This is a genomic window from Flammeovirgaceae bacterium SG7u.111 (assembly GCA_034044135.1).
GTDB lineage: Bacteria > Bacteroidota > Bacteroidia > Cytophagales > Flammeovirgaceae.
Map to the genome: position 1 here is coordinate 2804698 of CP139021.1, position 57671 is coordinate 2862368.

The 57671-nt window shown below is 40.6% G+C and carries 49 protein-coding genes and 2 tRNA genes (1 of these 51 running past the window's edge); 26 read left to right on the forward strand and 25 right to left on the reverse strand.

The genetic code is table 11. The features are described from left to right. Positions 1–351 carry the 3' end of a family 43 glycosylhydrolase gene (locus R9C00_10785; protein ID WPO37938.1) on the forward strand. 693 nt of this gene lie to the left of the window's left edge, so 351 of the gene's 1044 nt are visible here — the last part of the coding sequence; the start codon falls outside the window, past its left edge; it ends in the stop codon at positions 349–351. Between the two features lie 65 nt (positions 352–416). Here R9C00_10785 and R9C00_10790 read toward each other — a convergent pair whose 3' ends face one another. Beyond that, positions 417–1709: an acetyl-CoA hydrolase/transferase C-terminal domain-containing protein gene (locus R9C00_10790; protein WPO37939.1), complete on the reverse strand. Its 1293-nt coding sequence runs from the start codon at positions 1707–1709 to the stop codon at positions 417–419. 873 nt (positions 1710–2582) lie between these two features. Between R9C00_10790 and R9C00_10795 the strand changes: the two genes are divergently transcribed. Further along, the gene (locus tag R9C00_10795) at positions 2583–2876 is read left to right on the forward strand and encodes a metalloregulator ArsR/SmtB family transcription factor (protein ID WPO38770.1); all 294 of its coding nucleotides are present in this window, start codon (positions 2583–2585) and stop codon (positions 2874–2876) included. Positions 2877–2951: 75 nt separating this feature from the next. Here R9C00_10795 and R9C00_10800 read toward each other — a convergent pair whose 3' ends face one another. Beyond that, the gene (locus R9C00_10800) at positions 2952–4376 is read right to left on the reverse strand and encodes a BatD family protein (GenBank protein WPO37940.1); all 1425 of its coding nucleotides are present in this window, start codon (positions 4374–4376) and stop codon (positions 2952–2954) included. 151 nt (positions 4377–4527) lie between these two features. Between R9C00_10800 and R9C00_10805 the strand changes: the two genes are divergently transcribed. The 4 genes from R9C00_10805 to R9C00_10820 all read left to right on the forward strand — a co-directional run bounded on the left by R9C00_10805 (position 4528) and on the right by R9C00_10820 (position 8659). After that, positions 4528–4731, forward strand: coding sequence for a hypothetical protein (locus R9C00_10805; GenBank protein ID WPO37941.1), 204 nt, complete (start codon positions 4528–4530; stop codon positions 4729–4731). 208 nt (positions 4732–4939) lie between these two features. Further along, on the forward strand, positions 4940–6061 hold the full coding sequence (locus R9C00_10810; protein ID WPO37942.1) for a glutaminyl-peptide cyclotransferase: 1122 nt from the start codon (positions 4940–4942) through the stop codon (positions 6059–6061). 77 nt (positions 6062–6138) lie between these two features. Beyond that, positions 6139–7134: a FecR domain-containing protein gene (locus R9C00_10815; protein ID WPO37943.1), complete on the forward strand. Its 996-nt coding sequence runs from the start codon at positions 6139–6141 to the stop codon at positions 7132–7134. Position 7135: 1 nt separating this feature from the next. Next, positions 7136–8659, forward strand: coding sequence for a carboxypeptidase-like regulatory domain-containing protein (locus R9C00_10820; protein ID WPO37944.1), 1524 nt, complete (start codon positions 7136–7138; stop codon positions 8657–8659). A 74-nt stretch (positions 8660–8733) separates the two neighbouring features. On the opposite strand, the gene R9C00_10825 is transcribed toward R9C00_10820, so the two are convergent. Beyond that, the gene (locus tag R9C00_10825) at positions 8734–9030 is read right to left on the reverse strand and encodes a hypothetical protein (protein WPO37945.1); all 297 of its coding nucleotides are present in this window, start codon (positions 9028–9030) and stop codon (positions 8734–8736) included. 244 nt (positions 9031–9274) lie between these two features. Between R9C00_10825 and R9C00_10830 the strand changes: the two genes are divergently transcribed. Further along, positions 9275–10738 (forward strand): family 16 glycoside hydrolase, encoded by a 1464-nt coding sequence (locus R9C00_10830; protein ID WPO37946.1) that lies wholly within the window; start codon positions 9275–9277, stop codon positions 10736–10738. A 54-nt stretch (positions 10739–10792) separates the two neighbouring features. Here R9C00_10830 and R9C00_10835 read toward each other — a convergent pair whose 3' ends face one another. Continuing rightward, positions 10793–11587 carry a lysophospholipid acyltransferase family protein gene (locus tag R9C00_10835; GenBank protein WPO37947.1) on the reverse strand — a complete coding sequence of 265 codons (795 nt, stop codon included), beginning with the start codon at positions 11585–11587 and terminating at the stop codon, positions 10793–10795. A 297-nt stretch (positions 11588–11884) separates the two neighbouring features. On the opposite strand from R9C00_10835, the gene R9C00_10840 reads away from it, so the two are divergent. Beyond that, positions 11885–12343, forward strand: coding sequence for a peroxiredoxin (locus tag R9C00_10840; GenBank protein ID WPO37948.1), 459 nt, complete (start codon positions 11885–11887; stop codon positions 12341–12343). A gap of 177 nt (positions 12344–12520) precedes the next feature. Beyond that, positions 12521–13423 carry an AraC family transcriptional regulator gene (locus R9C00_10845; GenBank protein WPO37949.1) on the forward strand — a complete coding sequence of 301 codons (903 nt, stop codon included), beginning with the start codon at positions 12521–12523 and terminating at the stop codon, positions 13421–13423. On the opposite strand, the gene R9C00_10850 is transcribed toward R9C00_10845, so the two are convergent. Together R9C00_10850 and R9C00_10855 are read right to left on the reverse strand one after the other, a co-directional pair. Next, a complete protein-coding gene (locus R9C00_10850; protein WPO37950.1) occupies positions 13424–14374 on the reverse strand; it encodes a LysR substrate-binding domain-containing protein in 951 nt (316 codons plus the stop codon). Next, the gene (locus R9C00_10855; GenBank protein WPO37951.1) at positions 14371–15024 is read right to left on the reverse strand and encodes a CatA-like O-acetyltransferase; all 654 of its coding nucleotides are present in this window, start codon (positions 15022–15024) and stop codon (positions 14371–14373) included. Before R9C00_10855 ends, R9C00_10850 begins: the two co-directional genes overlap by 4 nt. Before the next feature lie 170 nt (positions 15025–15194). On the opposite strand from R9C00_10855, the gene R9C00_10860 reads away from it, so the two are divergent. Then, positions 15195–15623 carry a T9SS type A sorting domain-containing protein gene (locus R9C00_10860; GenBank protein ID WPO37952.1) on the forward strand — a complete coding sequence of 143 codons (429 nt, stop codon included), beginning with the start codon at positions 15195–15197 and terminating at the stop codon, positions 15621–15623. Positions 15624–15694: 71 nt separating this feature from the next. Further along, positions 15695–16114, forward strand: a complete 420-nt coding sequence (locus R9C00_10865) for a hypothetical protein (GenBank protein ID WPO37953.1) — start codon at positions 15695–15697, stop codon at positions 16112–16114. Between the two features lie 96 nt (positions 16115–16210). On the opposite strand, the gene R9C00_10870 is transcribed toward R9C00_10865, so the two are convergent. Beyond that, positions 16211–16630 (reverse strand): nucleoside-diphosphate kinase, encoded by a 420-nt coding sequence (locus R9C00_10870; protein WPO37954.1) that lies wholly within the window; start codon positions 16628–16630, stop codon positions 16211–16213. Between the two features lie 189 nt (positions 16631–16819). Between R9C00_10870 and R9C00_10875 the strand changes: the two genes are divergently transcribed. Continuing rightward, positions 16820–17413 carry a C40 family peptidase gene (locus R9C00_10875; GenBank protein WPO37955.1) on the forward strand — a complete coding sequence of 198 codons (594 nt, stop codon included), beginning with the start codon at positions 16820–16822 and terminating at the stop codon, positions 17411–17413. Positions 17414–17603: 190 nt separating this feature from the next. Here the strand turns inward: R9C00_10875 and R9C00_10880 are convergent, their stop codons facing one another. Next, positions 17604–17822 (reverse strand): cold shock domain-containing protein, encoded by a 219-nt coding sequence (locus R9C00_10880; GenBank protein WPO37956.1) that lies wholly within the window; start codon positions 17820–17822, stop codon positions 17604–17606. 688 nt (positions 17823–18510) lie between these two features. Between R9C00_10880 and R9C00_10885 the strand changes: the two genes are divergently transcribed. Both R9C00_10885 and R9C00_10890 read left to right on the forward strand, forming a co-directional pair. Beyond that, positions 18511–18583, forward strand: a tRNA-Phe gene (locus R9C00_10885). A gap of 62 nt (positions 18584–18645) precedes the next feature. After that, positions 18646–18718: transfer RNA gene (locus tag R9C00_10890), tRNA-Phe, on the forward strand. A 156-nt stretch (positions 18719–18874) separates the two neighbouring features. Here the strand turns inward: R9C00_10890 and R9C00_10895 are convergent. The 4 genes from R9C00_10895 to R9C00_10910 form a co-directional block, all read right to left on the reverse strand. Next, positions 18875–19318 (reverse strand): hypothetical protein, encoded by a 444-nt coding sequence (locus R9C00_10895; protein ID WPO37957.1) that lies wholly within the window; start codon positions 19316–19318, stop codon positions 18875–18877. 172 nt (positions 19319–19490) lie between these two features. Continuing rightward, positions 19491–20261, reverse strand: a complete 771-nt coding sequence (gene fabG, locus R9C00_10900; protein ID WPO37958.1) for a 3-oxoacyl-ACP reductase FabG — start codon at positions 20259–20261, stop codon at positions 19491–19493. A 147-nt stretch (positions 20262–20408) separates the two neighbouring features. Next, positions 20409–20897: a hypothetical protein gene (locus R9C00_10905; GenBank protein ID WPO37959.1), complete on the reverse strand. Its 489-nt coding sequence runs from the start codon at positions 20895–20897 to the stop codon at positions 20409–20411. Positions 20898–21083: 186 nt separating this feature from the next. Next, positions 21084–23591 (reverse strand): alkaline phosphatase D family protein, encoded by a 2508-nt coding sequence (locus R9C00_10910; GenBank protein WPO37960.1) that lies wholly within the window; start codon positions 23589–23591, stop codon positions 21084–21086. Positions 23592–23953: 362 nt separating this feature from the next. Between R9C00_10910 and R9C00_10915 the strand changes: the two genes are divergently transcribed. The 4 genes from R9C00_10915 to purL all read left to right on the forward strand — a co-directional run bounded on the left by R9C00_10915 (position 23954) and on the right by purL (position 31622). Beyond that, positions 23954–25387: an MFS transporter gene (locus R9C00_10915; GenBank protein WPO37961.1), complete on the forward strand. Its 1434-nt coding sequence runs from the start codon at positions 23954–23956 to the stop codon at positions 25385–25387. 11 nt (positions 25388–25398) lie between these two features. Then, positions 25399–26415, forward strand: coding sequence for a glycoside hydrolase family 43 protein (locus R9C00_10920; GenBank protein ID WPO37962.1), 1017 nt, complete (start codon positions 25399–25401; stop codon positions 26413–26415). 218 nt (positions 26416–26633) lie between these two features. After that, entirely contained in the window at positions 26634–27800 is a 1167-nt protein-coding gene (locus R9C00_10925; GenBank protein WPO37963.1) for an endo-1,4-beta-xylanase, read from the forward strand. A gap of 126 nt (positions 27801–27926) precedes the next feature. Continuing rightward, positions 27927–31622 carry a phosphoribosylformylglycinamidine synthase gene (gene purL, locus R9C00_10930; GenBank protein WPO37964.1) on the forward strand — a complete coding sequence of 1232 codons (3696 nt, stop codon included), beginning with the start codon at positions 27927–27929 and terminating at the stop codon, positions 31620–31622. A 332-nt stretch (positions 31623–31954) separates the two neighbouring features. On the opposite strand, the gene R9C00_10935 is transcribed toward purL, so the two are convergent. From R9C00_10935 to R9C00_10945, 3 genes are all read right to left on the reverse strand, one after another. Then, positions 31955–33199, reverse strand: a complete 1245-nt coding sequence (locus R9C00_10935) for a hypothetical protein (GenBank protein ID WPO37965.1) — start codon at positions 33197–33199, stop codon at positions 31955–31957. A gap of 163 nt (positions 33200–33362) precedes the next feature. Further along, on the reverse strand, positions 33363–36182 hold the full coding sequence (locus R9C00_10940) for a gliding motility-associated C-terminal domain-containing protein (protein ID WPO37966.1): 2820 nt from the start codon (positions 36180–36182) through the stop codon (positions 33363–33365). A 138-nt stretch (positions 36183–36320) separates the two neighbouring features. Beyond that, a complete protein-coding gene (locus R9C00_10945; GenBank protein WPO37967.1) occupies positions 36321–36803 on the reverse strand; it encodes a DUF6702 family protein in 483 nt (160 codons plus the stop codon). A 234-nt stretch (positions 36804–37037) separates the two neighbouring features. On the opposite strand from R9C00_10945, the gene R9C00_10950 reads away from it, so the two are divergent. Beyond that, the gene (locus tag R9C00_10950; GenBank protein WPO37968.1) at positions 37038–38261 is read left to right on the forward strand and encodes a nucleoside permease; all 1224 of its coding nucleotides are present in this window, start codon (positions 37038–37040) and stop codon (positions 38259–38261) included. 84 nt (positions 38262–38345) lie between these two features. Then, positions 38346–38840 carry a GNAT family N-acetyltransferase gene (locus R9C00_10955; GenBank protein ID WPO37969.1) on the forward strand — a complete coding sequence of 165 codons (495 nt, stop codon included), beginning with the start codon at positions 38346–38348 and terminating at the stop codon, positions 38838–38840. 235 nt (positions 38841–39075) lie between these two features. On the opposite strand, the gene R9C00_10960 is transcribed toward R9C00_10955, so the two are convergent. Together R9C00_10960 and R9C00_10965 are read right to left on the reverse strand one after the other, a co-directional pair. Then, positions 39076–39792 carry an RluA family pseudouridine synthase gene (locus R9C00_10960; protein WPO37970.1) on the reverse strand — a complete coding sequence of 239 codons (717 nt, stop codon included), beginning with the start codon at positions 39790–39792 and terminating at the stop codon, positions 39076–39078. A 115-nt stretch (positions 39793–39907) separates the two neighbouring features. Beyond that, the gene (locus R9C00_10965) at positions 39908–40837 is read right to left on the reverse strand and encodes an AraC family transcriptional regulator (protein ID WPO37971.1); all 930 of its coding nucleotides are present in this window, start codon (positions 40835–40837) and stop codon (positions 39908–39910) included. 274 nt (positions 40838–41111) lie between these two features. Here R9C00_10965 and R9C00_10970 point away from each other — a divergent pair, with 274 nt between their 5' ends. The 3 genes from R9C00_10970 (at position 41112) to R9C00_10980 (ending at position 44258) form a co-directional block, all read left to right on the forward strand. Beyond that, on the forward strand, positions 41112–42638 hold the full coding sequence (locus R9C00_10970) for an aldehyde dehydrogenase family protein (GenBank protein WPO37972.1): 1527 nt from the start codon (positions 41112–41114) through the stop codon (positions 42636–42638). A gap of 168 nt (positions 42639–42806) precedes the next feature. Further along, positions 42807–43190, forward strand: a complete 384-nt coding sequence (locus R9C00_10975; protein WPO37973.1) for a DUF779 domain-containing protein — start codon at positions 42807–42809, stop codon at positions 43188–43190. Positions 43191–43301: 111 nt separating this feature from the next. Next, positions 43302–44258 carry a hypothetical protein gene (locus R9C00_10980; GenBank protein WPO37974.1) on the forward strand — a complete coding sequence of 319 codons (957 nt, stop codon included), beginning with the start codon at positions 43302–43304 and terminating at the stop codon, positions 44256–44258. Positions 44259–44336: 78 nt separating this feature from the next. On the opposite strand, the gene R9C00_10985 is transcribed toward R9C00_10980, so the two are convergent. Together R9C00_10985 and R9C00_10990 are read right to left on the reverse strand one after the other, a co-directional pair. Further along, positions 44337–45485, reverse strand: a complete 1149-nt coding sequence (locus R9C00_10985) for an acyltransferase family protein (GenBank protein ID WPO37975.1) — start codon at positions 45483–45485, stop codon at positions 44337–44339. Between the two features lie 88 nt (positions 45486–45573). Beyond that, positions 45574–46164: an ankyrin repeat domain-containing protein gene (locus tag R9C00_10990; GenBank protein WPO37976.1), complete on the reverse strand. Its 591-nt coding sequence runs from the start codon at positions 46162–46164 to the stop codon at positions 45574–45576. Between the two features lie 216 nt (positions 46165–46380). Between R9C00_10990 and R9C00_10995 the strand changes: the two genes are divergently transcribed. After that, the gene (locus R9C00_10995) at positions 46381–48477 is read left to right on the forward strand and encodes a helix-turn-helix domain-containing protein (protein WPO37977.1); all 2097 of its coding nucleotides are present in this window, start codon (positions 46381–46383) and stop codon (positions 48475–48477) included. 14 nt (positions 48478–48491) lie between these two features. Here R9C00_10995 and R9C00_11000 read toward each other — a convergent pair whose 3' ends face one another. Continuing rightward, positions 48492–48857: a DUF2200 domain-containing protein gene (locus tag R9C00_11000; protein WPO37978.1), complete on the reverse strand. Its 366-nt coding sequence runs from the start codon at positions 48855–48857 to the stop codon at positions 48492–48494. A gap of 390 nt (positions 48858–49247) precedes the next feature. On the opposite strand from R9C00_11000, the gene R9C00_11005 reads away from it, so the two are divergent. Together R9C00_11005 and R9C00_11010 are read left to right on the forward strand one after the other, a co-directional pair. Then, complete coding sequence (locus tag R9C00_11005) at positions 49248–52283, forward strand: hypothetical protein (protein WPO37979.1); 3036 nt, start codon at positions 49248–49250, stop codon at positions 52281–52283. A 102-nt stretch (positions 52284–52385) separates the two neighbouring features. Beyond that, complete coding sequence (locus R9C00_11010; GenBank protein WPO37980.1) at positions 52386–53096, forward strand: ABC transporter ATP-binding protein; 711 nt, start codon at positions 52386–52388, stop codon at positions 53094–53096. Positions 53097–53272: 176 nt separating this feature from the next. Here the strand turns inward: R9C00_11010 and R9C00_11015 are convergent, their stop codons facing one another. The 5 genes from R9C00_11015 to tnpA form a co-directional block, all read right to left on the reverse strand. Next, positions 53273–53896 carry a thioredoxin family protein gene (locus R9C00_11015; GenBank protein ID WPO37981.1) on the reverse strand — a complete coding sequence of 208 codons (624 nt, stop codon included), beginning with the start codon at positions 53894–53896 and terminating at the stop codon, positions 53273–53275. 12 nt (positions 53897–53908) lie between these two features. Next, positions 53909–54400 carry a TlpA disulfide reductase family protein gene (locus R9C00_11020; GenBank protein ID WPO37982.1) on the reverse strand — a complete coding sequence of 164 codons (492 nt, stop codon included), beginning with the start codon at positions 54398–54400 and terminating at the stop codon, positions 53909–53911. A gap of 618 nt (positions 54401–55018) precedes the next feature. After that, complete coding sequence (locus R9C00_11025) at positions 55019–55198, reverse strand: hypothetical protein (protein ID WPO37983.1); 180 nt, start codon at positions 55196–55198, stop codon at positions 55019–55021. A gap of 85 nt (positions 55199–55283) precedes the next feature. Continuing rightward, positions 55284–56186: a hypothetical protein gene (locus R9C00_11030; GenBank protein ID WPO37984.1), complete on the reverse strand. Its 903-nt coding sequence runs from the start codon at positions 56184–56186 to the stop codon at positions 55284–55286. Between the two features lie 665 nt (positions 56187–56851). Next, complete coding sequence (tnpA, locus tag R9C00_11035) at positions 56852–57316, reverse strand: IS200/IS605 family transposase (GenBank protein WPO37985.1); 465 nt, start codon at positions 57314–57316, stop codon at positions 56852–56854. Positions 57317–57671 lie beyond the last annotated feature (355 nt).

Sequence of the window (57671 nt, forward strand, 5' to 3'; positions counted from 1 at the left end):
TTGACTAAAATGAGTGTAGCAACTGCCGATAACCCAGAAGGTCCTTTTGAAAAGAGTGTTGAACCATTAATAGAGAAAGGGCACGAAGTTCTTATTTGGCAACAAAATGATGGCGTTGCGTCCTTGGCCTCGTTAAGCAAGTCTATTCACTTCGCAACTGACGGCATCCATTTTTCCCCTATTCAGGAAAATTTGACTGATATCCCAATGGCACCAGGTTTATATCGACCACATTTGGAGGGTGATAATAGTGCAAAAGAAGTCCCAGGTTGGGGTATTGCTATGAAACAGCAGAAAGGATTGGCTTATCTTCTGCGTTTTGAAATGACTAGTTATATAGCAGCAGATTAGGTATAATTAGTTGCTTAAGAAGCTGTTATGGTAATAGGTTTCAAAACAGCTTCTCAAGTTCCAATCTATAATTGCCCAAAGCGTTCAAACGCCATTTTTTCCAAATATTCTTGATGGTCTGGATGGGCTATCCTGATGAGTTCTTTGGCTCTTTGCCTTAAGTTTTTCCCAAATAAATTTGCAACTCCAAATTCGGTTACCACATACTGTACGTGTGCCCTTGTGGTGGTGACGCCAGCACCTTCTTTTAGGAAGGGTACTATCTTGGAAATTCCCTTATTTGTCTGAGAACTAAGGGCTATGATTGGTTTCCCATTTTGGGAAAGGGCTGCGCCTCGTATAAAATCCATTTGCCCACCAACTCCGGAATATTGCTTTGAACCAATAGTGTCGGCACAAACTTGCCCAGTCAGATCGACTTCGACAGCGCTGTTGATTGCCGTTACCTTCGGGTTTTTGCGGATAATGGCCGTATCGTTGGTAAATGAAGAGTCTTTCATGGCAATCACGGGGTTGTCGTCCAAAAAGTCATATACTTTTTGAGTTCCCATCACAAAGCAGGTACAAACCTTATGAGGCAGTACTTTTTTGTGCTCATTGGTCACAATCCCCTTTTCCACCAAATCGATCAACCCATCCGAAAACATTTCAGTGTGGATTCCTAATCCTTTATGATTTCCGAGTTGGGAAAGTACAGCATCAGGCACGCCACCAATGCCCATTTGGAGCGTTGAACCGTCTTCTATTAACTCGGCAATGAGCTTTCCCATTTTTTGTTCCTCTTCAGAAGGTTCTCTTCTGGGAATGGTAAAAATAGGATAATCGACTTCTACAGCCATATCAATTTGGCTAATATGAATGACACCATCGCCCAAGGAGCGAGGTGCATTGGGGTTGATTTCAGCAATAATGACTTTAGCAGTTTCTAAAGCAGCGAGGGTAACATCTACGGAAGAGCCTAAAGAGCAATACCCGTGTTTGTCGGGCGGGGTAACGGTGATCATTGCTACATCTATGGGGAGGATACCCCTTTTGAACAACCTAGGAACATCGCTAAGGAATACAGGGATGTAATCTGCATAGCCTGACTGTACGAATTTTCTTACGTTGGCTCCCACAAAACAAGCATTGTGGCGGAAAGAACCAGCATATTCGGGAGCGGCGTAAGGTGCTGGTCCTTCGGTGTGTATATGGATGATTTCAACTTCTTTGAGCTCGCTGGCTCTGTTTACCATGGCTTCAACCAGTTTTCCTGGAGTCATAGAAACACTATGGACGAATACTCTTTCGTAGGAATTGATGACAGAAACGGCTTCCTGAGGGCTAGTATATTTAGGTTGTTTATAGCTTCTTCTCATTGGTTTATGGTGTTAGGTTTGTGTAGAGAAGCTAATGTATAGCTTTTGGTCAAAACTTCCATGAAGAAAAGCAGGTGATTTTGGAAAAGAGATGTGGAAAAAGCAAGGAGGAACTTGGGAGGGGGTAAAAATAAAAAGTCAGTACCCGCAAGGCGGATACCGACTCCACATGAATCCAATCATATAAGTTTTAGAGCTTTTCAGGCAAAGCCTTATTACTCCATCACTTATTTAACCTAACACTAAAACTTTTAAGTGAGAATACTTGGCTTGAAGCAAAACTCAACTTATATAAACCTAAAACTTTTTTCTATTTGAGTAAACCTTTGAAGGTTTTTAAGAAATCATTTGTTTACATATTGGCAACATGCGATCCAGCTAATTTTCTTTTCTCAGGTAAATGCTGTGTATTTCAATTTAATTTAAATGTAAATGAGTTTAAATTGAAATAATGTTTTGTTTATAATGATTATTTGAAATAAAAATATTGAATATCGCACATTGGCTAATTTAAATACAAGCGATTTTTGCGTAATTCAAATAAGTGTTAATATGAGGTTTTACAAGAATAAATAAAAATAAATCAAATTTATACTCGAATAGTGCAAAATTCTTCCCAGAATGGGATGGTTTTTTAAGGTTGGGACAAATTCAGGGCATATGGAGAGTACGAAAAATGGGAAATGGTACTGCGAAAAGGGTGGGGAGTGCTAGAAAAATATTTCTATACTCTTTATTGGGCGCTATTGGCTAAAAAAAAACGAACGATTTTGATCTATTTTTTCTTTATGTAAATATGTTCATATTTTTGCCATGTGTTAAGTATGATCATTTTTGGCTCTTAACTACACTAAAGCTAAAGTATTTATAATGATGTTGTCTTCAGAAAAAATAGAAAAAGCCGCTTTTATATTAAAAACCATAGCTCATCCGGTAAGGTTAAGGATTATTGAGCTGTTGGAAACAAAAGATAAAATGGCTGTAAACGATATTTGCGAAGCATTGAACTGTGAGCAATCTCTTACTTCCCATCATCTTTCAAACATGAAACTAAAAGGGTTGCTTAGCTCGAAAAGAGAGGGGAAGAATATTTACTATTCCTTAAAAGAAAAGGATGTGACCAAAATTTTATCCTGTTTGGAAAACTGTAATTGCAATATGGGTTGATTTATCATTTAGCCAATTCCAAAAAAGCCCTGCAGACTACTAGTTTGCAGGGCTTTTTTGGAAAAATTCGGATGTTTACCCTTTTCTGAAAACGAAATATCCTGCTGTTGCAAGCACAAGTAAAATACTTATATTGGTGATAATCGGAATCCACGACCTTTCCCAAGTAGATGTAAGCTTGTTGTTTGCCGAATCCATGTTTTCATAAAAGCCGCCAATTACGTTCGAGGCAATTTCCATGTTGCGTTTGCTTTCTCCTGTTACATTTACCACAAGTTCCGAACGTAGGGTATCGTATGTGCCAGAGCTTGGGTTGAAGTAAATCCATTGGAAATAATCTCCCATATTATAACTCCCAGGCTCTCTAGGCTCTATGTTGTACTTAAATGCTTTTGCACCATAAACGGTGTTGTTCCCTCGGTTTATTTGCTGGGAAATATTAGGAGGATAAAAGTCGAATTCCCTTGTTTCGGGGAGTTGGATTTCTTTAATAGCCGAAATATTTCCTTCCCCAGCAATAGCAAAATTATAGATAAAGCTTTGCCCAGTTTCTTGGTCGGCTCCTGAAATGCGTTCTTCTAGTTTAAAATTCCCTACGTTCACCATTCCCTTCATGGGGTGGGGAGGTAGTTCCATTACTTTGATTTTTTTAGCTTTAGAGGAAAAGCTCTTAAAGTCTTCTTGCATGTTTTGCCCAAAGAAAGAGGGGCGTTTTGCAACTTTGTATTTGATCATTTTTAAAGAAACCGAAGGTATTTCAATATCTTGATCGTTGAGGGGGAAAAAGCTGGCTTGGTAAATTTTGTAGCGTTGATATTGCTGCCCGTTGATGGTTACATATTCAGGGGTGATTTGGTCGATCCCAAAGTTTTCTTCCCAGCAGTTTGTTGGCTTTACTTTTTTTAATATTTCAGTGAGCTGGTCGCTTATTTTGTAGAAGTCCATCTTCGCTCTGTTTTTGAGCGAAACATAAAAGGCTATGTTCATATTGAAGCCTTCTCCTACATACACCTTGTTCTTGTTGGTATTAACAGCAAAAAAGGCTTCCTCTTTAACGTTTACATATTCTTGTTCGTCCCTTCCTTGTCCTTGGTTCCAGAAGTCTGCAAATGGATCGTATTTCTGCCTAGAAATAGCTGGACCTACGGTGATTTCTACGCTGCTGAATTCCACCTTTTTACCATTTACGGTCATAGCAAACGAAGGAATGGTAAATGTACCTTCTTTGGTAGGCATATAATTTTGGGTGATGGTCTGGCTCTGCGAAATTTTCCCATTTATAATATTGGTGCGGGTAGAATTTGATTTCCCCCTTTTGGTGAAACCGTCTATGTCAGGGAAATTTGAATAGTTTTCGAGCTTCGCATTAGATATGGTCAAGTTCAGCTCCAAAAACTCGTTCAGGCCTATGGTAGTTCTGCCAGTGGAGATAGTAATATCTTGGGCAATTATTTGTGTGGCAGCAAGTAATGTTAAAAAAAAGGCTAATGAGATTTTCATTGTTGTCTTATTCATAGATGCGATAGTAATATTTTAAGCATATATAAATTTAGCGTCAGATTGTTTTTCAAATATCCAAATCTTTTACTATATTTTGTGACCTAAAAACTAATTTAACAGATTGTTTAACAATTATAACTGTACCTACACTATGCTAGAATATTTTAAAATGATCTTAGAGAAAGTCAGTTTTCACGATGAACTGTTTGAGAAAGAGTTGCGAAAAGCAACCAACACCTTAAATGCTCAAGATGAAATACTAGAACTCAAAGCTTGGTGCAATATCAGATTTTCTAAGGAGCATCAAAAGGTTATTAATAAATGTTTTAGTAGGATAGCTCACCAAGCAGCATAACCTCGTTGTTTATCCTCTTTGAAGTAAGCCAGTTTTTTTACTGGCTTTTTTTATGCCTTTTTTTGAACCGCCTGTCTATTATCCTCTTGGTCTTCTGTAATTCCTGTTTATACTTTTTAAACTTATTGCTAGCTTTGGCACTAAGTGCAACCTGTCTGAAGCACGTTGCATTTGTATTTTATTACTCACATCATTAATCACTAAGAAATTGAAATACTCAGCTATATTTTTCATATTGTTAAGTTCGCTTTTCTTTTTTTCAAGCTCTTGCTCAGATAAAGAAAGCAAAACTGCTGAAGCCGAACAGGCAAAAGGGGGGAATGCTAAAAAGAAGAAAAAGAAAAGTAAAGATATCGCAAAGCTTATCAGTCCGAAACACAGGGCTAAAATAAAAGAGGGCGAAATTGTTCCTATCCAACTTGAGTTAAAAGATTCAACTATTTCTATCGATTCGGTTAGGTTTTTTCTGGACGGCGAGTGGTTGTTTACCAAATCGGACGCACCGTTTGTTTATGAGTGGGATGCAGAAGGGTCAAAAATGGGTCAGCGAAATTTTATCGCTGTAGTCCATAAGAGTGATAGTACGAGAGAAGGGCACAATGTTCGGGTAGATGTATTTCCCTCCACAGCTCCAACTACATATGTTTATCAGGTAATTAACGATTACCCCCACGATGATAAGGCTTTCACCCAAGGGTTGGTTTATCATGACGGCTATTTACTAGAAGGTACGGGTCATAAAGGAGCTTCGTCCCTTAGAAAAGTGGATGTGCGCACAGGGAAAATAGTAAAAATCTCTTCTATGCCCGATCAGTTCTTTGGGGAAGGTATAGCCTTATTCGGAGATGAAATTTTCCAGCTTACATGGCAATCTCAATCAGGTTTTGTGTACGACAAAAACACCTTCCAGCAAAAAAGAGAATTCAGATACCCTACCGAGGGCTGGGGGCTTACTACTGTAGGCGACAAGCTTTTGATGAGCGATGGATCAAATATTTTGTATTACCTAGACCCTAAATCTTTTACAGAACTGTCCCGCCTCGAAGTGTATGACAACAACGGTCCTGTAAAGCAGTTGAACGAGCTGGAATACATAGAAGGTGAAATATGGGCAAATGTGTGGGAAACTGATTTTATAGTAAGGATAGATCCTAAAACTGGAAAGGTAGTGGGCAAGATAAATCTGGGTGGTATTTTGGACAGAAGGAAATATACTGGGCAAGTAGATGTGCTTAACGGAATTGCATACGACCCAGTAATGAAGCGCATATTTGTAACTGGAAAACATTGGCCTAGACTCTTCCAAATAAGGGTTTTGGAAAAAAAATAAATTTTTCTCAATCGTTTTAGGACTTTTTACTAAAAGTCTTGTCTTTAGCTAAAAGCCGGACTGTAAGTCAAAATTCTATGAAAAATTGGGAAGACATATTTTCTTACCTCAACGGAGAACTTTCCGATGCTGAAGTTTCCGAGCTGGATCAGTGGCGCAAAGTTTCACCCGAAAACGAATCGTATTTCCAGAAGGTAAATAAGGTATATGAGTCTACTCCAAGGAAAGATCTTGCAGCCTTTTCCCCAGATGTAGACCAAGCTTGGGGCAAGTTCAACCATGCTATTCAGCAGGAAAAAACATCCAAAACGGGGCTGAGTGTTTATTTTAATAATTGGTACAAAGTCGCCGCCATGCTTTCTCTTATCTTGCTTGGGACATGGGCAATTTCTATGCTTTTATCAGATGGAATGACCAGTATAACGGTTGCCGAGGGTGCTGGCTCACAGAAAGTAGAACTAGAAGACGGTACTGAGATATGGCTAAGAGAAGGGGCGAGTTTGACCTACCCAACTCATTTTGACGAGGAAAAAAGGTGGGTAAAGCTTGAGGGAGAAGCTTTTTTTGATGTGGAAAAAGATCCGTCCAAGCCGTTTGTAGTAGAAGCGCAAGCCACGCAGACCAAAGTATTGGGGACTAGCTTTAACCTTAACAGTGAGAGCGTTACGGGAAATGTAGAAATAGCGCTTTTTACAGGTAAAGTTGAATTTGTTACCGAAAAGGAATCATTGACCTTGGCTCCAGGAGAGAAAATAGCCTTTGGAGCTAGTACCGGAAAACTTGAAAAAGCTGCCATTCAGTCCCCAAATATTACCGCTTGGAAAACAAAGAAGTTGCAGTTTGTCGATACTCCGTTCTTAGAAGTAATACACACCTTAGAAAGGTATTACAATATAGAAATTGAAGTATTGAACAAAGAAATTTTGAACTGTGGCTTTACGTCCGATTTCCAAGATATTAGCCTAGAAGAAATTTTGAAAATTTTGGAGGCAACTGAAATAGTAACAGTGAAAAGAATAAGCGGGAAGGTAGTGCTTGATGGAAATGGTTGTACCGAAGAAACTCCTTTATAAAATGAAGAAAAATTTACGGATATCGGGCATCAAAAAATTGGGTGTCTCATTGCTATTTTTGAGCCTGTTTTTCACAGCTTTGGCTCAAAAACCGGGCATCCCCAGAGATAAGGTCAGCTTCAAGTTCCAGAATTCTACTTTGATAGAAGCCATGGGTTACTTGGAGGAAATCTACGGGTTGGAATTCGCTTACTTCAACACTAAAGGGCTTGATCAGAAGATTTCGGTACAAATAAAAGATTTGTCTTTGGCTGCCGCTATCCAAAAAGTATTTGAAAAAACGCTGTTTTCAGTATCGGAAGTTGGAGGGAAATGGGTGCTGCAAACAAAGAAACATCAGTTGTTTTTGAAAGGGCAAATCCTTGACAGTGAAACGCAATCGCCTCTTGCCTTTGCAACAGTGAGTATTAAAGGGCAAAAGCAAGGGAGTGCTTCCAATGTATATGGCAATTATTTGTTCAATGAACCAAATGTGAGTTTGGATGATACGCTTTCGGTTTCTATGCTTGGATATACTTCCAGAGATATCCCCGTTTATAACATCCTCAGGCATACGTCTTTCGATATAGCCCTTGAGTCTGTGTCCAAAATGCTGGAAGAGGTTTGGGTGACAGATAGAAAGAATGTGTACCTATTGAAAAGGGGAGAGGCTTATAGGCAAAAGACAAGCAGTTCTGTCATTTATGGGAAATATGTAACCAAAGCACGTTTGGACCTGCCTATCGATAGTTTGGAAGAACTTGATATACAATGCGGTGCGGGCAAGATGGAAATGCTCCAGCACGATAAAGATATGATCACGATTGAAGCTGATATCATCACTACTTCAATAGGAGAGAAGGTCAATAAAGAGTTTGTAGACCGATTTTTGAATTTGTTTATTGAGGAGCAAGGAAATACGGCTTACCTCAAAAGCTATTTCACCCTAATGAACGAAAAAGATAAACCTGCCCTTACCAAGTTTTTGAGTACGCCCGGCTCTAAAATTAACCTAAAAGTGTACGTACCGGCTAATTTGGATATTTCTATTAACGATGGTTCTGGGGATGTTTTCTTGAAAAATTTGAGCAATAATATCAGGATGGACGATGGGTCAGGAGATATTTCTGTTGAGAACTTGATTGGAAACTTATCCATCAGGGATCATTCAGGAATGATAGAAGTGAAGCATGTAGTAGGCAATGTAAAAATAAAAGATGATTCGGGCGATGTGCTAGTGTCCGATTTGAACGGGAGCTTGGAAATAAAAGATGGCTCGGGGAATATCGGGATAGAGGAAGTAGTGAGTGCTAATGGTACTGCAGATAATGTACAAGTTTATGACAGGTCAGGTCATATTGAGTTGAACAAGATGAACAGCGATGTGAAATTGAAAGACCGCTCTGGTAAGATTCAAGTTAAAAATCTTAATGGTAATTTGGAGATAAAGGATCGTTCTGGTAGTATTTATACTAACCAGCAACAAGGCAAAGCCAGTATCAAAGACCGTTCCGGTAGGATTTATATTAATAAAGAAAAGCAGTAAATTATATTGGTCATAAAAACAGAGAGCCATCAGATATTTCTGATGGCTCTCTGCTTGTTTATATAAGCCGTTTCTTAGTTAGCATATCTGTAAGATACACCAGGTCTGAAAGTAGCGTATTGGTTGATTTTTGAAGGTGCGTTCACATCGTCAATTGTCAATTCTTCTGTCTTCACATATACGCCCTCTACTTTGTCAACTTTCTCTTGGTTGTCTTCCCAAAGCTGCTCTTTAAAAGTGTCATACCACTCGTGGAATTTATCCATTGAAGAGAAAAAGCGAGTTTCAATAAGTACGGTTTCTATACCTGATCTTTTGATTCCTCTTTCGCTTTTGATGTATTTCTCGATGATTGATGCTTTTATTAACATGGCTTTTATATTTAGATGTTTTATAATATATTTTATTTAAAGAGTAGAATATTGTTTTGTTTTCTTTTAATCTACACTACAAATATACGGTTGATATTACCCTAAGTCTATATAGATAAAGTTGTAAAATTTTGTACAAAAAAGGCGCGATGCAAACCCTCCGTATTTATTCGGATGATTTTGGGAAATGCTTTGAAATAAGCTATCATTAAGGGTTTATTAGTAAACACGTAACAATATTTTTATGAAAATGAAAATTATACTTTATACAACAGCTCTGTTTTTGGCAGGCTGTTTTGGTTGCTCTCAGCCCAAAGAGTGGGAAGAATTGTTCAATGGAAAAGACTTAGATGGCTGGCAAGCCTACGAATCTCCGGAAAGCTTTCAAGTAAAAGATGGAGAGTTGGTTTGTTCGGGAAAACGGGGGCATTTGTTTTTTGAAGGAGAGGTTTATAAAAACTTTGAGCTAATTGCCGAAGTGAAAGCTGCGCCAGGCGCAAATTCGGGAATATTTATTCATACGAAACCTCAGGAGGAAGGGTGGCCAAGTCAAGGTTATGAAGTTCAGATAAATAATACTCACAAAGGAGAAGGCAATTACAGGGAAACGAAGAAAACAGGAAGCCTGTACGGGGTGAGGAACGTGTATTACCAATCGGCAAAGGACAATGAATGGTTTACTCTCCGAGTGAAAGTTGTGGAGAATCTGGTCCAGATTTTTGTAGATAATATGCCCGTGGTAGAATATATAGAGCCAGAAGCGCCTGTAAGAGGGGAGGGCTGCGAAGGGAGGAAACTGAGCGAAGGCTATTTTGCCCTACAGGCGCATGATGAAAATAGTACAGTCCATTTCCGATCCATAAAAGTAAAACGCTTGCCCGATGCGGCAAAAACACCAATGAAAGTCAGCGAGGAATGGAACAGTACTGTCACCAAACTGATGGAAAAAGGCTACCCTCTGGTAGATTACCATGTCCATCTGAAAGGAGGGTTGACCATGGAAGAGGCAAGGGAAAATTCTTTGAAGCTAGGCATCAATTATGGTGTTGCCCCAAATTGTGGTTTGCACTTTCCCGTTACCAACGATGCTTCGCTTTACACATATATGGATACAGTAAAGCATCAACCGATTTTCCGAGGCATGCAAGCTGAAGGAAGGGAGTGGATCAGGCTGTTTTCACCAAAAGCGATTGCCGAGTTCGATTATGTGTTTACCGATGCCATGACTTTTACCGATTCGAAAGGCAGGCGGAACAGGATTTGGATTCCCGAAGAAGTTTGGGTGGATGATAAAGAACAATTCATGGATCAGATGGTGGAAAAAATAGAGTCGATTTTTGCCAAAGAGCCTGTGGATATTTATGTGAACCCAACGGTGCTGCCTGCTGAGCTAATGCCCGAGATTGATGAGCTATGGACGGAAGAGCGCTGGGGAAGGGTTGTAAATGTATTGGCTGAACATAAAATTGCTATCGAGATAAATTCTCGCTACAAAACGCCCTCGGCAAAGCTGATAAAAATGGCGAAAGACGCGGGGATCAAGTTTACCTTTGGTACAAATAATACGGGAAAAGAATTAGGGCGATTGGAGTATAGTATCCAGATGATAGAGGAATGTGGGCTTACGCCTGATGATATTTTTATGCCCAAAAAACATGAGCAAAAACCCGTGCTGGTAAAAGGACTACCAAAAGAAATTACAGGTTGACCTGGCTCTAGAGAAAAAGCGGTTGTTTCTGTTTAATGAAACAACCGCTTTTTGCTAATCTTCTTTTTGTAAAGGACGTTGTTCAATTGCCTTTTCTATAGCTTTCATGATGTTTGCTATCGGTTCATCATCTGGAAAGGTGATGGGTTCTTTAAACTTCACCGAAAGCTTTGTGCCTCGTTTTTTGAAGTATAAGCCTTTCTTATCAAAAGCTCTTCGGAAACCGTTAATTACCACAGGTACCACTATTGGGTTAAATGATTTTATGAGGTGGGCCGTGCCTTTCCTTACTGGCGCATAAGGGCTTGTAGTTCCTTGTGGAAAGTTGATGACCCAACCTGCGTCCAATGCTTTTTTTATCTTTTCAGGGGCTCTCCTGTCGGCTGATCTTGCTACATTTTGCCCCTTTGCCCTCCAAGAACGCTTTACGGTGACAGCACCGGCAAGCGAGAGGATTCTAGGGAACAAGCCGCTGTCTTTCATGGTTTCTTCCGCTGCTACATAATAGGTATTTGCCCTAGGGATTAGCATGTAAATGGGCATATTCACATTATCCTTGAATCGCCATTTCACACTGCAAAAGATATGGTAAAATGCCATCACATCAGAGTAGTAAGTCTGATGGTTGGAGATAAACATCACATTGGTTTGGGGCAGGTCCATAAGGTATTCAGTACCCTCAACTTTCAGTGAGTTTACCAAGTTGAACCTTCCGTAAGTCAGCGTGCCTAATACGCCGATCAGCATCCGCTTAAAAAGAATGACATTGCCAAAAGGATCTTTCTTAATCAGTTTGAACCTTAGATTCCTTTTGCCCGCCCTTCTTCTAATATCTTTGATAGTATCCACAGAAAAAAATCGTTTGTTTCCCTCAAATCTACTAAGAGCACGGCTCAAATTCAGGTCTAAAAGCAAAAATGAATATTTTGGAAAGGTTAAATTCTATTTTTCTGCCTATTGTACTTTTATTATATTTTTTGTTAAGCTCTGACTATCAATCCATTACCTTAAAGTTTGTGATAAAGCCTTTTCTAAAGACCTGCATGAACCAAGCATATTATTAAACAAGAATCTTCCATGAGAGTTTAAGGTAATAATATATTCTGCCTAATTTGCATTAAAAACTAGTTTAAAACCACATTTTATATGTCCTTAAAAATAGGAACAAAAGCTCCCGATTTTACTTTGCCTTCTACCAGTGGAAGTGATTTCAAGTTGAGCGATGACATGAACGGTAAGCCTTGTGTTATCTATTTCTACCCTAAAGATTTCACGCCGGGCTGTACCAAAGAGGCTTGTAGTTTTAGAGATTCGCATCAGGTTTTTGGTAGTTTGGGCATTGAAGTATTTGGCATAAGCAAAGATGGCATTGAAACACATAAAAAATTTAAAGCTTCGCAAAACTTGCCTTTTGAGTTGTTGGCAGATGTGAGCGGAGAAGTTTGCAAAAGTTACAAAGCATTGGTTCCATTGTTAGGTATGCCCAAAAGGGTTACATATTTGCTTGACGCCGAACATAAGATTGTGAGTGTGTATGATAGCATGTTTGACTCGCTAGGGCACATCAAGAAAATGATAGAGAAGCTGAAAGAGGGAACGGCTTAAAATTCTTTTTGGGAAGGTTTTTTAAAAGACCTTTTGTTGAATTGCTCCCTTCTTTAGAGTAATATTGTGTAAGAATATTGAAATATCGATCATTTTTTCAGTAGGCTTTAGTGAAGACTATTTTTTCATAGCCTTTTTTCGATCATTTTCAATTGTACATTTCGTAAATTTTCCCCGATGAAAAATAGTAAGAAAATTCCAACTTACGATATAGACTTACATGACTGTAGCGTAGAAACCAAGCATGTGAAGGACTTTGAGATCCATAAACTTGAAGACCTTCTTATGAATATTGATAATGTGAGTTTCCCCCATAGGCACGCATTCTATAATTTATTGTTTTTTACATCAGGCAGCGGAACACATACTATCGATTTCAAAACATATGAAGTTGCCCCATATACTATGTTCTTTATGTCGGAAGGGCAGGTGCACTCTTGGAAGCTAAATGGCGATGCGAAGGGCTATAGCATATTTTTCACTCAAAACTTTTTTGAGATCCATGCAGGGAAGCACTCGCTCTTTGAGTTTGATTTTTTTCATAACCAATACAACAGGCCTTACGCCATCATTGAAAAAAATGAAGTAAAGTTAGAGTTTAGAAATTTGCTCAAATATTTGTTCGATGAAGTCCATCAGCCAAAATCAGTTTTGCAGGAGAAAATAATATGGTCATATCTCAATATCCTTCTGCTCAAAATACAGCAATTCGAACAAGGGTATCCGAAGCAAAAAGGAGACAAAGGCGAGCATAGTGCTATTCGAGATTTTGAGCTGCTTGTTCAGCGGGATTTTTTGACTGTTAGGAAAATCTCTGACTATGCAGACCAATTGCACATGACACCCAATTACCTGAATGCACTTTGCAAAAAGACACTGGGCAAAAATGCCAAAGGTATTCTCAACGATAGGCTGGTGTTGGAGGCAAAACGCTTACTTTATAACTCCAACAAAACTATCTCTGAGATCTCATTTTCTCTCAAGTTCAAAGATACATCATACTTCAGCCGTTTCTTCCGAAAGAACGTAGGTGCAAGTCCAGAAGAGTTTCGCTCACAAAAGAAGAAGATTATCTATTGATTAGCCAAGGTTCAAGCCTGTGTCCAGAATAGCGTTATCAGGTTTTGTAAGCATCCTCTTGGGAATGTTATTTTGGATATGCTCCATTACTTTATCTATCAAATGCTTTTTTACAAAAGTTCGGGTCACCACTAGGCTGATTTCCCTCACCGGTTCTCCGCCTACTATGCCTTTTACCATGTCTTCCTTGTCGGTAGGGATGCCCAGCGTAGCCAGCTCGGGGATGAAAGTAAGCCCTTGGCGGTGCTCTACTATCCTCATAAGCGATTCTATTGAGCTGCTTTCAAAGCTGAAATTGTCTTTAGGTTCATTTCCAGATCCGTAGGCGCAAAAGTTCCCCACTTGGTTTCGGAAGCAATTCCCCTCTTTTAGCAACCAAATATCCACTTCTTTTAGCTTGCCCAGTTCTATTTTTCCATTGTTATAAAAAGGATGGGATTCGGATACATAGAGATAGAATTTTTCGTAAAATAAAGGAAATGAAATTAGTCCAGGAGCTTTAATGGGCGTGGCGATGATACCTGCATCTAGCTCTCCAGCTTTCAGTGCTTTCACAATTTCCGAAGTCATTTCCTCTATTACTTGAAGCTTTATTCCCGGGTTAGACTCGTTGAGTTCGGAAATAAATGTAGGCAACAAATAAGGAGCTAAGGTCGGGATGATCCCTATTTTTAGCTTTCCATCACTTGTGTTCCGCTGATATTCGGCTATGTCATTTGCCTTTTTTACCTCCAGCAAAATCACCCTTGCCTGTTCTAGAAAAGCCTTTCCTGGCTCGGTTAGTTTTACAGGCTTTTTAGTTCGGTCAAAAAGCATAAACCCAAGTTCGTTTTCCAAGTTTTTGACTTGAAGCGTGAGCGCTGGTTGGGTTACGCTGCAAGCATCGGCAGCTCTCACGTAGTTCTGGTATTTTTCTAATGCGAGTACGTATTCGAGTTGGGTAAGGGTCATGCAAGTGATGTTTCGGGGTTGTTGAAATAGCTTTCGAGCAATTGTACAAATTTAGCAACATGGAGCGCATCCATAAGCGCATGATGGACTTTTACCGCCACTGGTATTATTCCCTTTCCATGTTCTTCATGGTATTTGCCAAATACAATTTTAGGGATCGAATCCTTGGTAGGGATTCGATAAGCATGGGTCATAGAAGTAAATGCTAGCCACGGAATAGTGGAATAATGGATAAGGTCAGCTCTGTGGTCTTGGGGGTTGAGCTTGCCAAAATCTCTTCTGTTTTCCTCCAATCGTTCTTCGGCATGTTGCCTAAAGGCCTTAAAGTTTTCCAAATAGTCAAAATAGCAAAAGCTAAATGTTTCATCTGGATTTAGCACGGTTGTGCCTCCGCCTATTGTATGGTAGCTGCGGATTTGGCCATCTATAATTCTGAGCCTGAACTCTGGTTGGCGGTTAGAGGCTTTTATTGTCAAGAACATGTACGCTTGGAAAAAGGAGATGCGATGCTCTTTGCAATAAGTAAAAAGCGGCGTTGCTTCTACGTTCACACATAGCTCAAAAAAAGGCTGCTCATATTCTTTGAAAAAAAGAAACTGTTTTTTTCTGGGCCAGGTTTCAATATTTATTAGTTCAAAATTTTTGTCCATACTCCGTTCCCGTTGGTTGGTGTGCTATGGGTTAGAATTGCTTTAAAGTAAATAGTTCTTGTTCAAAGAAGGAAATTCCTGTTCATGGTTTTTCATTCTTTTCTTTTGAGTATTTCCCGCAATTTAGTACAGAAATTTAAAGCAAATCACTACTTGTTTCCAATACCACCATGAAACCATTAAAATCACTTATTACATTGTTTTTTGTAGCCTTATTTTTTTATGCAAATAGCTTCGCTCAGGGAGGTTTTGGTGATGTTCCTGTGTACAATGGGAGTACGGTAGACCGCTATAGCTCAAGCCAAACTTCGGGGTTTAGCCCGAGTATAAATGCAGAATTAGCAAAATCCACTATAATATATCCTAACCCTACTTTTGGGGAGTTGACCGTTGAGATTTCTTCTCCAGAGATAAAGGGACCAATCCAGGTTCAAGTATTATCACAAACCACAGGTCAGGCAGTTGCGGTAGAAAGGTTCAACAAAATGGATGATACGGAAGAGTTTAGGATTGACCTGTTACAAGCCACCCCAGGGAGATATACGCTGATGATAGGGTATGGGAATAATTATTACAGAACAACAATAGTGAAAAGGTGACGCACGCCTTTATGTAATGCCATTTTGGCGAATTTTATATACTGTTCATTTCAAACTAAACTACTAGAACTATGGGAAATATCATGATAGATGCAGGGCACTTACACTTCCGCAACAAGCTATGGTTAAATGAGCTAAGTCTTTTTATTAATGAATTTAGCTTGCACCACGTAAGAATTGTGGAGATATTGCTAACCAAAAAAAATGAATTGGACTTCATTACCAATTTGGAAAAAGAATATCTTAAGATGAAGGTGAAAGTAGAAACGTTGAGAGGGGAAATAGCAAATATCGACCAAAATTTAAAAGAAAGAGTATCGGTGGATTATAGTGGCTATTATCACAATAAACACAAGGAATTAGCAAAGAAAATGGATATGCTGAAGGAGCAGTATACTTATATGAAAAACCAACTCTCCTATATGCTGGAAAACTTTGCCTATTCTGAAGAGTATGGTAAGGTCAATCAGCAAGAGACACTAGCTGTTTGAAGTGTGATCGTTTGCAACGAAATAGGACATGCTCTAAAAACAAAACTCCCCATTGTAACTGCTACAATGGGGAGTTTTTTATGAATAAGAGTTTGCTTAAACTTCTTCGGTTGTTGAGAAGTAGAAAGAACCCTCTATAGCAGCATTTTCGTCAGAATCTGAGCCGTGGATAGCGTTTGCCTGAAGTGATTTGGCAAATTGCTTACGAATTGTCCCTTCTTCTGCTTCGGCAGGGTTTGTAGCGCCAATTAGTTTTCTGAAATCAGCTACAGCATTGTTTTTTTCGAGGATCATGGCGATGATAGGTCCAGAGCTCATGTACTCGCACAAGTCAGCATAGAAAGGTCTTTCTTTGTGAACTTCATAGAATTTTCCTGCAAGCTCATTTGTCAATTTTGTCGTCTTTGCAGCTACAATTCTGAAGCCTGCTTCTTCTATAATTTTGATCATAGCCCCAGAGTGTCCGTCAGCAAAAGCATCTGGTTTGATCATCGTAAATGTCCTATTAGTTGCCATTTTTTTCTTTAGGTTTTTCAGTTTGAATAGATTAATGAATGTTGCAAAACTAGGATTTTATCCAAAAAACCCCACCGCATTTGGGTTTAAAATATCATTGTTCACAATAAAGCCTTTCCCAATTTCATTTTACCCTAAGAACCCAATGATCCATTGGACAATTACATACAAAAAAACTATATTGAAACAATGAAAACCAAATTACTCGTATTGATCTTGCTCGTGATGGTAGGCTGTAAATCAGCCAAGGTGGCAAAGACCCCAGAAGGGGGCAAAACTAAGGGCGCTTCGAGCGCTACTGCTTTTGATTCGTACATTTCTGGGGTAAAAGACCCTTCGCTTCGAAAAGACCTGCAAGCTTATAAAGCTGGGGGCATAGAAAAGCCAATTGACACAAAAGGAGCTACGCCCGATGGCGTGATAAAAACCGCGAAAAAATTCCTAGGGACTCCTCATAAAATGGGAGGCACTACCAAAAAAGGGATCGATTGTTCGGGGCTAGTAATGGTTTCCTTTGCCAGCAACGGAGTTACCTTGCCGCACGGCTCTCATGAGCAAAGCAGGTATGGAAGATTAGTGTTGGATAGGTCTCAGCTCCAAAAAGGCGACTTGGTTTACTTCGCAAGAACCTATAATTCGAAGAATATGGTGACCCATGCGGGGATTTACCTTGGCGATGGGAAATTCATTCATGCTTCGGCAAGTAAAGGGGTGATGATTTCCAACCTAGAAGACCCGTATTATTGGCTTCCAAAGTATCTTTTTGGGAAAAGAGTTTTTTAGTAAGTCCCAACCGCAATTTATAAAAAAGAGAAGCATTGTTTGTTCAGTGCCTCTCTTTTCGTTTTTTATGCCAATTGAATAGATTGACAAATTGGTGTTAATGTTTTTTTTCAATTTTCTTTTTTACTAGACTCTGTTTTTGACTTAGTTATTCTGATCTAGGTCAGTATTGTTGTGGCACTAATTGGTGTTAATCGTGAGTTGCCGAATGGTTGACAAGCTTTACATTCACCGCTGTCAACCCTCTGTCGTCATCTTCAAGGTCAAATGCTACCAGATCTCCCAACCTGATTTCGTCTTCCAATTCAGATTTACTTACAAAAACATCGATAGCAGGCTTTGTGTCTTTCAAATTGATAAACCCCATCCCCACAATGTCATTTAGATAGTTTATTGTACCTACTTTCATACTATAAAATGATTAAGGTGAAAAATGTTTGAGCACAGAAGTTCTGGTTTTTTTATGACAAAATCAAGAAATAATACAACTTATTTTTGAGGTGCATCATCTTTTAACATTTTGGTATTATGGGCATGTCCTATATTAATTAATGTTAAACAAAGCTTGTTTGTTGGTTTATCTGTGGTTTTATTCTCCAGTTGTATTCAATTATTATATCGTTACTGATTTGGTTGGTAAACAGGAAACTTGAAAAGTTTATATAGTTTCCATTACCAGTTGTTAACATGTAGTTTGTTCGGAGTGTTGGAGAGGGTTTTGGGTCTTTGGTTCTTGTATATGCTACATGCAGAAAGAATATCCATTCTCATGATCAGTTCGGTTATCTTTCAAGAAAGTTGTAATGGAAAAGAGGGGCAAATACTAAGTAGCAGACATGGATTGTAGATTTTATTTCGAGCAGATCTTTCAACATACTTATTGATTTTATTAGGTGCTGAGTAAATATTTATGGGTCTAAGCAAAAAAAGAGATCAACTGTCAAAAGTTATTGATGAGCAGAAAGATACCATCGATTGCTGAGTGTTATCCAAGAGCCGAGTTCAAAATAAAAGAATAAAAAATCAAAAAAAGATGGGTGTAAGTTTTGTACAAAAGTGAATTTGTGTACTTTTGCATCACGTTAATCGAAAACGACGGTGTTATAGCTCAGTTGGTAGAGCATCGGACTGAAAATCCGTGTGTCGGTGGTTCGAATCCACCTAACACCACAAACCTCCAAAAGTCGCAAAAAGCGGCTTTTTCTTTTGCATCAGAGTTGAACGAAAACAATGGTGTTATAGCTCAGTTGGTAGAGCATCGGACTGAAAATCCGTGTGTCGGTGGTTCGAATCCACCTAACACCACAAACCTCCAAAAGTCGCAAAAAGCGGCTTTTTTTATGCCCTGACTTTACGCTGATTAAGCTTTAGTCAAAACTATATTCGTCATTGATTATTTGGATGTCGTTTTTTTCTGAGGTGCCAAGTAAAATCATGAAGGGGCAATATTGTTATCGCTTTTTACCACCCAGGGCCATGTTTTTCATTCGGATCAGGATGGACTATGCTGCTATTGTTGAGCAGCATAGGATCTTCGCCTCTTTCAACAGCTTCGTGCATCAATAATAACGAATTGAGGATCGGTTTTTTACTAGCTTTTTTCCCTTGCCTGTTAATCAATGCATTTTGTGCCGCTTCCCAAAAATACCTTCGGTTTTTAGGGGCAAACGTCCTCAAATCAAAGTTGAACATAATATCTTCCTCATCCCTGATGAACCCTCCGTATCCATTGGATGAATCATACTTTTCTTCGCGGTACACAAATTCTTCTAGGTATTCGTAAAATTCCTCAGCTCCAGGCATATCCTTTAGCTCATCCGTGATGTACTCGAGGACATAATTCAACCCAGACCATCGGCTTGAAAATGTCCGCCCATCTTCTAATATCCAAAATGCTGATGGCATGTTGTTTTGTTTTTAAGAGTTTATGAAATAACAGTCTTTTGCCCTTACTACGGCAATCAAATTGCCTTGTTCTCATATATTACAAACTTAGAGCATGTTTAAAATCTAGGTTTGCCAAAGTATTCGGTCCAGACCAAAAAAAGCTAACATTTGAACATGCTCTAAGCGAAGGCTACATGTTGTAGACGCCGCCGTTGATATCGAGCGTAGCACCAGTAATAAAGCCATCGTATTCTGACGCCAAGTATAAGACAGCTCGTGCTACATCATCTGCATTACCGGCTCGTTGGATTGGGATGCTAGCAGTTGTTGCAGCTGCTGATTCTTTTGTAGTATGAGTATTGTGGAATGAAGTTCCAAGGATAAGGCCTGGGGCAACGGCATTGACCCTAATTCCTTGAGGACCCAATTCTGAAGATAGCGCTCGTGTGAACGTTAAGATAGCTCCTTTGCTGGTAGAATAAGCTAGCGACCCTGGATGCCCTCCTTTACGCCCAGCGAGTGATGCCAGATTAACAATACTGCTGTTGTCGTTTTTCGCAAGGTAAGGAGAAGCTGCTCGTGTCACAAACATCATAGATGTAAGGTTGATGTCCATTACCTTATGCCAGAACTCAGCTTCCATTTCGCTCAGCATTTTTCGTGCAACCAGCGAGCCAGCGTTGTTGATCAGTATATCCAAACCGCCAAGAGCTTCTACTGTTTTTTCAACCATTATATTCGCATCGGCTTCTTTTGTTAGGTCGCCAGGTATAGCAATCGCTTTTTGTCCTTTGCTAGTTGCGTATTCCGTCAATTGGTTTGCGGTATCGGCGCTAGAAAAATAATGGATAGCAACATTAGCCCCATTATCAATAAAGTGCCTAGTGATTGATTCTCCAATTCCTTGAGCGCCAGCGGTGGTGAGAACGTTCTTTCCGCTTAATTTAGAAGTGTTTTCCATGTTGTTCCTATAATATAGAGTTGATAGTTGTTAGAGACAATATCTTTTTTTTACAAAAATAATATTTTATAGCACAAGTGTTCGCCATGAAGGCATTGGCAATTCCAGCCCTGGCTTAAACCATAAGAGTAGTTGAGGTCAGTTGGATCATTTGTAATACCAACGATCCCTATCAACTGCTTTTCCTCCAATCATTGAATTAAAGCATTCTTTAACGTGCTCTATGTCTTTCTTATTACTAACCTCTCTTCTAAAAATTGGGGTAAACAATATGCCCTTATCGGTAAATTGAAAAGAACCAGCATCATATACACCAACATCTGAATCTCCAAATATGTCTAAGTTATCTGTATACATGTAAAAATACTTTTCATTATTCAAAGTACTCTTTACCAAATATACGAAGTAACGCCTATCCTCCTTCTTTAGAGTATCAATCAATGTTTTTGAGTAAAATGGCTTTTCATCTGAGCTCCGTTTCTCTAAGTGGCTCAATAATACCAGCTGCTCGCTTTCATCAAAATGAGCTAAAGGTGGATATTCGGTAAACGATGTCTCAAAATGGCATCCTCCCAAAATAAAATATATAACAATGTTGAAATGAATTTTGTGTTTTTTTATTAACAATTCAAGCATCTTTTTTTTCCTGGTTTATATTTTTTCTTTTTCCTTTTCTTTTTTTTCTTCTTCCCTCTGACCTGAGCATCCGCTCGGGTCTTGGCGGTATTGGCTATATCGCAATCCTACCTACCAAACATACAAAAACCAAAAATGCCCCGCCAAGATAGGGCAGGGCATTTCGATGTTCATTTACAAAAACCGTTAAAGCACACAAGTAAGCATTTTGGTGTCTTTGTGAACCATGCTGTTGATATGCTCAAACTTTCGGCTTTTGCCGCTTTCTGGTTCGGAAACTTCGATGGTATATGCTCCTAGTTTGAACACTCTTGGCGCATAGGTGTTGCTGTTTGCCCGGTAGGCGTATACCAACTCACCATTGTCGTCTATCACTTTTACTAGCGGGCTTTCTGTCCCTTTTATTTCAAGCGTAGGCAGCCAACCAGCTACCTTTTTTCCGTAGTTTTCCTCGTTGTCAAATTTCTTTGGCCAGCCTGGGTAACGGGCTTCTTCAGGTTTGCCGTCCAAGTCGGCTAAGAAGCGGATGGCATCGGTATCAATAGTAAGGGCTTCGGTATCGAAGGTGATGAGTCCATAGCCAGAAGCTCTTTTTTGTGCTTTTTGGTACCTGTTCGGGTCTTTTGTGTCTTCTGTTGGGTTTGAAATAGCGTAGATGTAGTTTTTGTTGTGGAAGGCATCAAGGTAGTTTCCTGTGTTGGGCAAGCCGTGTTCGGGCCGGTTTTTTACTGCCCAGCCCAGTTCATCTGCTTTGAACCTACGCTCGTAACCAACCGAAATGGCTGGGGTAACAAATACCCATCCGGCATCTTGGTAGTCGTCTATGCCGTATTGCACCAATACAGGGATGTGCTGATCGCCCACTATGTGGAAGGCATGTGCTTTTCTGATAAGTTTAACGGCTTTATCTCTTGCCGATTTGGGCCAGCCTCCTGTGTCAAGGTCGCCGTGGAGGTACATTTTATCAGGTCCATGGTGGGTGGCACAACTGGCAAATACGGTTTGGGTGAGCAGGCATTTCATTTTTGCCCCTTCCCAGTCGTTCACCCAATGTTCCAGAAATTCCAATTGCCTATCTCCCAATAATTTCAAGCCCGGTTTTTCAAGCTGTGAAGGGCTGTCAATTGGTTCTTTGAGATGATCGGAACGCCCTTCCCACCAAGAGACTTTTTCTGGTCCCGACTTGAAGGCCCTGTCCATCACTATTCCAAAGCTTACGTTGCCATAAACCAAGTCAGAATAATACACCATTATGTCGTTGTCCATTGGTGTAGCATCGTAAGGATCGGGTAGGTGGGCTGCATTGGTTTTTACTACCACGTTCAGCATATCTACAGGTTGTACATAGCCAGATCGGTCATCGGGATTTCCGTCGTACCATTGCTCTACTGTTACTTTTTTGCCGCCTTCTCCCCAGAGGTTTCCTTGGTACACTTCGTGGTCATCGGGAAGGCAAATGGTAGGGCGGTTGCGCATCAGGTCACCAAAAGCCCAGCCGAACATATTCCATTTCCCTAGGTAATTGATGATGGTTTTTTCACCCGGTTCTCTTCGGATAGGGTAGCCGCCATTGCCTTCGTAGAGTTGGTCGCCAGAGAAATACAAAAGATCAGGATTGCTCTTGGCAAGATTGTTAACCAGCGGTTGGTAGGGGTAGCCTTGCCACTCTTGGCAGGTAAGGCCTCCTATTAGCAAAGGTTTGTCTTTTGGGTCAGCTTGGATTTCGCCTTCATAAAAGTAAGGTTCAATTTTCCCATTGTTTCGTTTTTCGTTGTAAACCAAGCGGTATTTATGAGCTTTGGTATCGTCAAAGTTTTCCAGTTTGAAAGTCGCTATTCGAGCATCTTTCAAAATGCCCTCGGTGGCTACGGTTTCCCATGTCCCTTCTTTTTCTAGCTGAAGCTCTACATTTTGCTCATCGTCAGCTCCTATTGGGGGCATTTGGGCAGTCATTTTCATAGTGCCCTTGCTAAGCGTGTACATGCTCCAAAGTATAGGGCCAAAGCTGTTTTCCTTTTGTTTTTCTAACATAGCGCCTGCTAGGCTGAGGTCATCGAACCAAAATTTGGGCATGCCCAAGCTTTTTCCTCTTCGCTGGAAATTATTCACCATGCTAATCCCTCCCTTCAGTTCTTTTACTTCGGTTTCAATAATGGCTTTGTTCCCTTTTTTGTCTTCTACTTGCGCTTTGAGGAAGTATCCGTCCACCAGTTCTTCAGCCCCGACTACAAGCTTGAAGTTTTCTAGGGAAAATCCGTTTGGGAGCTGTTCTTTTTCTTCGTTTATAAATAGGTATCCACTGGTATGGACGCCGATGTCTATCCCTTTTCCATAATAGACAAGGGATTTGATGTTGTTTTCGGTTTGGTCTTGCAAGCCTATTCTTAACCCAGCCGTCCCTTCTTTTTCTCCCATTTCATAAGCGCCCATCTGAACCGAAATTGCAAGGTTTCCCGTGCCGTTGAGCAGTTGGGTGAGCACCACGGCTTTCATATTGTTGATGCTGCCTGTACATTCCAGCCTGCCGTTGTTCACTCGCCAGTCTTCAAGAGGTATAGTGTAGATGTCTTTGTCGACCCAAACTCTATTGTTGATGTCGTCAAAATTTTTGAGATAAGCAGGTTTTTCGCTTCCGCAACTTGAGAGAATGAGTAAAGCGATAAAGTAGTGAATAATTCGTACAGATGGTTTCATGATTTTATCGAAAGCAGTTGTGTGATTAGGAATCTTGGCATTGTGATATGTTTACAATTATAGGGAATGTAAGCTGAAAATTGGGTTTATCAAAAACAATTCTCAGCTATTGTAGCTGGGCGATACTTACGTCATGAGCAGCTATTTTAGTAGGTAGGGGCTAATTAATTTTGGTCTATAAGTAGAAAAATCGGTAAAAATATGTTTGGGCAAACTCTATATAAGTGAGTGGAGAAGTTTTTAAGGTAGTATAATTTTTTTTAATATATCCTATAACAATAAGCAATCCTTTTTTAATTCTCCACTAACAACTTATTGAGGTGCATTAGAATGCATTTCGCTTTTTTTAATTTGCTTTAAATATGAAAAACGAAACACAGAAACTTTCAACCAAAGAAAAAATTGGCTACAGCCTTGGCGACCTCTCTGCCAACCTGATCTTTCAAACTCTTATCACTTACCTGGCTTTTTTCTATACAGATGTATTTGGCTTGGAGCAAAATACGGCTTCCTCAGTTATATTTTGGGTAGGAATGGTAGCCGCTTTGGTTTTTAACCCATTAATTGGGGTATTAGCCGATCGAACAAATACCAAATGGGGGAAATTTAGGCCATGGGTATTGTGGACGGCTGTTCCGCTTGGAATCGCTTCTTTGCTCACGTTCACCACGCCCGATCTGGACGCTTCTGGCAAAATAATCTATGCTGTAGTCACCTATTCTATTTTGCTTTTTTTGTATGCGGCCAACAATTTGCCTTACTCTTCTCTCAGCGGTGTGATCACGGGCGATATGAGTGAGCGGAACAGCTTATCGTCTTACCGGTTTGTTGCGGTGATGGTAGCGCAGTTCATTGTCCAAGTGTTCATGTTCCCGTTTATCGAATATGTAGGGGGAGGGGACAAGGTCGAAGGGTTTTCCAAGGTAAATACTTTTCTGGCCATCACAGGAACCGTTCTGCTGATCATCACTTTTCTCACTACCAAAGAGCGGATCATTCCCAAGCCAGAGCAGAAATCTACCCTAAAAGAAGACTTTGGAGACCTGATAAAAAACAAGCCTTGGGTCATTATGCTAGTGGTGACTATTTTGGTATTTGTCACACTGGCAATGAAGGGCGGAAGCTATCTGTATTATTTCCAAAACTACGTGGATCAAGAGAGCCTATCGGCATTTTTAGTACCGGTAGATAAGTTGTTTTCGTCCATGGGGTTGAGCTTTGACTCCCCTGCCTCTATGGGCTTTGCGCTTTTCAATGCAGGTGGAATTATATTTATGATCGTCGGGATTTCATTTTCAAAAAACTTGGCGGATAAATATGGAAAAAGAGATGTTTTTCAGCTTTTCCTATTCATTTCCACCGTCCCAATTCTCTTGTTTTATTTCTACGAACCCTATTCTATAGTTATAATTTTCATTTCCCAAATCCTGCACGGCTTCTTTTATGGAATAACTATTCCGTTGTTATGGGCGATGATTGCCGATGTTGCCGATTATTCGGAGTGGAAAAATAACAGAAGGGCTACTGCTATTATCTTCTCGGCAATGCTCATGGGGCTTAAAATTGGGCTAACCGTTGGAGGCTCGCTCATCCCGAAAATCAATAATTGGTATGGATATATCCCAAACAGCGATACCCAGTCGGAAAGCGCACTTTCAGGGATTAAAATGCTTGTCAGTATTTATCCTTCCATCACATTTTTTGTTGCATGTGCGCTGCTGTTTTTCTATAAATTAAACAAACAGATGGAAGTGAAAATTGAAAAAGAGTTAAGTGACCGTAGGAATGAAAATTAAACCGAAAAACTATGTCTGAAATAATTGATACTAAAAAAGTTCAAGAATTGAAATCCAAAGAGATTTCAAAACCTTTGGTTTCGCACATGTACACTGCCGATCCTTCGGCGCATGTGTTTGGTGGGAAAATTTACATCTACCCCTCTCACGACATTGATGCTGGCATTCCTTTCAATGACAACGGAGACCACTTCGGAATGCAGGATTACCACGTACTTTCGATGGAAACTCCTGACTCGGAAGCGGTTGACCATGGCGTGGCACTAGATGTGAAAGATGTGCTTTGGGCGGAGCGCCAAATGTGGGCACCCGATGCCGCCGAGAAAGAAGGCAAGTATTACCTCTATTTCCCAGCAAAACGCAAAGACGGAATTTTCCAAATTGGTGTGGCTGTTGGGGACAAGCCCGAAGGTCCATTTGTGCCGCAGCCAGAGGCTATTAAGGGAAGTTATTCCATCGACCCCGCTGTCTTTCAGGGCGATGACGATCAATATTACCTCTACTTTGGAGGGATTTGGGGCGGGCAACTTCAGAAATACCGAAACAATAAATACGGTGAGAGCCTTGAAGAGCCCGAAGATGGTCAGCCTGCTCTCGGGCCCATTATGGCAAAGCTGAACGAGGACATGACGGAATTTGCAGAAGAACCAGTGGAATTGAAAATCTTAGATGAAAATGGAGACGAACTCTTGGCTGGGGATCATGAAAGAAGGTATTTCGAAGCGCCTTGGGTGCACAAGTTTAATGGAAAATATTACTTCTCTTATTCCACGGGAGATACCCACCTTATTTGTTACGCTATTGGCGATAGCCCATATGGTCCATTTACCTACCAAGGGGTTGTCCTGAACCCGGTAATCGGCTGGACAAACCATCATTCCATTGCCCAGTTTGAGGGAAAATGGTACTTGTTTTACCACGATAGCTCCCTTTCGGAAGGTGTTACTCATCTGAGAAGTGTGAAAATGGTCGAGCTGGTTCATAACCCGGATGGCTCCATTCAGACAGTAGATGCTTATCAATTATAACGATCAACTTGAGTCTTTTAGGAAGTTTAGTTTATTGGTGAGTATTTCAGTTGAAAAGAAGTTAGAGGCTAGAAGTTAGAAAAAGTGGAGTTTGAAAGGATTATTTTTTTCTAGCCTCTAATTTCTATCTTCTAACCTCTTCTTTATCAATCCCAAAAGCTATCTCATTTCGGATTATCAAGTATATTCTTAAAGAGTCATTTATAAAAAACGAAATCATGAAAAAAAAACACCCTTTTGCCTTTTATCTCGCATTAATGTTTCTGTTTTTTAGCTGTGCGCAAAAGCAAGAGCCAGTGGATGAAGAACCTCAAAAACAAAATAATAAAGGATTGAAAGATGTTTTTGCCAGTGATTATTTGATAGGGGCGGCATTATACCCAGAAGTGTTTGACGATCCGCAATTGGATGCGCTTTTGAAGCGAGAGTTCAACAGTATTACTCCTGAAAACGACATGAAATGGGAGCGGGTTCACCCTAGATTGGGTGAATACACCTTCGAAAGAGCAGATAAAATTGTGGAATATACCCAGGCGAACAACATCGATCTGATTGGGCATACGCTTGTGTGGCACAGCCAGATGGGCAAAGGGATTTTTACGATGACAGATGCTCCAGAAGATACGGTATTGGTGGACAAAGCTACGCTTGTAAACCGGATGAAAGAGCATATCGAGACTGTGGCCGGGCGGTACAAGGGAAAAATCCATGGTTGGGATGTGGTAAATGAAGCCCTGAATGATGACGGAACGCTTAGAGAATCTGATTTTTTGAAGATTGCTGGGGAGGAATACCTTGCCAAAGCTTTTGAATTTGCCAATGAGGTTGATCCTGATGCGGAGCTGTATTACAATGATTATAACATGACTGAACCAGCCAAAAGGGATGGGGCGATTGCTTTGGTCAAAAAGCTAAAAGAAAAAGGCTTGCGAGTAGATGCTGTAGGTATGCAAGGGCATTGGGAGTTGAACTATCCGCCATTAGCGCAAATAGAAGAAAGCATTGTCAAGTTTTCGGAACTAGGTGTAAAAGTAATGGTGACGGAGTTGGATATTTCCGTGTTGCCCAGCCCTTGGAGAATGCCTTCTGCGGATATAAGCATCAAGTTTGAAAATAATGAAAAAATGAATCCGTACCCTAATGGTATGCCCGATTCGGTAAGTGTAGCCTTGGCAAAGCGGTACAAAGATATTTTCGAGCTTTTTGACAAGCACAAAGATAAGATAAGCAGGGTGACTTTTTGGGGACTGCACGATGGCAACTCATGGAAAAATGGCTTTCCAATTAATGGAAGAACGGATTACCCTATGCTTTTCGACCGAAACTTTAAGCCCAAAAAAGCCTATTTTGAAGTTGTGGGCTTGAAGGATAATGCTGGAAAGTGATAGGTGGGTCTATTGCCAAAAAAAATCTGGGAAGGGGGCGCAAAACTTGTTTGTTAGTAGCCTAAACCCACATAAATGTATAACTTTGCGGCTTGAAAATTTTTCGTTAAGATTATTCATTCGCCCATGATTCTGTTCTTTAAAAGCCCCCAAGACAAGTATTTTGTACTCGAATCTCGTATAGATCTCGCAGCCAACGATTTGGAAAAGCTCAAATGGCTTTTTGGTGATGCCGAGCAATTGCTTTACGATAACCTTGTAGGGTTTTTCGTAGGCCCAAGAAAGGAAATGATTACGCCTTGGAGTACCAATGCGGTGGAGATTACCCAAAACATGGGCTTAGAAGGTATAGTGCGAATAGAGGAATTTGAGGAAGTAGAAAGCGAAGCAGCCTTTTTCGATCCAATGCTAAAGGCTTTGTATAAAGGTTTGGCACAGGATGTATTCACCATAGAAAAAACTCCCGATCCTGTAATTTACATAGAGGACATTGCTGCCTATAACCAGCAAGAAGGCTTGGCATTGAATGCCGAAGAAATTACTTACTTGGAAGCCTTGAGCGAGAAAATTGGACGGAAACTGACCGATAGCGAAGTATTTGGTTTTTCACAAGTGAATTCGGAGCACTGCCGCCACAAGATTTTCAATGGAGTGTTTATTATTGACGGAGAAGAAAAACCTTCTTCTTTGTTCCAACTCATCAAAAAAACATCGAAAGTAAGTCCTCAGAACTTGGTTTCGGCCTACAAGGACAATGTAGCATTTTTGAAAGGACCAAGGGTAGAACAGTTTTCTCCTGAACGCCACGACGAACCCGCCTTTTTCGAAACTAAAGAAATTGATTCTGTTATCTCGATAAAAGCGGAAACGCATAATTTTCCGACCACGGTTGAGCCTTTCAACGGTGCGGCAACCGGAGCAGGCGGAGAAATTAGAGACAGGATGGCCGGTGGGGTTGGTAGTATTCCTTTGGCGGGTACTGCCGTTTATATGACCTCTTATTCTCGCCTAGAAGAAAACAGGAAGTGGGAAGAAGCAACAGAAGCTCGCCCTTGGTTGTACCAAACACCTATCGAAATCCTGATAAAGGCTTCGAACGGGGCGAGTGATTTTGGGAACAAATTTGGTCAGCCGCTGATCAGTGGTTCTGTGCTTACCTTCGAGCACTTCGAAAACAACAAGAAATTTGGTTTCGATAAAGTGATTATGCTTGCAGGTGGGGTTGGCATGGGCAAAGAGAAAGACAGTTTGAAAAATGTTCCTGAAAAGGGTGATAAAATAGTGGTGATGGGTGGAGACAACTACCGCATTGGAATGGGCGGCGGCGCAGTTTCTTCCGTGGCAACGGGTGAATTTGCCAACGCTATTGAGCTGAATGCGGTACAGCGTTCGAATCCTGAAATGCAAAAAAGAGTCTACAATGCCATTAGGGCTTTCGCCGAGTCCGATGACAATACGTTCGTAACCCTTCACGACCACGGTGCTGGCGGGCATTTGAATTGCCTTTCGGAACTAGTGGAAGAAACAGGTGGCACGATCGACCTAAGAAAATTGCCAATAGGTGATCCAACCCTTTCTGCCAAAGAAATTGTTGGAAACGAGTCACAAGAGCGAATGGGCTTGGTAATAAAAGAGAAGGATGTTGAAAAGCTCCAAAAGATTGCCGACCGTGAGCGTAGCCCAATGAACGTGGTGGGAGAGACTACTGGCGATCATGTTTTCAAGTTTGAAGACAAGGCTACGGGCGAAAACCCTATTGAGCTGAAGATTGAAGATATGCTGGGCAACCCGCCCAAAACCATCATGAAGGATACGGCATTGGGCGAGAAATTCCAACATATTACTTATGATGACACCCGTGTTCACGAATACCTTGAAGCAGTATTGCAATTGGAAGCTGTCGGTTCGAAAGACTGGCTCACCAACAAAGTTGACCGCTCGGTAACGGGTCGTGTAGCTTTACAGCAAACGGCGGGTTCTTTGCAGCTTCCGCTAAATAATCTGGGCGTGATGGCGATGGATTATCGTGGTGTAAAAGGGATTGCGACTTCTATAGGCCATGCACCGGTAGCCGCTTTGGTAGACCCTAAAGCGGGTTCTATCAACTCGATTGCCGAAGCGTTGACCAACATAGTTTGGGCTCCTTTGGAAGATAAACTTTCCTCTGTTTCGCTAAGTGCCAACTGGATGTGGCCGTGTAAAAACCCTGGCGAAGATGCGAGGCTCTACGATGCCGTTGAAGCAGTGAGCGATTTTGCTTGTGCATTGGGTATCAATATTCCAACAGGAAAAGATTCGCTTTCGATGACCCAGAAATACAACGACGAAGTGGTGTATGCTCCGGGCACGGTGATTGTCTCTGGCGCAGGTGAGGTTAGTGACATCAAAAAAGTAGTGAAGCCGGTTTTGAAGCCTGTGGCCAAAAGCTTTGTGGTGTATGTTGATTTTACCCAAGACGAATTCAAGCTAGGAGGCAGCAGCTTTGCCCAAGTGGTGAACAGGGTAGGGGCGAAAGTTCCTACGGTGACGAATCCAGCTTATTTCAAAGCGGCTTTCAATACGTTGCAGGGCTTGATAGGCGAAGGAAAAATATTGGCAGGGCATGATATTTCTGCGGGTGGCATGATCACTGCTTTGTTGGAAATGACTTTTGCCGAAACCAATATCGGACTTGAACTTGATCTTTCGGTGCTCAATGAAAATGATTTAGTACCCATGCTGTTCAGTGAAAAACCAGGGGTGCTTATCCAAGTTGAAAACCCTAATGTGGTGATCAATACTTTTGAGAAGGCAGGAGTTGATGCGTATGAAATTGGTAAAGTGACCGAAGGTACGCAAGTGACGTTGATAGAAAATGACGGTGTAGAACCAAAAATATTTGACATCCCTACTTTGAGAGATGTATGGATGAAAACTTCATACTTGCTCGACAAAGAGCAAAGTGGAGAAAAATTGGCGCTGGAGCGTTTCCAAAACTATAAGAAGAATGGGTTGGAATTTAGTTTCCCGGCGAACTTTGCAGGAAGCTTCGATTCTTACGGGATTTCTCAAAACAGAAAAGATAAATCTGGAGTTAAAGCGGCGATTATCCGTGAGAAAGGAGTGAACGGTGATAGGGAAATGGCGTATTCGATGCACCTTGCAGGCTTCGATGTGAAAGATGTGCACATGACCGACTTGGTAAGCGGAAGGGAAACTTTGGAAGACATCAACTTCATCGTTTTCGTTGGTGGCTTCTCCAATTCCGATGTGCTCGGTTCGGCAAAAGGCTGGGCAGGTTCTTTCTTATACAACGAGAAAGCGAAGCAAGCGTTGGATAATTTCTACGCTCGCGAAGATACGCTCAGCTTGGGTGTATGCAACGGTTGCCAGCTCATGATCGAGCTTGACTTGATCAACCCTGAGCACGAGCAAAAAACCAAGATGCTTCACAACGAATCTGGCAAGTTCGAATCCTCTTTCTTGAACATGACCATTGAGCAAAACGATTCGGTGATGTTAGGCAGCCTATCTGGCTCAAGGCTAGGTATTTGGGTAGCTCATGGTGAAGGGAAGTTTGAAATGCCTATGGCAGAAAGCGAATACAACATTGCTGGCAAATATAGCTTTGCCAATTATCCTGGCAACCCGAATGGTTCTGATTATGGAACGGCAGCCTTGGCTTCCAAAGACGGACGTCACTTGGCTATGATGCCTCACCTAGAAAGAACAATCTTCCCTTGGAACTGGGCAAAATATCCAGCCGAAAGAAACGACGAGGTTTCCCCATGGATTGAGGCATTTGTAAATGCTAGGAAATGGGTGGCTGAGAAAGTGAAGTAGGATTGGATTTGATATAAAAAAGGCTGTATTTCTCTGAGGAATGCAGCCTTTTTTTTGTTAATCAGAGCATTTTTAAATGCTTATTCAAAAGGCATCAGTGGGGCTAATCTTGTAGATGTTTTGAGAAAAGAACCCTGTTAAGGGTTCCACAATTGTAGTCATAGAAATTAAAACGAAAACCAACCCAGTGAAGGGTTGCAGAAACTTAGCTATTAGCTGAAATTCTGCAACACCTACGGCGTTGTTTTTTTATTTTGGGTTGCCAAACTACAATAATGAAACCCATACTGGGTTTTATACGCTTGCATTTGCCCAAGTACTTGTCCCAAAACTCAATCAGCCACCAAAATTCCTACAAGCGACAAGGCATTTTCTTTGAAAAGAGCTGGGTTGCCCATTTCGTTTCCACGCTCTTTCAAGATGGCTTCTTTGTCCAATTCCTTATCGAGCACTTTTATTTGGGCGGTGTGCTCCTTTTTTTCCAAGCCTTCTATAAGTAAATAGGAGAGGCGGTTGTAGGTGCACCAAGGGTCGAACCGGGTAAGTTCTTGTGGCTCGCCACCGTCTATGCTGATGGAAATTGTTCCGGCACTTGGCCCTACTATGTCGTAAATACCTAGTACCGATCCGGTGAACTTGAAATCAATGGTCTCACCTGTGCTTTTCGATTTCATAACTACTTCTGGGAGGATTTCATTGGTTGTGACTGAAGGGCGATTGAGCTCTGTGAGAGATTGCCAGCCTTCGCTAAAGGTCAAATCCTCTTTGGCAAGGATTCTTGCATTGCTCCAGTTGTCTTCGCTTATGGTCTTTTTAACTTTATGGGGCTTGAGTTTGTCCTTGTCAACTTGGTTCAACACGATTTCACTGATCGTCTCAAAATATACTTTATGGCCGCTGGTCACATGCGGGTGCAGGCCGTCCCTTGTAAATGATTTGTCGCCATTATCTCCGGTAAAGGTCCAACCATCTTTATCCATTTTCTCAAGAACAGAAACGCCCAAGTGGATAGAGGGAATGTTATAGAAATCAGCGACTTCCTCCATGGCAGAAGCAGATTGCTGCATGTTTCCAGCTTGGAGTGTATCAATCATATCTTCATTTACGGTATAGACAAAGCAAAAGTCCGAGGCAATATTGAATTGCCATGATTTCAATACGATGCCTTCCATTGCTTTTTTGATTTTCTCAGGCGATTTTTTAGCATCGTTTACGGCAAACTCTACAAAAATAAGATCTGGCTTGTGAGGGAAAATATCTTGTTCTAACCTAAAAACAGCCAAGTCGGAGCCTGTGCCTCCCAAACATGCGTTTACTTCTTCAAATGAGTTTAAGGGCCATTCTTTTTCAAGCCATTCCATCATTCTGCTTCTCCAGCCATCTTCGGCGAGGGTTATGCTACCTCCCAAAAATGCTACCTTGATAGGCTTTCCACTTTGTACTTTGTAGGAAAAATAAGGTAAGCCTCCACGCGATTGGTATTCTTTCAGTTTTGCTAAATCTTGTTGGGAAAAGGCATTGGAAATAGTAAAAATCAATGCGGCTATGAGTGATGCTAAAGCTTTGTTTCTGTTCATGTTTTTATTCAAATTGCTGTTTGACAATAGAGGATGCTAGGTTGTTTTTAGCACTAGCAAATATACAGAAAGGTGTTCCCTTAGGGTAAAAAATAAAAAGAGGGAGTTGCAATGAACTCCCTTCCTTTTAAGAAAAATATATTTATGGATTTAGAAAAGAAGTCTATTCGCCAACATTGGTCGTGACTTGAATATATCCTTTCCGTTCTTCTATCTCATCATCTTCGTTAAGCCTAACGAACCTGATAATGGCCACATAATAATAGACTCCTGAGCCTACTTTTTTACCACTTTGGTCAGTGCCGTCCCAGTTGATGTAAATGTCTCCTTTTTGGGTAAATACTTCTTGCCCCCACCTGTTAGATATTTTGATTTCTACATCTTTTACAAAATTCACACATTTGAAAGGAACAAACGTATCGTTCACTCCGTCTCCGTTAGGTGTAAATACGTTTGGAAGGACATATTCTGGACAGTTATCGTTGCAAGCCAAATTACTAAAGTCACTTTCGTTGCCGTTCGGGTCAAGAGCGGTTACAGCATAGCAGCCCGCAACCGAGCTAATGTTTTCATGCAGATAGGTTGTGCCAAGAATATTACTTGCTATTAGTTCAAGCTCACCATCGGGTCGTGGGGAATAATATAAATTGTAAGAACTAATATCTGTATCGCAATCTCCAGAAAGGTCAGGTTGCCATGAAAGCCTGTTTGAGAATAAAGTGTCTAAATCAAAACAACTTTCATTTTGATCTTCCTTAATATTAGTGACATCTGTACAGTCAAGGCTATCTATTGAAAGCGTAGGTGGACAAGGCGCTATGGTATCTCTCAAAACAGCACAAGCTATTTGGGAGTAATTGGGCAAAGGCTCTCTAATTATGCTGTTTTCGTACGTGCCCATGGTCATTACCTTATAACAATATTCTTCGTCCTCCACCAAAGGGAAGCCCGCTATTTTCCCCGAATCGGTGTACATGAGTCCTGCTTGGGTTACATCTACACTATCAATTAATACCATGTCTCCCGTTGAAGGATCTTCACGGAAAATGTAGTGGTATGGATATTTATTAGAAGCATTACTCCAAGGTACATCAGCTTCCCATACTAGGTTCAAAGAGTTCGGCCGCGGATTTATACTCAAATCAATAGACGATGCACTGCTAGATGTATCAACGATAGCTCCTTGTGAGAAAAGGTTGACCGTATAATTATAAGGCAATCTTTCTGTATCTATTCCTGTATCGGTATAGGTTGTATCGTCCTCGTTGAAAATCCCCCCAACATCCGTTCTATTCGCACTGCCATTCAGCCCATCTGCTCTAGTAAGGGTGTAGGTGAGCGGTCTCGGGTATTTCACCGTATCCAATTCTATTGGATGCGTCCATGTTAAATCGATGCTTCCGTTCGACCTATCGGTTTCTTCTACGCTCACCTCTACAAGGTAAGGTGCAAGTTGAGGAATGAACACACATACTTCGGTAGAGGCTATGCTTTCCCCTCCTTCAGGGCCAGGGAAAGTGGCATAAATACGGTAGCAATAAGTCACACCTCTATCGAGTCCTTGTCCATTGTTGTTGTCTATAAAAGCTGTTTGCCCAATGGGAACGTCTCCTATTTTTCTATAACCCGTGTAATCAGGAATACCCGTTTCACATGGTTCTGGGGTGAAGTCAAAAGAACCTTTTCTTCTCCAAATAGTCATTGTATCTGCATTATCGCAGATATAATCTGCCCACTTAAGCGCAACAGAATTGTTGAGGAGATCGGGCTCGGCTTCTAGAGAGTCGGGTGGAGGACCAACTACCCTGATCAGCCAAGTTTGCAGATCGACTAGCGAGACATCGTTTTCATTGCCCGATGTGGGAACATCCCTAGCCCGGAAGGTAGCTTGGTAGGGCTCTTTCCTTACATCTGTACATATGGTATTCCATTCGAATACACCCTCTTCGTAGCCATTAGGTGGCTGCAAGCCTCTGACAGTGAACGTCGCTTTATTATCATGGCCTCCATCTATACCACCTATGTTGTTTTCAAAAAGTCCTCCTTCTCCGCTCAGTTCTATGAAATTACTTTCAGAATCTTCTGCTTTTATAGTATCTATTAGCGTCTGGCCGGCAATCACACAGGTATCCCTTGGTATCATTAGCCGTGGCCTGGTGTTTTCCCCATCCACCACTATTATTTGCATATCTCGGTTTACTGTGCCTATCAATATGCCACCTCTCCATTCGTCTACATAAAAGGCCACATTGTATTCCCCGGGTTCTCCGGGAGCATCCCAAATTATATCTCCGGTAACTGGGTTGATAGTGAAAGTAGCGTCTCCTGTACCATCTTCTTTTACTCCATTGAAACCTGGGTCATCAGGGAATCGGTATTCGTTTACTTCTAAAGCATTATCTTCGTCGTCTTTGCCTAGTTTACATACAGTAATTCTATAAGAAAGGCTATCTCCATCGGGGTCGTAAGCACCGGGGTTGTGGATGTACCTTTGCCCAACTATGGCTTGGTCAACAGGGAGATACAACAAACGCGGAGAGGAGTTTAACCCAAAAAATGGGCTGACCCTGAATTCCGATTCTATAAAGAATGCCGTATTTCCTGACGAGAACATGTTTCTCACGCCTGGGTTCCTGTTTTGCTCGTAGTAACTGACCTTGTATGTACCTGCCGAGGGGAATGTATGGGTGATGACGTACCGTAATATTTCGGTTTTTCCATCTTGTGTAAGCCCTAACGATTCGGGTTCAACCCAAGTAGGCGTAGCCGAGTTGTGGCCAAACTCAAAAAGACCGGGCTGTGCAGGTACACCATCCGTATCTCTGTAAAGCATTACGGTAAACCGAAATGTGAGGGGGTTGGTAGTGGATATCAATTCTGCCGTAAGGTCTCCCGCTCTAATGTGCGTAGCCTGTACTTGCACTGAAAGGGTTAACAAAAATAACAGTACGTATAAAGTTCTAATGTTTAAGTATTTATCCATACAAGGTGTTGAGGTAAATGAATTCAACAAGTTTTCATGAGCGAATTGGATCTGGAGCAAAAGAGCTTCTTTTACCCAAAAATAGCTGCAAGTTTATGTACAAAAGACTTTCTGTCTTGTGAAATAGTTGTAACCCACTTAAAAATTAAGTTCTTCGGTTGCCTTGCCTTTTTCCAGCATCATGCTGTTCTTGTGCTCAAGGTAGTCGATATGAATTAGGTTCTTCTGGTCTTCAAACATTTCTTGCAGAACATTGTTCGTGATCTCCAAGTTTTTGATGTCTTTCAGATCGGTTATTTCTTGGTATATCCATACTGCATCAATGTCGTATTCCTTTCCCACAAATCCTGGTTTCTTCTTCTTGTTGTTGATTTTTATGGTAAAGTGCTTTTTGAGATAACTCGTCATAATCGACTCTGTATCAGGATTTTCTTTTTTTGTAGTCAAATGAAGGTTTCCCCCATGGTATTTAGCCAAGGCTGTCTCGAAGTCATCGATGAAAATTTTGTGGGAAATTTCAATTGCATTTGTCTTCTCATTGTAGCTCACATACGTAAGCGACATATGGACAGGGTGCAAGTGTGAAGCCAAGAAAATTGATAAAACTGTTAGTAATGACATAAAATCCTGTTTGTTTATTTCAAATCAAATCTAAGCTTTTTTCAAATAAGTGGTAGGTCAAATCCATATTTAACCTGTTTTGAAAAGGAAAATCGAATTTTTTCCAATGCATAGTTCATGAATAATCGGAATTCCTGTTTTTTGTTTCCTGCTTTTCCTCACTATATTTCTTGGGATTTACAAAACTTATATGCGCGTCGGACTGTCAGAAACCAGTAATAACCTCTATCAGATATGAAAATACAAACTAGATTTCAACTTTCTACTATGATGTTCCTCGAATACTTCGTTTGGGGAGCGTGGTATGTGACCATGGGTACCTATTTGGGGCAAACCTTAAAATTCGATGGCTTGGAAATAGGGATTGCCTACGGGGCAGTGGCCATTGGCGCCATGATCTCGCCTTTTTTTGTTGGCATGATTGCCGATCGCTATTTCCCTTCCGAAAAAGTACTGGCAACTATGCACTTGGTAGGTGCGGCTTTGCTTTATTGGCTCACCCAAGTCGACTCCTTCAGTATGTTTTACCCAATCCTCATTGGCTATACCCTTTGCTATATGCCCACCATTGCCCTTACCAATTCCATCTCTTTTGCCCAAATGAAAGACCCCGGTGCTGAGTTTCCTAGCGTACGGGTTTTGGGCACATTCGGCTGGATCATTGCAGGGCTTACCATCGGCTTTTTGAAAGTAGAAGACTCTACCATGATGTTTTACATAGCTGCGGTAAGCTCGCTCATTTTGGGTGTGTATTCATTAACCTTGCCACATACTCCGCCCAAAGACAAGGGCAAATCGGTCTCGTTTGGAGATGTGATTGGGCTAAAATCCTTGGCGCTGTTCAAAGACATGTCCTTCTCCGTTTTCTTTTTGGCTTCCCTCTTGATCTGCATTCCTCTTTCGTTCTATTATAATTTTACCAACCTCTACCTAAATGAGTTAGGGATGGGAAATGCTGCTGGGAAAATGACGCTTGGGCAACTTTCCGAATTTGGTTTTCTTCTGGTAATGCCGCTTTTCTTCAAAAGACTTGGGGTGAAAAAGATGCTTTTGGTAGCCATGTTGGCTTGGGCAGCTAGGTACGTGTTCTTCGCTATTGGCAACAACGACGAAATGGTTTGGATGCTCTATGCAGGAATAATTCTTCACGGAATCTGCTACGATTTCTTCTTCGTAACAGGGCAAATTTATGTGGACAACAAGGCTGGTGAAGGCATTAAGAGCTCTGCCCAAGGGCTTATCACTTTTGCTACTTATGGGTTGGGAATGTTCATCGGTTCGGCGGTTTCTGGAAAAGTGGTGAAAATGTACACCTATACTGGGGAAGCTGATGTAATACAGCATTATTGGAATCCTATTTGGATGGTTCCTGCTGCCCTTTCAGTGTTTGTGCTTATCTTTTTCTTCCTTCTTTTTAGAGAAAAAGTGAACCAGCAAGCGGTAAACGAAGAGAGTTAAATCACTTCTGATCTCCCTATTCATTTTGGTGTATTTTCTTAATTTGGTATGAAAAACCAGTATTTGTTCAAACCAATCTCTAAAATGATTAACATCAGACCAGCTATTTCTGATGACTTCGAATCGGTCATCCATATTTACAACCAAGCAGTCACCAGCTCTTTTTGCACGGCAGATACCGAGCCTGTGACTTTAGAAGAAAGGCTAGATTGGTTTCGATCCCATGTGGGAGGAGCGTACCCAATTTTTGTTGCCGAATCTGAGGGGGAAGTGTTGGGCTGGATAAGTATCAGCGCATATAGGTTAGGAAGGAAAGCCTTACGGTTTGCCGTAGAGGTAAGTTATTACGTTGAAAGAAATTTACTAGGGAAGGGGATAGGTTCTTTTTTGATGGATTGTGCGTTGAAAGAAGCAAAGGAATTAGGATACAAAAGTATCTTCGCCATTTTGCTGGATAGAAACGAAAAAAGCATCGCCTTGTTAGAAAAATTCGGTTTTGAGAAATGGGGGCACCTGCCAGAAATCTGTGACTTTGACGGAGAAATCTGCGGACAGTTTTACTATGGAAGGAAGGTTTGAAGGACACGAGTAGTTTTTGGGCAAAAAAAAGCAGGTAGCAATATGCCACCTGTTTTTACCCAGTTAATATGAAAATGAAAGAGTTCTAAGACTAGAACTGCTTCTATTTTTCGGGTGCAATATAGCAATTATTCAAAAGATGGTAATGCTATGTTTGTGAAATTCTTTGGTAAATCCTTTGCATAAGTTAAAAAAGCAACGTATTTGTACAATTCAGCAAGGGGAAACCTTAGTTTTAGCAATTTTTCTCTAACTGATTTATCAAAGCCCTGATATCCTTGGGATAAGGGGTTTCGAAGTTTTTTACACTTCCATCTAACAGACTGAACTGGATGCCGTAGGCGTGCAAGGCAACACGGTTGATCAGAGGTCTTTCTACCTCCTCTTTTTTGAGATTGAACTTTCTTTTGATTTGGGAAAGGAAAACGGGCTTGCCTCCATACATTTCATCGGCTACAATTGGGGCGCCAGAGCTGGCAAGGTGGATACGGATCTGGTGCATCCTGCCCGTAAATGGTTGGCACTCGATAAGCGAGTGGAATTTGTAGAGCTTTAGCGTGTTGAAAACTGTTACGGACTCTTTCCCTTCTTTAAAATCGATCCTTACATTTGCCCTGCCCGAAACAGCGATGGGCGCAGCTACTAGCTGATCTTCAAACTCGTGAAGCCCTTGCACCACGGCGTGGTAGGTCTTTTTTACTTTCCTGTTTTGGAACTGGAGGGAGAGGTGGCGATAAGCTTCAGGATTTTTGGCCAGTGCCAAAATACCCGAGGTCTCTTTGTCGAGCCTATGGCACGCTTGCACATCGCCATAAACATCCTTCGCCATTTTGATCATGTTAGGTCGGGTGATATCCCGCTCCTCCACCGTAGCTATATCGTATGGCTTATTTATAATTAGATAATCCTCGTTTTCGAACAGGACCAAGTCTTTGATATTAATCTTCTTCATCTTTGCTTTTTCAAAATTGGAGCGCAAAGTTAAGCAGCTTTTTCCTTTCTATGTATTCGTAGTCAGTAAAATAGCAAAATGAGGAGTTTTGTTCAGTGCTTTGTCCGTATTGAACCTAATTTGCTAGCACTTTTTTCCTGAACTCGCTTGGGCTCATATTTTCCATTTTTTTGAAGAATCTAGAGAAATAGTTTAAGTTATTGAAACCTGTGAGGTAGCAGATATCTCCTATGCTTTTCTTTGGGTTGCGCATCAAGGTTTTGGCTAGTTTTAGTCGCTCTTGGTTGATAAAAACTATAGGAGAAATACCGAATTCCCGATGGAACACTCTAAAAAACTGAGGGCGAGAAAGGCATGCTTTTTCTGCCAAATCTTCTATACGGAGCTGGGAGGTGAGGTTTTGCCTGATATAGTCTACCACGTATGCCAGCCGGTGGTTGTTCTTCAAAGCAGTGGAAGGCTTGTCAATGAGCAGGTATCGGGCTTTTGTTTGTAAAAGCTGGATAACCAACTCTTGGGTGATATGCATGGCAAGTACATCTTTCGCATACCTATTTTCGGTGAAAAGTTGGATTAGGCGGCTGAGCGTATTGGCAATAGTGGGGCTGTTGAGCAGGTGGAAATTATTTTCGCTCCATCGCCAATTATCCCAATTTTCAATTTTTGGGTATTTTTCGTTGAGTAAATTGAGTGTATCTTCGATAAATTCTTTGGAGATATTCAGCGCCATGCAGCGGGTAGGGTCGTTGGGCTTAGCTTCGGGGAAGTCAATTTTCATGAGTTCGCCGGGAGGCAAAACGACCGTTTCGCCGGGGTTGAACCCAAAAGATTTGCCGCCTTTCAGGTGCATTATTTTCTTTCCTCTTATCATACTCACCACTACCGGGTTATTGAACTTTAACAAGAAGTCCTGTGCCACCTCTTGCGTTTCGTACATGTTCAGTTCGGCATGGTCTAATAGGAAACTGTTGCGGTATTCCACCAACTTATCGGGCTTGGCGAAAATAAGGTGTTGTTTAACGGAGATTTCTGATCCTGCTATCATTGGTCTATCTAGTCATTTTCATGTGTTGTGAGAGAAGATGTTGAGTAAGAGTACGCTTCATCTATTTTATCACAGTTAGTGGGTGTGCCTTTTAGGGCTATCTGCTTTGCCTACAGATTTTTTCAGTTTATCAAATTACCTTTTTTATAGGAATTAACCTAATCCCAAACCAAAATGAGACTATTGTGCAAATCTTCCCTACGATCGTTCAAAAATGTGGTCGATAAAATCGCTTCATTTGAACTATTCAACTAATCATAAACCAATAGTAAATATGGAAGTAGCAACGAAAAAGAACCCAAACCTGGTTGCCAGACCAGTGATCAATGAAAAGTATGATAACTTTATAGGGGGCAAATGGACAAGCCCTGCTAGCCTCGAATATTTTGATGATATTTCCCCTGTAGATGGTAAAGTTCTTACCAGAGTAGCCCGATCCACTGCTGCCGATGTAGAAATGGCCCTTGATGCTGCCCACCGAGCATTTCCCGCTTGGTCTAAATCATCGGCTACCGAACGTAGCAATATGTTGCTCAAAATAGCCGACCGAATAGAAACAAACCTCGATCATTTGGCTGCTGTAGAAACCATGGATAATGGTAAGGCTATTCGTGAAACCATCAATGCCGATTTGCCACTGGTTATCGATCATTTCCGATATTTTGCTGGAGTAATAAGGGCTGAAGAAGGTACTGCGAGCGAACTAGATTCCACAATGGTTTCTATTAATATAAAAGAGCCCCTTGGCGTTGTTGCCCAGATTATTCCTTGGAACTTCCCTCTCTTAATGGCCGCATGGAAAGTTGCCCCTGCACTTGCGGCAGGCAATTGCGTGATTTTGAAGCCTGCCGAGCAAACCCCCGCCAGCATCATGGTGCTAATGGACCTGATAAAAGACTTGATTCCAGAAGGCGTGTTGAACGTCCTTAACGGTTTTGGTCCCGAAGTAGGAAAACCATTGGCTCAATCTGCTAGGGTGGCAAAAGTTGCGTTCACTGGTGAAACCACTACGGGTAGGTTGATTATGCAATATGCTTCTGCTAACCTCAATCCTGTAACTATGGAATTGGGTGGTAAATCCCCGAATATTTTCTTCAGTTCAGTAATGAACAAAGATGATGCGTTCTTGGACAAATGTGTGGAAGGCGCAGTGCTTTTTGCCTTCAACCAAGGTGAGGTCTGCACCTGCCCATCGAGAATGCTGGTACAAGAAGATATCTACGAGGAGTTTATGGAGCGGGTGGTTAAGCGGACAGAGGCGATTAAAATGGGTGACCCTATGGACAAAACGGTGATGATGGGTGCGCAAGCCTCTAAAGATCAGCACGAGAAAATCTTATCGTATTTTGATATTGGCAAAAAAGAAGGGGCAAAAGTTCTTACGGGTGGCAATGCTCACCACATGAATAGTGGGCTTGAAAATGGATACTATATAGAGCCAACTATTTTTGAAGGGCACAACAAAATGCGGGTTTTTCAAGAAGAAATATTTGGCCCGGTAACTTCTGCCACTACGTTTAAGACTGTAGAAGAAGCCATTGAAATAGCAAACGACACCTTGTATGGATTAGGCGCAGGCGTGTGGTCACGCGATGCCCACGAGTTGTACAACGTTCCGCGTGCCATCCAAGCGGGTAGGGTATGGGTGAACTGCTATCATGCCTATCCGGCACATGCTCCTTTTGGTGGATACAAAAATTCGGGCTTCGGTAGAGAAACCCATTTAATGATGCTCAACCACTACCGCCAAAACAAAAACATGCTCATTTCCTACGATCAAAATAAGCTTGGGTTCTTTTAGGAAGCTGTTTGGGAATATAATTTTTAGTTTGACTGATAGTTAATGGACGAGCTCATGTTAATGCTGTTTCAACTTAAAACAAACTGAACTTCATAAATCTTCTAGTTATTTTGCAGCCCCTTTTTTGCCAAGGGGCTGCTTTTTGGTTTTCATCAAGATCCATAAAATATGTCACATACAAGGATTGCAATTACTCCCAAGGCCAAGGAAGTAATAGACAGGTTAAAAGAAAAACATGGAGATTTAATGTTCCACCAAAGCGGTGGCTGTTGCGATGGATCTAGCCCTATGTGCTATGAAAAGGGCGAGTTCATCGTCGGTCCTTCCGATGTCTGGATAGGGGAACTGGAAGGCTGTGATTTCTTCATGTCCAAAAACCAATTTGAGTACTGGAAACATACCCATCTCACGCTCGATATTACCGAGGGAAGGGGGGCAAGTTTCTCTATTGAAATTCCGTTAGGCTTGCGCTTCATGGTACGCTCTAGGCTCTTCACCGAAGCGGAAGAACAGAGCCTAGAGCCAGTAAGAAGCGGAGCTGAATTTGAGTGAGGGTCAAGTTAAGACTACTTGCCAGTATATAATTGCTGTATGCATTAAGCTAATATGTTGTTTTTGCGTTATAGGGATATTTATTAGAAAAATAAACTTATAACCTGCTTTATGAAGCGTCTATTTTTACTCCCAATTATCATATTAAGTTTCGGTTTGCAATCGGCCCTGGCATCGTTCAGTGCAGAGTATTTCGTGCTGGCAAAAGTTGTTAAGGTTCGTTCGGAAAAGAAGTTCACATTTGAGCTGCTAGCAAAAACAAAAGCTGATCTATTTGATTTTAGTCAAAAAAGCGATTATCTAGACTATCAAATATCGTACACTGAGGATAGTGCGACTTTGAAAAAGCTTTATGCCGAAAAAGATCAGATCCTTATTGATTTAATGCGCTCTGCCAAATGCAGCTATTACTTAAATCCGATTATACAAAAAATAAAATTCGATTCTCTACAGAAATTGAAGTTGGGCGATGTGGTTATATTGAAGGAAGACGTTTCAGCGAGTCAATTTACTCTGCCTAGTTCTATGTGGGAATTTGTACGTGTTGTAGATTCATCTATTATAAAAAAAATGGATTTTGCAGAATGGAGGACACCTGACAATAAGGTTTACACTGTTCAATTCGATTCGACCAGTATAGTGAAAAATGATATATACAGTGCAAGGAGTAAAGAACCAGGTAGCAAAGTGAGCAAAGTGCAGTCTTTAGAATTGACACAGAAAGATTCTACTTTTCAGGTAAATGTGTTTCTACGGTTTCTATTTGATGAAGAAAAAGAAGGTGATCGAGAGCCGCAAAAGAAAAAACTGGTCGATGCACTAATTAGAGTGGACGATGAGACTGCGCCTTACCAATGTAGGTCAAGCTTAAACTTTGGTACTAATGCATGCTTAAAAGGGTCAGATTCGTATGATCCTACTAGATATGTTGAAATAATCGACTATAAAGACGGGATATTGAGTTTGGGTTTCCATGGTGGATTAAGAATAACAGAAAAATCTTCCGAAAGAAGGAAGCCCTACACCGTGAATTTCTCATTGCCTATCGAAGGTTTTTCATTGGAATAGAAAACATCAAGACTTCCCTTTTCTGAGTTTTAACATTACCGAAAAGGGAAGTGTTTCAAGGTGTTTACACGCAAAGTGCTAAGCGTGCTTCATACTAGAAGTCGAATGTTTTACAGCTTGCTTTTGTTCTGTTTTCAAACCAAATAAAGGGCGTATTAGAGTTATCCGCCTTACTACAAATTCATAAGTAGCAAAGCAGCCTACAAAAGTAAATACATTGACAATTATGAACTTCGGCAATGCGGCTATTTCTAGTGGAAAGATGAGCCATGATGCAAGGTAAAGGAAGAGCATGTGCAGGATATAAACAGGGTAAGCCGCTTGGCTTAAATAGCTTAAGGTTTTGCTAGGCTTGTTCAAGTATTTGTACCCAAACCCAAAGACGGTAAATATCCAGCAATTAGATTCGATAGCCATCAGGAAGTGGGGAGCTTTAAGGTCTCCGCCTATGAGACGGAAGGCGTATAATGCTGCTGCAAATACTAGTAGTATCCATCGCAATTTGGTTGCATTTTCCCAAAAGGCTTTTCCGCTGTACACACACATGAACCCGATTAAAAAGGCTGCCATGCCTATAAAGAAACCATGAGGGGTAAATGCATACATCTCAAACGCCTCTGGTTTTACCAATTCGGCTTCGGCTATAAATGGCACCATCAATAAGGGCAAGCCAATGGGATTTCCCATAATTTTACTCACTAACTGTTGGAATTTGCCAGTTGGGTGTTTTTTCAGATAAAAGAACAGCGGGGAAAAGATCAATACATAGATGAAAATATTCCCCAAAAACCAAAGATGTGCCGGGTTAAATTCAAAGGTCATTTCTTGATGGTAATAATTTTTCCATAAGAAAATATGCAGGGGCACAATGGCGACCATCCCAAATAAGAAAGGGACTAAAATGCGCTGGGTTCGCTCCAAAAGCAAAGCTTTCCAAGTACGCCGTTGGATGGCAAAATACACGCCCATCCCAGAAACAAAGAACAGGAGCGGAATCCTCCAGACATTGAGCATGGACATAGGTGTCCAAATCCATTCTAGAGATTCATTATTTTGGATGAACCCGATGAATACTCCCCAAGGTTGAAAACCAATAGCTATGTGGTAAATAAGTAATAAACCAATAGCAATTACCCGTAACCAATCAATATCGTATCTTCTGTTGCTTAACATTTCCTGTGTATATGATTTCAGACTAATGACTTGTTTTAAGTTTACTGGTTGCATTAGTTCAAATTAATTTTTGGAGCAATAGGAGTTTCTGCTTTAAGCATAGAACTCCTATTGCTAAAATATTTGCAGCAGCCCTGCCAAATTACTTGCTACTAGCCTTGATCAACTCCGCAATTGCAGGCCTGCTAGCCTCCAATTGCTCATAATCTAACTTTAGTCCAAGTGGTCCAAGGGTTTTGCTAAATTGGTCGTAGACTGGTTTTACATCTGCAAAAGCTCCAGAGACCGACTCCAAGGCAGTGGTCTGATAGTTGTTTCGGATGGAAATATCCGCCTTGTTTGCAAGTAATGCTTTTACTATTTCGGTGCGCCCAAAAAATGCTGCAGTGTGTAAAGGAGTAGAGCCTTCTGCATTTTTCTCATTCAAATTTGCTCCAGCTTCTATTAGCAAAAGAGCAACATCAGTTTTGCCAAAAGTTGCTGCTATATGCAAAGGAGTAGAACCGTAATCATCTTTTTGGTTGAGGTCAGACTTAGCGGCTATGTGACCTTTGATAGCTTCAGTGTTTCCAAAAAAAGCAGCTTCTGTTATAGGCGTACTTGGTGCTGTAATGGCAGCTGTTTCTCCAGTTGGTTTTTGCTGTGCCTGATTGCAAGAGGCGATGCTTAATAAGGCAATTGTAAAGCAAAAAAACATACATCTTTGAATTGTTTTTACTTCTAACTTTTTCATTGTTTTGTATTTCGTTTTTTAAGTTTGATTTCGATAATTCAAAGGTCTGTGAAATACCGAAGTAGCACTAAACAACCTTGTAGCAAGCTTTTGTAGCTATGTGTTTTGTGTTGAAACTATGACGATAGGCTATAAACTATGATGCAAAAGGCTTTAAAGACGTGTTGTGAGTGCTCTTGAAATTGACTAGTATTGCATTTTCACTTACTATACATTATGCAAGATTTTTTACCACCCAAAAGTGCGTTTTTACAGAAGGTAGTTGCCGTAATTGAAGATAACCTAGGAGATGAAAACTTTGGGGTGACCGAGCTTGCCGAGCTCATCGGAATGAGCAGGTCTAACCTGCTCCGAAAAGTGAAGCAGGAAACGGAAGAGTCGGTAAGTGTTTTGATCAGAAATGTTAGGTTGCAGAAATCTAAAGCTTTATTGCAAGATGAGTCTCTTACGGTTTCGGAAGTTGCTTATAAAGTAGGCTTCAGCAGCACTTCTTATTTTACCAAATGCTTTCGTGAGCTTTACGGATATACGCCAGGTGAGGAGGGAGGCAGGGCAAAGCAAAAGGAAGAACTAGAAACCACCGAAGTAGGTGAAATCATAGAACCGCCAACAGAAAAGGCGGGGAAGGTCAAACTCATACTAAGTGTGTTGGTGGCCGTGGTGGGAGTGATAGTTACGCTCTTTTTTATGCTACAGCAAGAAGAAAAGACTGCTGGTCCCAATTTACGCAAGTCTATAGCGGTGTTGCCTTTTAAAAATGATAGCAGCGATAGCAGCAATGTCTATTTTATGAACGGACTTATGGAATCCATCTTGGATAATTTCCAAAAGATTGAGGACATTAAGGTCACGAGCCGAACTACGGTGGAGAAATATAGAGGGGTTTCCAAAACGATGCCCGAGCTTTCGGAAGAGTTGAACGTGAGTTACATTATAGAAGGCAGTGGACAAAAAATAGGTGATGAGATTTTGCTGAACATCCAACTAGTGGAAGCGGCTACCGACCAACAGCTATGGACTCAATCGTACAAGCGAAAAGTGGAAGATGTTTTCCAGATCCAAATGGAGGTAGCCAAAAGTATAGCCAGTGAAATAAATGCCATTATTACGCCCGAGGAACAGGAGCGGATTGAAAAAATACCTACCCAAAACCTGGTAGCATATGATTATTACCTCAAAGGGTTAGCATATATGAGAGAGGAGACTGGTGAAGGGCTGATAAAAGGCATAGAGCAGTTGAAAAAAGCCATTCAGGAAGACGGGCAGTTTGCCCATGCTTATGCCTATATGGCTATTGCTTATTACTACCTCGATATTTTCCAGATAGAGAAAAAACATATAGAAGAACTAAAAAATTATACAGATAAAGCCCTCTTGCTAGATGATAAATTGGGGGAAAGCTTGATAGCAAAAGCATTGTATTATACTCAAGTTGAGGAGTTTGAGACAGCAATTAGCACATTTGAAGAAGCACTGGTTTATTACCCAAACGTGGGTTGGATGCATAATTTTTTGTCGGACTTATATGCGACACGCTTGCCGAACACCGAAAAATATTTGGAACATGCGTTGAAGGGGATTCATTCTAAAATAGCGGAAGAAGATTCAGCTTCGTCAAGTATTTCCTATTTGCATTTGAGCAATGCACTGGCTCAGACAGGTTTTATAAAAGAATCCGAAACCTATATTCAGAAGTCGATAACACTTGATGCTAACAACTTGTTTTCCCAATATGTGTACGTGTACATTCGGTTGGCGCAGCATTTTGATCTTGAGAAAGCCAAAAACTCGTTGATCGATGTACTTCAAAAAGATACCACACGGTTTGATGTGATCCAGGAAATAGCCAAGGTGTGCTATACGATGGAAGACTATGAAGAAGCGTGGGCGTATTATGATAAAATGGTTACAGCTAAAAAAGCGTTGCAACTCGATATTTATAAGAGCGAAGACATTAAGATTGGTTTCACATTAAGGCAACTGGGGGAACATGAAAAGGCAGAGGAATATTTTGATAGCTATTTGGAGTATGCCCAAAGCGACGAATCGCTTTACAAAGATTTGAGTCTTTCAGCTTATTACGCCACCATGGGAGATACTGAAAAAGCCATGGAATACCTCAAAGCTTTTTCAAAGCAAGAAAATTACCAATATTGGATCGTTTTGTTTTTGGACAAAGACCCGATTATTAGGCAAATGTCTGGACACCCCGATTATCAAAAGACTCTCCAAAAGATAGATGATAGATTTTGGGCAAAGTATCAACAGCTTAGATTGAAGTTGGAAAAAGAAGGAGTTTTCCCTTCGGAGTGATATTTTGCTTTTAATTAGGCTTTACGTAAAATCTTCTCCATTTTTTTACCTTTTGCCAATTCATCTACCAACTTGTCCAAATACCGTGTTTGCTGTGTCAGTGGATTGTCGATTTCTTCAATTCTATAACCGCATATTACTCCTTTTATGAGGTGGGCATTTGGGTTCAATGTTGCTTCCTGAAAGAATGTTTCAAAAGTTGCTTTTTCATCAATAAGTTCTTGAAGCTTGGCATCATCAAAACCAGTTAGCCATTCAATTACATGGTGCAGCTCTTCCCTTGTTCTGCCTTTTTTCTCCACCTTTGTAATATAATGAGGATAAACTGAAGCAAATGTCATTTTTGCTATTCGTTCATTATGTTTCGCGGTTGTTTTCATAACTATTGTTGGTTTTGATTTGGGAATATTACTTTCAAGAGTGTTCTCAGAAACAATAATAGTTAGTTTACTTCTAAAAAGATATGCGTATCGGTGACTAATCGATTATTGCTCCCATATAACCCATTAAAGGTAACTTGCATATTGCCCAAAAAGGTGGAGGTGTGTAGGTTGTGATCAACTTTAGCCAAGTTGTTTGATAGTCTGGAAGAGTGACTTCTAAAATTTGCCAAAAACCAATAATGGATGGGGATTTGTTACTATCTTTCCACTATTTAGTATGTTTGAAAAAACATTGTGAATATTTATAGAAAATAAAGGGCAATCGAAATGATTGCCTTCAGATTTAATTTAACACTTAAATATATTATTGTTATCCAATAATCAAATATGAATAACTTCTTTTTTTGGAAAAACTGGCCTGTCTCTTATAAGCTTTTGTATTTTTTTGTGGCTTTAGTTGCCCTTGGTGGCTTTGGCTATTATTTGTGGACTTACGAGCTTGGAAACGAGAACGTGATGGGTTGGGAAAAAGCCGGGGAGCTGGACGTGGTTGAAGTTGTGGTTGATTCGTTCAATAAATACCTTTTTGAATTTCAGATGAAAGGGAGCTCTTATCTGCTTACCGAGTCGTTCGTAGCTACGGATGTGGCAGTGAATACACTCTCGCATTATCTCTTTTTGGGGATGGTAATGATTGGTGCTATACTCATTTTGGTAGCTATTTCAGATCTTTCCTACCTGTGGTTTGGCGTGGGTTCAATGACTTTTTTCTTGCTTTTGGCATTTATGAACCCCGAAAACTTGGGTATTTTCAGTGAATGGGGTGGGAGTACCCTTTTGGTGCTCATGGTGGCAAGTTACCTTGTTCCAGCTTTTATATTTCTCCAGATGTTTAAGCAAAGTACTTACTTGCTTAGGTTTGTCATTTACCTTGTAGTAACTGCTTTTTGGGTGTATTATATCAATGAAAACACTGCGGTTACGCACCCATTTTTGCATCTTTCCTCTTACGGTATTGTAATGCCTATGCTCATTGCCATTGCCTTTATTTTGTTGGTTGCGCATGAAAATATTCGGGCTTTTGTAGTCTTTACCACCCACGAATCGGTGGCAGCGCGCAAAGATACCACCAAGAGGTTTGGCTTTTTGGCAGCGGTCTATTTGCTCAATATGATAGTGGCGATGCTTCAAATTACGAAGACCTTTGATCTAGGCATGGGCTATATCCATCCCTTTTATATTTTCATAGCCTCGGCTATCATCGGGCTTTGGGGCACGCAGCACAGGGAAGTCCAATACAAAGAAATAATGAGGTTCAGTGCAACAGGGGCTTTTCTCTACATGGGTGCCCTGATTATTTGCCTAGCTTCAATCTTTTTGGCTTTCGCCAATACAAATGACCCTTTGGTAGAAGTCTATGAAGATACGATTATGTATTCGCACATAGGCTTTGGGGTTGCCATGGTTATTTATGTGATGCTCAACTTTTCTGACATGATGAAAGATGGGCAACCTGTTTATAAAGTGTTGTTCAGGCCCATGAAGTTAGATTATATCTATGCCATGTTTTTTGGGGTAGCCATAGTGGCAGGGTTGCTGTTTAATGCTCGCTTTTTTACCTATAAACAAGCTTTTGCAGGGTACAATAACTCTTTGGGCGATTTGCATCTGGTAATTGGTGACGAATTTTTGAGCAAGCAGTATTATAATTTAGCTTTGGGTTATGCTCCCACTAATCATCGCTCTTATTATTCCTTGGGCAATTTGGCAGAAAAATCAGAAGACTGGGGGGCCGCAGAGTATTTTTATACCGAAGCTCAATTCAAAAAGCCCGCTCCTTATGAGTTTGCTCGCTTGGCAAATGTCTATAAAAAAGATAATCGATATTTCAGAGCGCTTTTTGCCTTGCGAGAAGGGTTGGATAAATTTCCAGAGAGCGGGGAGTTGTACAACAATTTGGCGTTGTATTTCAATAAAACAGACATAGTGGATAGTGTACTCATCTACTTGATGCTGGGTAGGGAATATGCGTTGCAGCCCGAGGTGGTGGAAAGTAATATGTATGCTTTTCAGGCAAAATTGGGTAAAGATGCTTTTCCCGATTCGCTTTTTGATACCGAAAGTTTCAAGCCAAGTGTCGCTACAGCAAGCAACAAATTGGTTTATCTCAATAAGTTGAATGAGCGCTATCCTGATGGTTTCGAGCTTTCATATTTACCGCCAGACTCGGTGCTTATCACTTCTGAGCTGTGCTACATCTATAACCTTGCACTGAACGATGCAGGGCTTGAGGTAGAGGGCTTACTCCCGTTGCTCGATAGCCTTGTTCAAATCCCAGAAAACGAGCAGTTCTCTCTCTATTTGAACTATGCCCGTGCAACGCTCAATTTTAAGAAAGGGGCTTTTAAAAGGGCGTATCAGCAGATGGTGGAAGTGTCGGAATATGGAGGCAGGACCAATCCAGAGTTTGTGTATGACCTGGGCTTGTGGATGTTGGCATATGACCTGAATGAAAAGGCTGCCGATTATTTCCGCCTAGCCACAAACCGAGGCAAACTAGATGCTTTGCTGGAAAGAGGGGTTGCCCTTTCTGAGTTGGATGACAAAGCCGAAGCAATTGAAATTTGGCAACGTATATTGGCTGGGGCAAACGAGGAACAAAAAATCATTGCCCATGATATTTTGGGCTTTATCTCACCTGATAGTTTAAATTCATTGAATTTAAGTTCTGATTTGGACAGGTTTAGGTATTTGCACTACAACCAGGCTGCTGTTGGTCCACAGGAGTTTGACGATCTTTTTTCCAAAGTAGAAGCAGCTAATTTCAAAGTGGTGGTAGCTTCGGAAAGGGCCCTTTATTTGTTGGGAAGGGAGCGGGTGAGCGAAGCAGATGGAGTGTTGGAAAAAATAGCAGGACTGGAAATGGACAACCAAACAGCGCCATATTTTCTAGAGGCATATTTGAGTTTGGGCTATCATAAAAAAGACTTCGATGCTGCATTTATCAACTTGATTGAAAATGGAGATTTTGCCAAAGAAAAGGGATATTTGCAGAGCTTTTACCAAGGTGTATACAGGAAATACAAACAGATGAGTGGGGCAGAGGGACTGTTAAAAAAGTCGATGGAACAAAACCCATTCTATCCAGTTTCATATATTGAGCTTTCTTCTCTTTACGAGGATAACGATCAACCCGAAAACGCCTATAATATCTTGGTGGATGGGTTGGTTTTTAATCCCAATAGCATTGAATTGCAAAAAGCCTATGCACTAAAATGTTTGGATATGGGCTATATGGATTTTGCCGAAACGGCTTTAGTTGACTTACAGGATTTGATGCCCGTTGCCCAATATCAGGAATTTGAGCAGCTTTACAACAATAAAAAGGCTGATATAGAAAAATCATTTGAAGACTGGAATTAATGATGTTCTTTTGGGGTAGCAAAAATAAAATTGGACGGTAAAGTTTTTTAACCTGAATAATTGACAATCTCTTATATACAAATACGCCAAACAAATAGCTAGATGGAAGAAGTCATAAGGACCAAAAATATTTCTAAAATATACAGGATGGGCAGCGAGACCATCCACGCATTGCGCACAGTAAGCATTAGCATTAATAGAGGAGAATATGTAGCTTTTATGGGTCCTTCGGGCTCGGGAAAGTCAACGCTCATGAACATTGTTGGTTGCCTAGATACCCCAACTGCTGGGGATTATTTCCTAGCTTCCAAAAATGTGAGCCAGATGTCGGAAAATGATCTTGCCGAGATCAGGAACAAGGAGATTGGTTTCGTATTCCAAACGTTTAACCTCTTGCCTCGCTCTTCTTCCTTGGAAAACGTAGCACTTCCGTTGGTCTACTCTGGATTCAACAAAGCTGATAGGGAAGAAAAAGCGATGATAGCGCTAAACAGTGTAGGGTTGGGAGAAAGGGCAAGCCATAAGCCCAACGAGCTTTCGGGTGGTCAGCGCCAGCGGGTTGCTATTGCAAGAGCTTTGGTAAATGACCCGAGTATCATCCTTGCCGATGAACCAACGGGTAACCTCGATACTAAAACTTCTTACGAGATTATGGACTTGTTTGAGCAATTGTACGATAAGGGCAATACCATCATTATGGTAACGCACGAAGACGATATTGCAGAGTATGCGCACCGTGTTGTCCGCTTGAGAGATGGGGTAGTTGAAACAGACAAGATCAACGAAAACGTAAGACAAGTTAACCCTCATTAATTAGTTAAGAGCTTAGAAGCAGGGAATTAGAAGTTAGAAAAAAGTAAAATTCTAAAACAAAGTTTTTCTGACTTCTAGTCTCTAACTGAATTGAGCCCAAGTTACCATGTCAATTCATCACTAATAAACGAGTTTTTTGAGGTGTCAAACAGGTTCAAAAAGTACCTTGTTGATGATTAGCGCTCTTTCCACTTTATACTACATCCTACCGCTTTGGTCGTGCTTTTTCGAACTTTTTTTCCAACAATTAACCTGTCTATTGCATTGGCAACATAGCTTTTGGTCGCTTCCGATCCATTTTGCGGGCTATCATCTATCGCACCAATGTAAACCACTTTCATTTTCCCTTCTTCTTTATTGATCAAAAACACATGCGGAGTTCTGGTAGCTCCAAATTGTTTGGCTACAGCCTGGTCTGCATCGTGTAGATAGACGAAGGGGAAGTTCATATCCTCTGCATGTTGCTGCATTTTTTCAAATGTATCTCCTGATGACTTTTCTCCATCGTTGGAGTTGATGGCGATGATGGGATAACCTTGTGGGGCATAGGTATAATGAAGCTCTATAAGACGGTGTTCGTTGAGTTTTACAATTGGGCAAGTGTTGCATAAGAACACAACGATGAAGCCTTTAGAGCTTTTGAGGGCGCTCAACGAAATCATTTTACCCGATACGTTTTTCAGAGAAAAATCTTTCACATGGCTGCCTACCTCATAGTTGGTCACAGCAGGCGGACCTATCATAGAACCCATCAGTAAAAGCATGGATGCTAGTACAATGAAGTTGAGTAGTTTTTTCATGTTGCAGTGTTGTTAGTTTAGAAATGATTGGATGGTCTCGTCTAGTTTTTCGAGACCCACTTTCCCTACAAATACCTTTCTCTGTTTCTTGGCATTGTTGAAGATGAGAGTAACTGGAATCGCTCCATCCCATTTTTCTTCTACCATATTATACCAGTCCTGGTCTTTTCCGTAGTCTAACAAAAATACTGGCTGTGGCATGCTTTTCCTTTCTACAAAAGGGATGACTTTTTTCTCTAAATGATTGGGGAAATCGAGGCTGATCATACTGAATTCCACTCCTTTCGGCTCGTATTTGTTGAAAGCTGTTTCAAATGCGGGTAGCTCGGCTATACAAGGGGCGCACCACGTTGCCCAAAAGTTCACCACATAAAGTTTATCTTCCGAGGAATTGGTGATTTCCTTTACTTCTTTGATTCCAATTTTTGTGACTTTTTGGCTAAAAGCTACTTGGGATACTACTAGTAGTGAGATAGCGAGTGCCATCGTTTTAAGTAATTTCATAAGTTTATCTTCTTCTTTTGTTTGTGGTTTAGATAAATGTACATATGTATTCAAGGTTTTCTTAACCTCTCTCAGTAACTATAATTAATATCCACGCCTTCTGAACGTGGTCAGAGATCGTTCTACGGGTTTAACCCTTCTGATAAATATCGACCCATGCTTACTTTTATAAAGTTGTCCCCACAACAAAAAAAGTAAAACAAATGAGTCGATTCTTAAAGTTATCACATACGATATGGTATTGCAAGTACCATATTGTCTGGACTCCGAAATATCGTTATAAGGTGTTGGGAGGCGAATTAAAAAATGAGGTTGAAAATTGTATCGGGACATTTTCCGGACAGCTAGGCTGCAAGATAGATCAACTAAATTTGCACTTGGCCATATAGACTTGATAACCGGAATTCCCCCGACGCTGTCGGGTAAGGACGCTGAAGGACCCTTCCGACAAGCCGCCTAATTGCTCTTCCGTAAGATAGGTCACATAGTTTTCCTCATCGTGCAAAACGTTATTCGAAAACTTGGTGTATAGGCTTGAGAGCTCCTTGTTGATAGCTGCATAACGTGCTTTTTTCTCCGCATCTAGCTCAGCGCCGTTCATGGCAAAGCTCTTGTAGGTCAAGTCCACCACACGCTGTTGGTCGGCAGCAAGGGGTTCTCCTGAGAAGCATCGTACACCGCTTTGATGCGTTGGAATAACGCTTCGTTTTGAGTGATTTTAGAACGAAATTCGGAGAACAAAGGAGCAAGCTCCGTCTGGACAGCCCTGAACTCAGGCGAAGACCTATTGCTACTCAAAATACCGTAGTAGGTAAAAGCCTCTTGTTTTCAAACTAAGCAATCTAATGTTTTCTAGCTATATAAAAAATATTTGGTTATGACATTATTTCTGTAAATGTTTTAAATTTAGTTCAGGATAATTGATCTTAGCATGTTCAATAAATTCATCTAAAGAATTAGGATATTTTAAAACAAAGTCAATTAGGCTCTTTTTTGGTTTTTTATATTGTTTATAAACTTCTTTAATAATTGCTTTTCTTGTTCCATCTTTCATTTGGGTAATCATTTTTGTAGGTGGATTTTTTTGGTTTAAAACTTCTTTAGAAATATAGTTGCTTGAAATAAACCAATTGTATAAGCTAGAATATGCTCTACTCCCAGAAATAATATTGTTTGGAAGTAGTATAATATGATGATGATTATTATTTATAGGAAGGTCAGCTGATTGCTTTTCCCAATTCTTAGTATGGTCATTGTAAAATTCTATATCTACGGGATGAGTTTTTATAGAGTATTTATTGCAGATTGTTGTTGTGAAATCCGTAAATATATCACGACATACATTTGAAATAGTATCTGACATTATATCTTGCCCAATTCCATCAACAAGTAGTAGAACATTATGAGCTTCATTGGTTATCGAAACACCCTGTCGAGCAAATCTATTATTTCTTAATGCGTTATATATATCTTCTGCTTTTGATTTTGAAATTGCTTTTCCTTTATTATTTGAAGAATAACCTAAATGATATTCATTGGGTTCATGTAAATGGTTTAAGAATGGAATGCCATTTTTAAAGTCATTTTTCTTAATATAATTATCATTAAGCTCTCTAAGAAAACTATTGAGTTTTTTACTTAGTTGGGAGACTAATTTATTAGATTTATTTTTTTCAATTAGAAAAGGGTCAATAAATGCTAATAAATCCTCATCATTGATAGGGATGTCAACGAATTCTATATTACTATTTTTGATGTTAAAATGAGTCGTGAATTTCACTTCCATATTTTTAAATTTATATATTAGGATGATTTCTTTTCCTTAATTACCACGTATAGTACATTCTTAAATATAGTATACAATAGTTTGCTTTTCGAGTATATTCTATTTTTTCTTGTTAAAAATATGTACTTTAGTATTGTAAGACTTTATTAAAGTGCATCCAGCGGAGAAAACCAAGTTTGCCTTACTATTCTAATAACCAAGATACATCGAAGTGTTGGGTTTTGGAGGCTAGGTGAAATTGTATAAATGCCTCCTTGCTCCCAAACCAATTGATGACTTCGTTTCTGCATAAGTAGGTTTTCTTTTCTGACAAGTGGGCGTGGTAAGAGGAATAGGGGTAGTTTCTGAAATCAGTTACTAAACCATGTTTCTCATGGTTGGCATGATTAAATGTCGCATAGGTCAATAGTAGTTGCTCTTATGCAACACCTACGGCGTTGTTATTATTAAATTAGCAATTGCTACAATTGTGAAACCCATACTGGGTTTTGTTCTGTGCTTTAGGCTTATATAGTTTTTGGGCTTAACATTCCTGATTAAATATGAGGGCTGAGGGGTACTTAAGAAGTAATATCCCGTAGGGATTCCAAAATTGTAGAATCGAGAGAATAAATAAAAAACAACCCCGGGAGGGGTTGCATAAGATGTGACAATTATATCAAGAACTATTCAAAGAATTCAAAAAGATAGTTGTCATCAAACTCTATCTCAAACTTTTTCAAAAAGCCGATGTATTCTTGTTTGAAACTAAACTTCTTGTGGTGCTCTTCTTGGTTTAGGATATACTGGTATACTTTATCCAAATCTGATTTGCTGTAAGAAAATGCCCCATATCCTTCTTGCCAAGAAAATTTGCCTACAAACCACTTTTGTTCATTTATAAAAAGAGAGGAGCTTCTTTTCAGGTCTCTCACTGTATCAGAAATAGCATGTTTTGGGTTTAACCCTAGCAATATGTGGATGTGGTCGGGCATGCCATTGATGAGAATGCATTTATGCCCCTTGTTGTTTAAGTGAGTCGCCATATAAGGATAAAGTGTATCACGATGGGGCTTTCGCAACAGTCCATTCCTGTTTTTTACTGCAAAAATTAGTTGTATAATGAGTTGGGAATATGTTCCTGGTGCCATGGTTTTCTTTTTTCCAATTTAAGAATAGCCAAACTAGTTTCCAATATTTTGTGCAACACCTACGGCGTTGTCATTATTAAATCAATATTGCTACAATTGTGAAACCCATACTGGGTTTTGTGCGCTGGACAAGTGTAGATGGGATGGTTTGGATTGAAGTTTTTGATTGCACTTTGTCAAGTACTTAAACCAAAGATTCCTACAATTGTAAAACCTCTCGTCATTCAGGGTGGGCAGGCTATACTGGGTTTTGTTTTATGTTCCAAACAAGAGTGTTTTTTGGGTTCATCATTTTTGATTATATATAGAGATGCATAAGCAAAAAAATCCCGTAGGGATTCCACAATTGTAGTAA

Coding starts and splice junctions, on each gene's coding strand:
- R9C00_10790 (WPO37939.1), bottom strand. CDS start 1,709: ATGAGAAGAAGCTATAAACAACCTAAATATACTAGCCCTCAGGAAGCC.
- R9C00_10795 (WPO38770.1), top strand. CDS start 2,583: ATGTTGTCTTCAGAAAAAATAGAAAAAGCCGCTTTTATATTAAAAACC.
- R9C00_10800 (WPO37940.1), bottom strand. CDS start 4,376: ATGAAAATCTCATTAGCCTTTTTTTTAACATTACTTGCTGCCACACAA.
- R9C00_10805 (WPO37941.1), top strand. CDS start 4,528: ATGCTAGAATATTTTAAAATGATCTTAGAGAAAGTCAGTTTTCACGAT.
- R9C00_10815 (WPO37943.1), top strand. CDS start 6,139: ATGAAAAATTGGGAAGACATATTTTCTTACCTCAACGGAGAACTTTCC.
- R9C00_10820 (WPO37944.1), top strand. CDS start 7,136: ATGAAGAAAAATTTACGGATATCGGGCATCAAAAAATTGGGTGTCTCA.
- R9C00_10825 (WPO37945.1), bottom strand. CDS start 9,030: ATGTTAATAAAAGCATCAATCATCGAGAAATACATCAAAAGCGAAAGA.
- R9C00_10830 (WPO37946.1), top strand. CDS start 9,275: ATGAAAATGAAAATTATACTTTATACAACAGCTCTGTTTTTGGCAGGC.
- R9C00_10840 (WPO37948.1), top strand. CDS start 11,885: ATGTCCTTAAAAATAGGAACAAAAGCTCCCGATTTTACTTTGCCTTCT.
- R9C00_10845 (WPO37949.1), top strand. CDS start 12,521: ATGAAAAATAGTAAGAAAATTCCAACTTACGATATAGACTTACATGAC.
- R9C00_10850 (WPO37950.1), bottom strand. CDS start 14,374: ATGACCCTTACCCAACTCGAATACGTACTCGCATTAGAAAAATACCAG.
- R9C00_10855 (WPO37951.1), bottom strand. CDS start 15,024: ATGGACAAAAATTTTGAACTAATAAATATTGAAACCTGGCCCAGAAAA.
- R9C00_10860 (WPO37952.1), top strand. CDS start 15,195: ATGAAACCATTAAAATCACTTATTACATTGTTTTTTGTAGCCTTATTT.
- R9C00_10865 (WPO37953.1), top strand. CDS start 15,695: ATGGGAAATATCATGATAGATGCAGGGCACTTACACTTCCGCAACAAG.
- R9C00_10870 (WPO37954.1), bottom strand. CDS start 16,630: ATGGCAACTAATAGGACATTTACGATGATCAAACCAGATGCTTTTGCT.
- R9C00_10875 (WPO37955.1), top strand. CDS start 16,820: ATGAAAACCAAATTACTCGTATTGATCTTGCTCGTGATGGTAGGCTGT.
- R9C00_10880 (WPO37956.1), bottom strand. CDS start 17,822: ATGAAAGTAGGTACAATAAACTATCTAAATGACATTGTGGGGATGGGG.
- R9C00_10895 (WPO37957.1), bottom strand. CDS start 19,318: ATGCCATCAGCATTTTGGATATTAGAAGATGGGCGGACATTTTCAAGC.
- fabG (WPO37958.1), bottom strand. CDS start 20,261: ATGGAAAACACTTCTAAATTAAGCGGAAAGAACGTTCTCACCACCGCT.
- R9C00_10905 (WPO37959.1), bottom strand. CDS start 20,897: ATGCTTGAATTGTTAATAAAAAAACACAAAATTCATTTCAACATTGTT.
- R9C00_10910 (WPO37960.1), bottom strand. CDS start 23,591: ATGAAACCATCTGTACGAATTATTCACTACTTTATCGCTTTACTCATT.
- R9C00_10915 (WPO37961.1), top strand. CDS start 23,954: ATGAAAAACGAAACACAGAAACTTTCAACCAAAGAAAAAATTGGCTAC.
- R9C00_10920 (WPO37962.1), top strand. CDS start 25,399: ATGTCTGAAATAATTGATACTAAAAAAGTTCAAGAATTGAAATCCAAA.
- R9C00_10925 (WPO37963.1), top strand. CDS start 26,634: ATGAAAAAAAAACACCCTTTTGCCTTTTATCTCGCATTAATGTTTCTG.
- purL (WPO37964.1), top strand. CDS start 27,927: ATGATTCTGTTCTTTAAAAGCCCCCAAGACAAGTATTTTGTACTCGAA.
- R9C00_10935 (WPO37965.1), bottom strand. CDS start 33,199: ATGAACAGAAACAAAGCTTTAGCATCACTCATAGCCGCATTGATTTTT.
- R9C00_10940 (WPO37966.1), bottom strand. CDS start 36,182: ATGGATAAATACTTAAACATTAGAACTTTATACGTACTGTTATTTTTG.
- R9C00_10945 (WPO37967.1), bottom strand. CDS start 36,803: ATGTCATTACTAACAGTTTTATCAATTTTCTTGGCTTCACACTTGCAC.
- R9C00_10950 (WPO37968.1), top strand. CDS start 37,038: ATGAAAATACAAACTAGATTTCAACTTTCTACTATGATGTTCCTCGAA.
- R9C00_10955 (WPO37969.1), top strand. CDS start 38,346: ATGATTAACATCAGACCAGCTATTTCTGATGACTTCGAATCGGTCATC.
- R9C00_10960 (WPO37970.1), bottom strand. CDS start 39,792: ATGAAGAAGATTAATATCAAAGACTTGGTCCTGTTCGAAAACGAGGAT.
- R9C00_10965 (WPO37971.1), bottom strand. CDS start 40,837: ATGATAGCAGGATCAGAAATCTCCGTTAAACAACACCTTATTTTCGCC.
- R9C00_10970 (WPO37972.1), top strand. CDS start 41,112: ATGGAAGTAGCAACGAAAAAGAACCCAAACCTGGTTGCCAGACCAGTG.
- R9C00_10975 (WPO37973.1), top strand. CDS start 42,807: ATGTCACATACAAGGATTGCAATTACTCCCAAGGCCAAGGAAGTAATA.
- R9C00_10980 (WPO37974.1), top strand. CDS start 43,302: ATGAAGCGTCTATTTTTACTCCCAATTATCATATTAAGTTTCGGTTTG.
- R9C00_10985 (WPO37975.1), bottom strand. CDS start 45,485: ATGCAACCAGTAAACTTAAAACAAGTCATTAGTCTGAAATCATATACA.
- R9C00_10990 (WPO37976.1), bottom strand. CDS start 46,164: ATGAAAAAGTTAGAAGTAAAAACAATTCAAAGATGTATGTTTTTTTGC.
- R9C00_10995 (WPO37977.1), top strand. CDS start 46,381: ATGCAAGATTTTTTACCACCCAAAAGTGCGTTTTTACAGAAGGTAGTT.
- R9C00_11000 (WPO37978.1), bottom strand. CDS start 48,857: ATGAAAACAACCGCGAAACATAATGAACGAATAGCAAAAATGACATTT.
- R9C00_11005 (WPO37979.1), top strand. CDS start 49,248: ATGAATAACTTCTTTTTTTGGAAAAACTGGCCTGTCTCTTATAAGCTT.
- R9C00_11010 (WPO37980.1), top strand. CDS start 52,386: ATGGAAGAAGTCATAAGGACCAAAAATATTTCTAAAATATACAGGATG.
- R9C00_11015 (WPO37981.1), bottom strand. CDS start 53,896: ATGAAAAAACTACTCAACTTCATTGTACTAGCATCCATGCTTTTACTG.
- R9C00_11020 (WPO37982.1), bottom strand. CDS start 54,400: ATGAAATTACTTAAAACGATGGCACTCGCTATCTCACTACTAGTAGTA.
- R9C00_11030 (WPO37984.1), bottom strand. CDS start 56,186: ATGGAAGTGAAATTCACGACTCATTTTAACATCAAAAATAGTAATATA.
- tnpA (WPO37985.1), bottom strand. CDS start 57,316: ATGGCACCAGGAACATATTCCCAACTCATTATACAACTAATTTTTGCA.